Origin of the sequence: Rhodococcus sp. NPDC127527 (genome assembly GCF_042672245.1) — a bacterium.
Lineage (GTDB): Bacteria > Actinomycetota > Actinomycetes > Mycobacteriales > Mycobacteriaceae > Rhodococcus_G.
Genome location: NZ_JBHXVP010000007.1, coordinates 32,089 through 89,759 on the forward strand (window position 1 = coordinate 32,089; position 57,671 = coordinate 89,759).

Sequence of the window (57,671 nt, forward strand, 5' to 3'; positions counted from 1 at the left end):
GGCCCCCCCGCGGGGGGGCTTGCCCCCCTGGGGGCGGGCCGCGGGGGGGGGGTTGCCGTGGCCCTCCCCCCCACCCCCGCGCACGGGCGGCGGAGCCGCCTACTTGGCGTAGATGGCCTCGATGTCCTCGGCGAAGCTCTGGTGGATGACGTTGCGCTTGAGCTTGAGCGTCGGCGTCAGCTCGCCGGTCTCCTCGGTGAAGTCCACCGGCAGGATCCGGTACTTCTTGATCGACTCGGCGTGCGAGACGAGCTTGTTGGCGTCGGCGATGGCCGCATCCACCTCGGCCACCAGGTCGACGTCGGCGATCAGGTCGGCGACGGTCGCGTCGGCGGACTTGCCGTTGCGCTCCTTCCAACCGGGCCACGCCTCCGGATCGACGGTGATCAGGGCGCCGATGAACGGCTTCTGGTCGCCGACCACGAGGGCCTGGCTGATCAGCGGGTGGGCGCGCAGGTGATCCTCGAGACCGGCGGGGGCGACGTTCTTGCCGCCCGCGGTCACGATGATCTCCTTCTTGCGGCCGGTGATGGTGATGTAGCCCTCGGTGTCGACCGAACCGAGGTCGCCGGTGTGGAACCAGCCGTCCTCGACGGCCTCCTTGCTCGCCGCCTCGTTGTGCCAGTACTCGGCGAAGACCACCGGGCCGCGCAGCAGGATCTCGCCGTCCTCGCCGATGCGAACAGCGTTGCCCGCCAACGGCTTTCCGACGGTGCCGACCTTCTGGTGGCCGGGGGTGTTCACCGCGATCGCGGCGGTGGTCTCGGTCAGGCCGTAGCCCTCGTAGATGGTCACGCCCATCCCGCGGAAGAAGTGGCCGAGCCGCGCGCCCAGCGGCGCACCGCCGGAGATCGCGAGCTGGCACTGCCCGCCGAGCGCGGCCCGCAGCTTGCCGTAGACCAGCTTGTCGAACACCGCGTGCTTGACCTTGAGGACCAGGCCGGCGCCGCCGTTGTCCTGGGCCTCGCTCCACTGCACGGCCACCTCCGCGGCCGCGTCGAAGATCTTGCCCTTGCCCTCGCCGTGTGCCTTCTGGCGTGCGGTGTTGTAGACCTTCTCGAACACTCGGGGCACGGACAGGATGAAGTCGGGCTTGAACACCCCGAAGGTGGCGACGAGGTTCTTGATGTCGGCGGTGTGGCCGACGGTGGCGCCGGCGTCGAACGCCGCGAGGCTGACGGCGCGGGCCAACACGTGTGCCAGCGGCAGGAACATCAGGGTGCTGCGGCCGGGCCGCAGCAGGTCGCCGAACCCGGAGGTGCTGATGCCGCGGGACTCGGCGATCAGGTTGGAGTGGGTGAGCTGGCAGCCCTTGGGGCGGCCGGTGGTGCCGGAGGTGTAGATCAGGGTGGCCGGGTCGGCGGCGGAGAGGGCGTCGGCGCGGGCGCGGACCTCCTCGTCGGTGACGTCGGTGCCGAGGGCCACGAGCTCGGCGACCGCACCGGTGCCGTCGCCGCCCTCGATCTGCAGCACCTTGCGCACGGCGGGCGACTCGGCGGCGACCTGACCGACGGTCGCGACGTGGGCGTCGTTCTCGACGACGAGTGCGACGGCCGCGGAGTCCTCGAGGATCCAGCGGACCTGCTCGGCGGAGGAGGTCTCGTAGATCGGCACCGTGACGCCGCCCGCGGACCAGATCGCGAAGTCGATCAGCTGCCACTCGTAGCGGGTCGCGGACATCAGCGCGACGCGATCGCCGGGCTGCACGCCCAGCGCGATCAGTCCCTTGGCGACGGTGGCGACCTGGTCCGCGAAGTCGCGGGCGGTGACGGGTGTCCAGGTGGATCCGACCAGGCGCTTGAAGACGACGAGGTCGGGTCGCTGAGCGGCGTGGGTGTAGACCGCGTCGACAGCGGATGCGTCCTCGGGAACGGTGAATGTTGAGGGAACGCTGAACTCACGCACGAAGGCCTCCGACACTGAGGATTACTGACGAGTAGGTTTCTACCCGGTCCCACTCTAACGCCTGCGGATGCGACCTGGGCCACGCCGTGCATCTCCGCATATGTGAAGCTAATCAGGTGAGCAGCATTCAGGTCGCGGACCAGACCTTCATCGCGGCGGCCCCGGCGCGGGTCGCAGAGTGGCTCGGCGCCCCCTCGAAATGGCGTCGCTGGTGGCCGGATCTCCAGGTCGCGGTGCGGGAAGACCGCGCGGACAAGGGGATTCGCTGGACCGTCACCGGTGCACTGACCGGGACGATGGAAGTCTGGCTCGAGCCGGTCCTCGACGGGACGATCGTGCACTACTTCCTGCACGCCGAACCGACCGGAGTGGGGCCCGCCGACCTGGCGAGGATGGACCTGGCAGCGGCCAACCGCACGCGTCGCGTCGCCGGCAAGGAGATGACCTTCGAAGCCAAGAAGTCCCTCGAGGCCGGCCGGGCCGCGGGCGAGGCACCCGCCCCCGTCGCGGGGTAGTCCGCACGTACGCGGCCCGGGAACCGGGCCGTCGGAAAGGAAGCGTTCGCCGCATGGCCGACAAGACCAAGATGTCGATCACCGTCGCCGCACCGCACGATCGGGTGATGGACGTGATCGCCGACTACGACGCGTATCCCGAATGGGTGGCCGCGGCGAAGTCGGTCGAGGTGCTCTCGACCGACCGAAGCGGCCGCGCGCAGCAGGTTCGATTCGTGCTCGACGCGGGCATGGTCAAGGACACCTACGTGCTCGAGTTCGACTGGGCCGCGGACGGCCTTTCGGTCTCCTGGGAACTGGTCTCCGGCGAGATCCAGAAGGCGCAGTCCGGTTCGTACACCCTCGAACCCCAGCCCGACGGCTCCACCGTGGTGACGTACGAGCTGACCGTGGACCTGAACATCCCGATGATCGGGCTGTTCAAGCGCAAGGCGGAGAAGGCGATCACCGACACCGCGCTCAAGGAATTGAAGAAGAGGGTCGAAGGCTGACCGGGCTCGACGCCGACGTGTACCCGCGGGTGCAGCTGATCGTCGGCAAGGGAGGCGTCGGGAAGACGACGATCGCGGCGGCCACGGCGATTGCACTGGCCCGCAAGGGGATGCGGATCCTCGTCGTCTCGCTCGACCAGGCGCATTCACTGTCCGACGTGTTCGGCCTGCCCCGGCATCCCGGCGGCGCGGACACGGCGATCGAGGCGACCGACGGGGTCGAGGTACTCGAGCTCGACACGTTGGCGCTGCTCGAACAGCGGCTGGCCGCGCTCTCGGCCCTGGTGCCCGCCGGCGGCGACCACGAACACGGGTCGCCGCTGTCGCTGCCGGACCCCGAGGAGCTGACCGGGCTGCCCGGCGCGCAGGAACTCGTCGGTCTGGCGGAGGTGACCCGGCTGGCCGAGTCGGGTGACTGGGACGTGGTGCTGGTGGACTGTCCGGCGACCGCGGACGCGCTGCGCCTGTTGACGGTTCCCGAGCTGGTGGCCGACGCGGTCGAGCGGGTCTGGCCGCGACACCGCCGGGTGACGGCGGGGGCGGGCGCGGCGCAGTGGCAACTGCTCGCCGCGCTGCTCGCGGACCGTCTCGTCGACTCCACGGCGCCGATCCGGGCGCTGCTGACCGACGGCAGCAGGACCGGTGTCCGGCTGGTGCTCAGCGCGCGGGCGGTCGCGGCCGCCGAAGCGCGGCGGACCGTGACCGCACTGGCGCTGCTCGGGCTGCGTCTCGACGGCGTGATCGTGAACAATGTTCTGCCGCTCTATGATTCGCAACCCTCCGGCGGTTTCGAGCATCCCGTGCTGCGGTGGTACGCCGACCGGTGCAGCGATCAGCGGACGGTCGTCGACGGGATGCGCGAGGCACTCGGCGACGTCCCGGTCCTCGTCGGAACGGACTGCGGCAGCGAGCCGGTAGGGTTGGCCTCTCTCGCCGCGCTGGCCGACGCACTCTTCCCGGGTGCGAGCGAGCCGTTGCCGGTCGGGGAGGCGGTGGCAGGTCCGACGGTCGTACTGGAATCGGGGGCGGGGGTGGAGTCGGTGTACGCGCTTCGGTTGTCGTTGCCGTTGGTCGACCCGTCGACGCTGACCGTGGGGCGGATCGAGGACGATCTGCTGATCGGCGCCGCGGGCATCCGCCGCCGGCTCACCCTGGCGTCCGTGCTGCGTCGGTGCGTCACCGACAGTGCCGGATTCGAGGGCGGCGACCTGGTGGTGCGCTTCCGCCCGGACCCCGGGGTGTGGCCGACGTGAGCGGCGACCACGCGGACCTGATCGCGGAGCTGCGCGCGCTCACCCACCTTGCCCTCGAGCGGCTCGAACCGATGCTCGACCGGGCGGCGGAGGCGGCGGCGAACGCGGCCGATCCCGACGACGGCGAACCGGGACCCTACGGCTGCACCTGGTGCCCGGTGTGCGCGCTGGCTGCGCTGGCGCGGGGCGAGCAGCACGACCTGGTCACCCTGCTGGCCTCGCAGGCCTCGACCCTGCTCACGCTGGTGCGGGCCCTGCTCGACGAACACGGGTCGCACCCCGGGCCCGGCGACAGGCCGGGCGGCGACGCGCCGGCGGGCCGGCCCCGCTCCTTCGTCCCGATCACGGTGCGGGTCGAGGACAATCCCTGAGCATGGGCACTCGCGCGGGCACCTCGGCACTGACGATTGGGATCGACGTCGGCGGAACCAGCATCCGGGCCTCGGTGGTCGACGCGGACGGGCAGGTGCTCGACTCCGCGCAGGCACCGACCCCGCAGTCCGCGAAGCCGCTGGACGACGCGCTGGACCGGACGGTGCGCGAACTGGTGGACCGGCACGAGATCGGGGCGATCGGGCTCGCGGTGGCCGGTTTCGTCAACCGTGACCGCACGCACGTGCGGTTCGCGCCACACCTGCCGTGGGCGGACGTGCCGGTGGCGCGCGAGCTGTCCGACCGGATCGGGCTGCCGGTGATCCTCGAACACGACGCGAACGCGGCCGCGTGGGCGGAGCACCGCTTCGGGGCGGCGTCCGGGGGCGGCAACGTGGTGACGGTCGCGATCGGCACCGGAATCGGTGCGGCCCTGTTGATCGACGGTGTGCTGTACCGCGGCAGTCACGGCGTCGCGCCGGAGCTCGGCCACCTGCAGGTGGTGCCCGACGGTCGGGCCTGCGCGTGCGGCAAGCGTGGGTGCTGGGAACGGTATTGCAGCGGAACGGCATTGGTGCAGACGGCGATCGAGATGCTGGCCGCGAATCCGGACGAGTCGACGGTGCTCGCTCCCGAGGTCGCCCGGGATCCCGGGTCGCTCACCGGTCGGCGGGTCGCCGGGGCGGCGCAGGACGGCGACAAGCTCGCGCTGCGCACCATGGCGGACTTCGCGCAGTGGCTCGGGGTCGGGCTGGCGATGGTCGGGGACGTCTTCGATCCCGACCTGGTGGTGATCGCGGGCGGAGTGGCCGGTTCCTCGGGGCTGTACCTCGACGACGCGCGCGAGCACTACACCCGGCTGCTGACCGGCGCGGGTCACCGGCCGCGCGCGCGGATCAGGCGCACCCAGCTCGGCGAGGCGGCGGCGATGATCGGAGCCGCGGAGCTGGCCCGCGTCGCGCTGGACTGACGCACGCACCGGGCCGGCGGCGGGTGTGAGTGCGCCCACCGCGACGGCGCTCGTGTGGTCGCCGCCGCTGCCGGCCCGGTACAGTCGGGACACACGAAAATACGGTGTGAGCGCGGCTGATCGGGGAAGGCGCCATGTGGTACTGGCTGTTCAAATACGTTCTTCTCGGGCCGATACTGTTCGCGCTCGGCCGGCCGAGCGTCGAAGGCGCCGAGCATCTTCCGACCAAGGGTCCCGCGATCCTGGCCAGCAATCACCAGGCCGTGATGGACTCGTTCTACCTGCCGCTGATGTCGCCGCGGATGATCACCTTCCTCGCCAAGAGCGAGTACTTCACCGGCACCGGGTTCAAGGGCCGGTTCCAGAAGTGGTTCTTCTCCGCGGTCGGGCAGGTTCCCATCGACCGGACCGGCGCGGACGCGGCCAGTGACGCGCTCAATGCGGGTCTGCGGGTACTCGGGGAGGGCAACCTGCTCGGGATCTATCCCGAGGGCACCCGTTCGCCGGACGGGCGGTTGTACAAGGGCAAGACCGGGATGGCCCGGATGGCGTTGCAGGCGGGCGTGCCGGTGATCCCGGTCGCGATGGTCGGCACCGACAAGCTCAACCCGATCGGTTCGAGGTTTCCCCGGCCCACGAAGATCGTGGTGAAGATCGGTGCACCGCTGGACTTCTCGCGCTTCAACGGCATGGCGGGGAACAGGTTCGTCGAGCGGGCCGTCACCGACGAGGTGATGTACACGTTGATGAAGCTCTCGGGTCAGGAGTACGTCGACATCTACGCCGCGACGCTGCGGAACCGGCCCGCCCCGTCCGGTCCGGTCGGCTCCGAGGCATCCGCAGGCAGCGACGGTGACACCGGTGCCGACCGGATCCCGGACAGCCAGGCCAGCTGACTCAGGCCGCTCCGGTGGCGGTCAGCCGACCGGGACCGGCGCCAGGTCCGTCTCGTCGACGCTGCGCGCCCGCCCCGCGGGCACCGGCGCGATCCGGACCGCGGCGATCAGGATGAGGGTCGCGACGCCCCACCACACGTACGAGGACGCCAGGAACTGGTCCCACAGTGGCCAACCCAGCCCGCTGCTGCGGCCCGGGGCCAGGCGCCAGTGCGGCGCGATCACCAGCAGTGCGACACTGCCGATCGTCCAGCCGGCCCACAGCGCCCGCCGCCACGCGTCCCGCGGCGCCGACCCGAACGCCAGGTGGCCGAAGATCATGAGGATCGGCACCACCCACACCCAGTGATGCGACCAGGACACCGGCGAGGCCAGCAGGCCGAACAGGGCGGTCGCGGTGAGCGCGAGCGCGGGCTGCCCGGACGCGAACGCGCGCCGCACCGCGATCACCGTCACGACGAGCACGAGCAGGCAGCACAGCGCCCATATCGGCGTCCGCAGCGACGGGTCGAGCCCGAGCCGGGCCAGCATCCCGGTGATCGACTGGTTGCCGGGGTAGGCGGGCTTGCCGATCCGGTTCGAGTCGATCAGGGTGTCGGTCCAGTACTGCTTCGAGTCGGAGAAGGTGACCGCGAAGCCGATCGCGGTGCCGCCGAGGAATCCGATCGCCGCCCAGACGGTGGCGCGGAAGTCCTTGCGCAGCAGGAAGTACAGCACGAACACCGCGGGCGTCAGCTTCACCGCGGCGACCAGGCCGACCAGCAATCCGCGCGGCCACGGCGTCTTCGGCAGCAGGCAGTCGGCGGCGACGAGCGCCATCAGCACGAGGTTGATCTGTCCGTAGTCCAACGTCGAGTACACGGGTTCGAGCACGAGCGCGCCGGCGAACACGGCGCCCGCCGTCCACCACGTCACCGTGCGGTCGACGAGACCGAGGGAGCGCAACGTCAGCAGGACGGTCGCGAGCAGCGCGGCCAGCGACAGCACCGTCAGCGCCACGCTGGCCTGGTCGAGAGTCAACGCGGACAGCGGACCGAACACGATCGCGGCCAGCGGGGGATAGGTGAACGGCAGCGGATTGCCCAACGCGGTCGCGGGCAGCTGACCGTAGAGCGGCACGCCGTGCGCGAACGCGGTTCCGCCGATCCGGTACACGTCGAGGTCGATCCGGTAGAAGCTGCCGACCTCGCGCAGTCGCGGGAAGCCCACCAGGTTGTACGCCACGCCCACGACCACCGCGACCAGGACGGCGAGACGGGCCAGCGCACCGGCTGCCGTCGTGCCCGAACGGCGTGCGCCGGGGTCGTCGGCGGTGCGGGCAGCGTCGGTCCCAGCGTCACGGGGAGTCTGCACCAGTCATCCTTCGGGTCGGGGGCAGTCGCAACACCAGTGTGCCGGGCGCACTACTGTGCCTGCGTGCGCTACTTCTACGACTGCGAGTTCATCGAGGATGGTCGCACAATCGACCTGGTGTCGATCGGTGTGGCCGCCGAGGACGGCCGAGAGTTCTACGCCGTCTCCACCGAGTTCGACCCCGACCGGGCCGGGAAGTGGGTGCGGGCGAACGTGCTCCCGAAACTCCCGCAGCCGTCCTCGCCGCTGTGGCGGTCCCGCGAACAGATCCGCAACGACCTGCTGAAATTCCTGATCCCGAGGCCGGGCATCACCCCCGAACTGTGGGCCTGGGTCGCCGCCTACGACCACGTCGCGCTGTGCCAGCTGTGGGGCGACATGACGGCGCTGCCGCAGTCGATGCCGCGATTCACTCGCGAGCTCAAGCAGTACTGGGAGGACGCCGGATCGCCTGCGCTGCCCGCGGCGCCCGGCGACGCCCACGACGCGCTCGCGGACGCCCGCCACAACCTGGTCAAGTTCGAGGCGATCCGCACCGCGCTGGCGCTTCGCTGACAGTCGAACGACGGACACGGCCCGTCGAATCGCACCCATCGCGCCACCGGATCGGGATAACGAATATCCTGTACCGGTGAACTGGACTGTCGACGTGCCGATCGACCGCTTGCCCCAACTCCCGCCGCTGCCCGCAGCGATGCGTCAGAAGCTGGACGAAGCGCTGAGCAAGCCCGCCGCTCAGCAGCCGTCCTGGCCGGAGGACCAGGCCGCGGCGATGCGCACCGTGCTCGAGAGTGTGCCGCCGATCACCGTGGCGAGCGAGGTGGAGCAGCTCCAGGCCAACCTCGCCGACGTCGCCCGCGGCGAGGCCTTCCTGCTGCAGGGCGGTGACTGCGCGGAGACCTTCGCCGACAACACCGAGCCGCACATCAAGGGCAACATTCGGACCCTGCTGCAGATGGCGGTCGTGCTGACCTACGGCGCGAGCCTGCCGGTGGTCAAGGTCGCGCGCATCGCCGGTCAGTACGCCAAGCCGCGGTCGGCGGACGTCGACTCGCTCGGGCTCAAGTCGTACCGCGGCGACATGGTGAACTCGCTGGTCGCCGACGCGGCCGTGCGCGAGCACGACCCGTCCCGGCTGGTGCGCGCGTACGCCAACGCCAGCGCCGCGATGAACCTGGTGCGCGCCCTCACCGGCGCCGGGATGGCGGACCTGCACAGGGTGCACGACTGGAACCGCGAGTTCGTCGCGTCCTCGCCCGCCGGTGCCCGCTACGAGTCGTTGGCCAAGGAGATCGACCACGGCCTCCGCTTCATGAGTGCGTGCGGCGTCACCGACCCGACGCTGCACCAGGCGAAGATCTTCGCCAGCCACGAGGCGCTGGTCCTCGACTACGAGCGCGCGATGCTGCGCCTCGACAACGACGACGACCACCCGAAGCTCTACGACCTGTCGGCACACTTCCTGTGGATCGGCGACCGCACCCGTCAGCTCGACGGCGCGCACATCGCGTTCGCCGAGCTGGTGTCGAACCCGATCGGTCTCAAGATCGGTCCGACCACGACGCCGGAGATGGCTGTCGAGTACGTCGAGCGGCTCGACCCCACCAACAAGCCGGGCCGGCTCACGCTGATCTCCCGAATGGGCAACGGCAAGGTCCGGGACCTGCTGCCCGCGATCATCGAGAAGGTCCAGGCCACCGGTCACCAGGTGATCTGGCAGTGCGACCCGATGCACGGCAACACCCACGAGGCGTCCACCGGCTACAAGACCCGCCACTTCGATCGAATCGTCGACGAGGTGCAGGGATTCTTCGAGGTGCACAACGGCCTGGGCACCCATCCGGGCGGCATCCACGTGGAGCTGACCGGTGAGAACGTCACCGAGTGCCTGGGCGGCGCGCAGGACATCTCCGACCTCGACCTGTCGGGCCGGTACGAGACCGCGTGCGATCCCCGGCTGAACACCCAGCAGTCGCTCGAACTGGCATTCCTCGTCGCGGAGATGCTGCGCGGCTGAGCCGTCTGTCGCCGCAGAGCGGCCCGTTCCCACGTCGGGACGGGCCGTTTCGGCTTTCTCGGTCGACCTTGTCGGTGCTCGGCGATACGGTCGCGGTGATCAGTTCGACACCCGACCGTCGTCAGTGAGGGAATCGTCATGAAGATCACCGAAACGCAGCTCGGTGCGCCCTGTTGGGCGGAGCTCGGCACCACGGACATCGACGCCGCCGGAACGTTCTACGGCGGACTGCTCGGCTGGCAGCCGGAGGCCGAACCGAACACGGAGGCCGGCGGCTACACGATGATGCTGCTCGACGAGGATCCCGTCGCCGCCGTGACGCCGCTGTACCAGGAGGGACAGCCGGTCGCGTGGACCGCGTCCATCGCGGTCGCCGACGTCGACGCGACGGTGCGCGCGGCCATCGAGGCAGGCGGGGCGGTGCTCGCCGAGGCGATGGACGTGTTCGACCTGGGACGGTTCGCGGTGCTCGCCGACCCGACGGGCGCGGTGATCTCGATCTGGCAGGGACGGGCGTTCCCGGGCGCGGGACGCCTGAACGAGACCGGCGCGCTGTGCTGGATCGAACTGCGTACCCGGGACACCGCGGCGGCACAGGAGTTCTACGCGAGGGTGTTCGGCTGGACCGTCAACGCCGGCGACGGTTACACCCAGTTCGGGGTGGCGGGCAATGACTTCGGCGGGATGATGGCGATGGGCGCGGACTTCCCGGACGGGGTACCGCCGCACTGGGCGCTGTACTTCGGGGTCGACGACGTCGACGCCGCGGTCGCGAAGGCGACGTCGCTGGGTGGTCAGGTCCACGTGCCGGGCACCGACATCCCGGACACCGGCCGTTTCGCGTTGCTGACCGATCCGCAGGGCGGTGCCTTCGCGGTGTTCAACGGGAAGGACTGAAACCGCGGCCGGTGGGTCAGCTGCCGGTGTCCCACACCGGGTAGACGAAATGGCCGGCCCCACCGCCGGGCAACGCCGACCCCAGTGACCCCGGGTAGTCCATCGCCAGCTTGACCAGCTTGTGCGGCCGGCCCTGCCGGTCCGCCTGCCAGCAGTCGAGCGTGACGCCGTGGAAGCCCTCGCACACGATGCGGGTGCTGGTCCCGTACGGGGAGGTGAGCCGGTCGGCGCTGACGAAGGGGTTCCAGTAGTCGAGGTCGGTCGGAGTGAGGAAGCTCGTGGTCTCGTAGGGGACGAGGGGAGTGGGGTAGGGCGGCGGAGTAGGCCATTCGTCGGCCGCGGCGACCCCGGTGCCGGCAAGGATCGCGGCGGCGCCGAGTGCGGTGGTCGCGGCGACCCGGGCGGTGTGGCGGGCTGCGGTGCGCATCGGTTTCTCATCTCCTCGGGCGGAGTCTCTGCTCGTCCGGAGGCCCTGCTCGTGCCGATGCCCGGTGATCGATCGTGGGCCGGGATACCTCTCGGTCGCGTCCGGAACTCCGTTCGTGCGGTGTATCGGGCTCGGTGGGGTCGGCGTTAGCGGGCTCACTCGCAGGGGACGGCCCGTGGATGGGCCGGGTCGAGGGCGTTGAGAACCAGGGCGCCTGCGCGTGCGGAGGTGGTGAGGGCGTTGTGATCCGAGTCGTCCCGCTCGCAGCCGTCCTGGACGACGATATTGGTGACGTCGTAGCCGGGCCGGCCGGGAACCATCCCCTGGGTGAACGGCACGACCTGTTCGTCGTGTCGGGTGCCGATGTTCGTGTAGGCGATGCCCTTCAGATAGGGGGTCCCGTCGGCGTTGACCTCGTTCACGAAATCGGATCCGGCGACGAACTGGCCGCAGGCCTGGCAGATCGGGAACGCGGTGGCGGGTAGGCCGAGTCGGTCGAAGAGTGCGGGAAGTCCGTCGCCTCCAAGGACTTTCGTTCCGTGCCACAGTGGTGCAAGCGAGACGTACCTGGTGATCTTCGGTTGCCCGCCCAGGACCTTGGCGTAGTACTCGGGTGCGATCGTGCCCTGTGAATGGCCCACGATGTCCACCGTCGAGGCTCCGGTCGCCGAGAGCACCCGATCGACGAATGCACCGATCTCGCGCGCGCTGCTCTCGATCGGCGCCATCCCGCCGATCGACGAGACCGGCGCGGTGGTGCCGGGAACGGCGCCGTAGGTCAGTGCGAACACGCAGTATCCGGCGCTCTTCAGCATCGGGACGTAGGCGCCCCAGGTGAGCTGCTGCCCGCCGGCCGTTCCGTGAACCAGTACCACGGGTCGGGGGTGCTGCGGCGTTGGCCTGCACTCGAAGTCGTTGGACCCGGGCAGCGAACCGCCGGGACTGGTCAGTTCGCTCCGAACGCCGGCGGCAATCGTGTCGTTCTCGGGACTCGGCTCGGCACTGGCCGCCACCGTCCACGGCGAGACCACAGTCAGCGCGATCAGCGTGACCACGAAAACCAGGGCGCGTCGCGCTCGAATCATTCTTCCCCCTCGTTGCTCGGCGCCTGAACCTAGCAACCGATTGGGTTGGAGTGCACGCATTTCGAGCGCATCGAGCCGACGCGCGCACCGCCCGCGAACGGGGGATCTCCCGCTATGGCAGTGCCACGAGCGTGACCTTGCTGCCCGGCCGGACACGTTCGCCCGCCCCGGGCGTCTGCGTCAGGACCAGCGACCGGTCGGTCACCACCGCCTGCCGGACCTGTACCTCGAGACCGAGCTTGGTCAGCTCCTCGCGCGCGGACCCGACCGTGCGGCCCAGCATCGACGGCAGTTTCACCGCATTCGACACGGTCAGCTTCACCGTCGAACCCGCCCCCACCGTGGTTCCGCCGGCAGGGTCGGTCCCGACGACGTCGCCGGCGTCGACGCCCGCGTCGAATACCTCCTCGGTGCTCGAGACCACCATGCCGATGCCGTCCAGCGCGGCCCGGGCCTGGTCAACCGACTTGCCACGGAGGTCGGGGATCTCGGCGGGCGGCGACCCCTTGCTCCGCACGACCCGAACCTGCGAGCCCACGTCCAACACCGTGCCCGGGCCCGGATCGAGGGCGGCGACCGCGCCGGTCGGCGCCTTCGTGCTGAACGCCTCGCCGCCGTCGACCGGCACGAACGTCCGGTCCTTCAGTTCCTGTTCGACACGTGTGCGGTCCTCGCCGGCCGTCAGTGCGGGAACCGCCGGCCGGCCGAGCGACACCAGCAGCGCGACCGTCCCGTTTCGGGCCACCCGCGAACCGGCGGTCGGGTCGGTGCCCAGCAGGGCGTCGACCGGGGCGGTGTTCGAGTACTGGCCGCGGACCTCGGACTCGAGTCCCGCCGACGAAAGCGTGGTCGCGGCGGTCGCCCGATCCATTCCGTTCACCGCAGGCACGGCCGTGTAGCGGCCCGAACCCATCCACCAGCCGCCGATCCCGACCGCCAGTGCCAGCAGCAGGATCACCGTCAACCACACCAGCATCGAGCGTCGCGACCGCTGCCGCTGGGCCGCGAAGTCCGGGTACTCGTACTGCGCTGCCTCCCGGCGCTGAACCCTCGTCGCCTCGGCGGGTGCCTCGTCCGAGCGGGGGGTCACATCGGTGACCACCTTCGTGTGCTGGGGCGCCACGTGCTCGACCGCAGGATGAGGGCCGAGCGCGACGGTCGCGGGCGACGCCGAGGTCACCAGGGTGGGCGCAGCATCGCCCGCGGCCGCGGCCGCGGCAGCTGGACGCTGATCCACCGCTCCCGCGACCTGCATGGCCGCGCTCAGGTGCTGCGCCGACTGGCGCGGGGCAGGCACCCGGTACGCGGGCAGCTGCAACAGGTGACTCACGGACCGCAACGCCGCGGCCATGTCGCCGGCATTGGCGAAGCGTTCGTCGGGGTTGCGGGCCGTCGCGTCGAGCACCAGCTGGTCGAACTCCTCGGGCACACCCGGGATAACCGAACCGGGGCTGGGCACGTCGGCGTTGATCCGCTGATAGGCGATGGACAGCGAGGTGTCGCCGGTGAACGGGGTTCGCCCGGTGAGCATTTCGAACAGCAGCACGCCTGTCGCGTAGACGTCGCTGCGGGCGTCCGCGTTGCCGCTGGTCACCTGCTCCGGGGACAGGTACGCCGCGGTGCCGAGGATCACGCTGGTCGACGTCGCGTTCGACCCGGCCACCGCGCGCACCAGACCGAAGTCGGCGATCTTCACCTCGCCGGAGTCGGAGATCAGGACGTTCTCGGGCTTGATGTCGCGATGCACCAGCCCCGCACGGTGCGCGACGGCCAGCGCGTCGAGCACCGGACCGGTGACGGCGCCCGCGGCGTGCGGTGGCATCGGTCCGCGCTCGCGCAGCAGCTCGCGCAGCGTGCCGCCGGCGACCAGCTCCATCACCAGGAAGGCGTGTTCGCCGTCGACCCCCTGGTCGTACACGGCGACCAGACCGGGATGGCTGAGCCGGGCCACCGCCCGCGCCTCGAACTCGAAACGGGCGACGAACTGCGGGTCCTGCGCAAACTTGGGATCCATCACCTTGATCGCGACCGGACGGTCCAACCGCAGGTCCATCCCGCGATAGACCATCGACATGCCGCCGCGCGCGATCGGGGAGTCCACCCGATAGCGGCGTTCGAGCAGTGTGCCGATCAGTCGCTGATCTCCTGGCCCCACCCGTGCATACCCCATTTCCCGTCGACAATGTCCGCATCGATGGTAGCCAGCGGCGCGGACCTGCGGCCGCACCCGATACCGTTAGCGGTGTGAGTGCCATCCCTTATTGCGACGACGTCCTCGACCCCTCCGTGGAACTGTGGCAGCTGCCCGACGTGGCGAAGCTGCTCGGCGTGGCCGTCACGCGCGTGCATCAGATGCTCCGCGACGGCGAGCTGATCGCGGTCCGCAGGTCGGGCGTGCTCGGCGTCCCCGAGGCCTTCTTCGTCGAGGAGGGCGAGGTGGTCCGCTTCCTGCCCGGGCTGCTGGTGGTCCTGCGCGACGGCGGCTACACCGACGAGGAGATCCTGCGCTGGCTGTTCACCGAGGACGAGACGCTGCCCGGCACCCCGGCGGGCGCGCTGCACACCGACTCCGCCCGGGAGGTCGTTCGCCGCGCCCAGGCGATGGCATTCTGACCTGACCCGGGTCTGGGCCCGCTGAGTTACGGTCGGCCCGCCGATTCCTGGCCGGGACCCGACCGCGCGATCTAGGCTCGACAGTCATGACCAGTCTGGCCGGCAAGGTCGTCCTAATCACCGGTGGTGCGCGCGGAGTGGGCGCCGAGGTCGCCCGACGGCTACATCGTCGCGGCGCACGGCTGATTCTCGTGGACCTGGACCGCGAACCCCTGACGGCGATCGCCGACGAACTCGGTCCCCACGCGCTTCCCGTCGTCGCGGACGTGTGTGACCTGTCCGCCATGGAGTCGGCGGTGGCGCAGGGGATCGAGCGGTTCGGCGGCATCGACATCGTCATGGCCAACGCCGGCATCGCCAGCTACGGCAGCGTTCTCGCCGTTGACCCGGCGGTGTTCCGGCGCCTGATCGAGGTCAACGTCGTGGGCGTCTTCCACACCGTGCGCGCCGCGCTCCCGTCGGTCGTCGAACGGCGCGGCTACGTCCTGGTCGTCTCGTCGGCCGCGGCGTACGCGGCCGCGCCGGGACTGGCCCCGTACTGCGCGTCTAAGGCGGGGGTCGAGCATTTCGCGAACTCGCTGCGCCTCGAGGTCGCGCATCTGGGCGTCGACGTGGGCTCCGCGCACATGGCGTGGATCGACACCCCGATGGTCCAGGACGCGAAGGCCGACCTGCCCGCGTTCCGGAAGATGCTCGCCGCGCTGCCGGGTCCGATGGGCAAGACGACGAGCGTCGAGGTTTGCGGTCGCGCTTTCGAGCGGGGCATCGAGCGTCGTGCCAAGCGGATCAACGTGCCCGGCTGGGTCGGCGTGGCCCGGTGGCTGAAGCCCCTCGCCCAGACCCCGCTCGCTGAACGCGACATCCGCAACAACGCGAGAACGCTGTTGCCCGAAATGGACGCGGAGGTCGCGGGGCTCGGCCGGTCGGTCAGTGCCCGCGTGCAGGCGCTCGAAGGGGACGGCCCGGCCGACTAGCTGACGGCTGCCGCGAGCGAAGCCAGCAGCCGTGGAGCCGCGAGCGCGACCCGCCGTCGCGTCGGCACCACCGCGCGCCGGTCGAGCACCCGGTACCCGCCGTCCTCGACCTCGCCGAGGATCGCCGCGTACAGCTCGAAGGCGGCGACCATCCCGGGCCGCACCCGGCGGTCGAGCATCGCCAGTCCGGGCTCGGCGCGCCGGTAGTAGTCGCGGGTGACGGCCACGAAATGGGCCAGGGCCCTCTCGACCCGCGGATCCACCCGGCCGGTGCGCTGGCACTCGCGCAGCAGGTCCGCGTCCACCCCGAACGCGGAGAGTTCGTCGGCGGGCAGGTAGACCCGGCCGCGTTGCAGATCCTCCCCGACGTCGCGGATGAAGTTGGTGAGCTGGAACGCCTCGCCGAGCGCCGCCGCGGCGGGCTCGGCCTCCTCGATCGTGGTGACGGTGCCGAGGACGGGCAGCATCTGCAGGCCGATGGCGGCCGCCGAGCCGTGCATGTACTCGCGGAGCTCGTCCATCGTGCCGTAGACCGCGCGGTAGCCGGGGGCGCCGGGCAGGTCCATCCGCATGGACGCGAGAAAGGCGGTGAAGTGGTCGAGTTCGATCGCGTACCGGTCGATGGTGTCGGCGACCGCCAGCACCGCCGCGCGGGTACCGTGCCGCGGCGCACCCGCGACCGCGGCGAGCAGTTCGGCCTCCACCCGGTCGAGTTCGGCGAGGCAGTCCGCGGCCGGGCGACCCGCGGCCGCTTCGACGTCGACCAGGTCGTCGACGGTGCGGGCGAAACCGTACAGCGCGTGCACCGCCGGCCGGCGTCGTTCGGGCAACAGTCGGGTGGCGAGGTAGTAGCTCTTGCCGTGCTCGGCGGCCAGCCGGCGGCAGTGCCGGTAGGCGTCGGCGAGGTCGCCGGCCGCCGGGACCGCCCCCGGCACGGCGTCGTGCAGTGCGGTCATGTCAGTCTCGGGCGGTGGCCATGCCGAGGGCGCTCGGGGACGCTGCGGGCGCGGACTCCCCGTGCCCGCTGACCGACCGGATCCGCAGCGGGTCCACGGTCACGAGCGAGCGCGCCGCCACGACCGCTGCGAACGTCGCGAGCAGCACGTGCGGCAGCGTGTACAGGCCGATCGAGCCGTCCGGCTGGAAGACCAGCATCAGCCAGGTCGACAACCCGACCAGGATCACCAGCGTCGTGGTGGACATGGCGAACCCGGCGGCGATGGCCAGCGGCCACGAGTAGTACCAGGGCAGCGCTGCGGGGGAGAGCACCACGATGACCACCAGTGCGACCAGGATGCCGAGCACGGCCTGTCGCGGGGTCTTGCGGAAGCGCCACCAGACGACCACCAGGGCGATGACCATCGCGACCGCACAGATCGCGCGGGTCACCTCGAGCACCGGGCCCAGTCGCAGGCCGGTGAACCAGGAGGTGCCCACGGTGACCATGTGCGCCATGATCGTCGGCAACGAGAGCCAGTTGATGATCTTCGCGGAGCCGGACAGTGCGGTGAGCCAGCCGAGGCCGACCCCGGCGATCAGCGAGGCGGCCGCGAAGACGGCGGCGAACACCCCGACCCCGGCCCCCGCGGTCTTCGCGAACAGCGCGATCGGACCCGGCGGTTCGCGGCGCTGCCCCGCCTCGCCCGAGGAGGCCTCGGCGCGTTCGCGCTCGTGGATCATCCAGATCCAGACCAGGAACGGCAGCGCCACCCCGGCCATCGCCTTGACCGCGACACCGAGCGCGACCACCGCGATGCCCGCGACGTGGTGCCGGTCGAGCACCAGCGTGATGCCGGCGACCATCAGGCCGACCATCAGCATCTCGTTGTGCACGCCGCCGATGAGGTGGATCAGGACCAGCGGGTTGAGCACGGCCAGCCACAGAGCCACCGTGGGGTTGCCACCGAGCTGGCGGGCCAGCCGGGGCAGCGCCCACATGGTCAGGGCGAGGCCGGGCAGCATGGTCAGGCGCAGCAGCATCGTCCCGGCGATCACGTTGTCGCCGGTGATCGAGGTGATGCCCTGGCCGAGCAGCAGCGACACCGGGCCGTAGGGGGCGGTGGTGGTGGTCCACACGTTGCTCACGTTGTCGAGCAGCACGCCGGGGTTCGCGACCGGACCGACCGCGTACGGGTCGAAGCCGTCGCGCAGCAGTGCGCCCTGGGCCAGGTACGAGTAGGCGTCGCGGCTGAACATCGGCACCGCCAGCAGCAGCGGCCCGGTCCAGGCCGGGACGATCCAGCGCAGCTCGCCGACAGTGACGTCGTCGGCGAGCGTCGCGCGGCCGAGCCGCACCCAGGCCGCGATCATGAGCAGCACGCCGATCCACACGATCGCGGTCGAGAGGACGAGGCCGTGACCGAACCGCAGCCACGACAGGTGCAGGGTCTCGAGCAGGGGGTCCTGTCGACGGACCGCTCCGGACCCGAACCCGCCGAAGGTGATCATCATCGCGCCGAGGAACCCGAGGACGGCGGCGTGCCCGGCGTCGCAGCGCAGGAAGTCCGCGACCGCGCGCGACCGGCCACCGGCGGCAGCGTCGACGTTGCAGGCAGGGCGTCCGTCGACAGCGGGTGTGGGGGACGTCATCGGTGCGGATCTTCCCCCAAGGTTGCGCGGCTCGGTCGCCGCGGGCGTCGGGGACGGCCGCGGCAGGTGTGGACGGTGCCTCAGTTTAGTAGCTCCGCGGTCGGGACCGGGAAGCGACGTGATCAGCGGCGTCCGTCGGGAGTGCCTTCGCGCAGTTCACCTGCGGTTCGTCCGGGCGACACCCGGGCGACTTCCGACGATCCGCTGCGCCGCGAGCTTGCCCGAGACGAGGACGGTCGGCACGCCGACGCCGGGTGTGGTCCCGCAGCCTGCCAGCACCACGTTCGCCGCTCCGGTGTCGAGGTTGCCGCGCCGGAACGGTCCGGTCTGCGCGAAGGTGTGCGCGGCCGCGAACGGGGTTCCCGCGGACATGCCGCGGTCCGCCCAGGTCTGCGGGGTGTCGACGAGGTCGACCCGGAAGTGCTCCGCGATGCCGGTGTAGCCGCGACGCTCGAGTTCGGCGAGCAACTCGCGGACGTACGGCCCGCCGAGGGCCGGCCAGTCCAGCGGCGCGCTGTGCAGGTTCGGGCACGGCGCGAGTATCGACAGCGGTTCGTGGGACTGTCCGTCGCGGGTCAGCAGCAGGCTCTCGTCGGTGCAGGCAGGCCGGGTCAGCAGCAGCGACGGGTCGCTCATCAGGCGGCCGCGACCGCGCCGCGCGGTGATCTCGGTGAACGTGCGCTCCCACTCGGCGCCGAAGTCGATGGTGTGGTGGCCGCTGCCGCTCCACCGCCGCGTCACCTCGACGGGGATGGTGCCGTGTGCGACCACCGCGGACGGTGAGTGCCGCACCGGCCTGCGCGGCCGACGGCGCGACGGCAGCAGCGACTGCGCGCCGCCGAGGTCGGCGGTGAGCACCACGGCGTCCACCTCGACGTTCGACCCGTCGGCGGTGTGCACCCGCCGGGCCCGGTCGCCGTCGTACTCGATGCGGGTGACCTCGGTCCCCAGCCGGAGCACCCCGCCCGCGGCCGTGAACGCGTTCGCCATCGCCTGTGCGATCGTGCGCATCCCGCCGACGGGGAAGTAGACGCCCAGCGAGGTGTCCATGTGGGCGATCACGCCGTAGATGCCCAGCGCCTTCGCCGGACTGGTGCCGGCGTACAGCGACTGGAAGGTGAACACGCGCTGCAGTCGCGGGTCCCGGACGAACCGGGCGACCTTCGGTCCGAGCCTGCCGAACCCGCCGATCCGGACCAGGGTGCTCACGTCGGCCAGCGCGGATCGCGAGTTGACCAGGTCCAGCGCGGAATCGAAGTTCGCGTCGATGAACCGGTCGAACTCGGCGGCGTACAGGCGCGCCAGCCAGGCCCGCAGCCCGCGGTACCGCGCCGCCTCCGCCGTCCCGAACACCCGCGCGACCTCCGCCGCCATGGCGTCGGGGTCGGAGTGGACCCCGAGGGCGGTGCCGTCGGCGAACCGCGCGTGGTACGCGGGTGCGAGCGGCCGCAGGCGCAGCGGTGGCTCGACGGTGGCGAAGTCCGCGCCGACCGCCGCCAGGGCCTCGGCGACGAGTTCGGGCATCGTCAGAACGGTTGCACCGCTGTCGATCTCGTAGCCGGGGCCGGAGTGCACGCCGACCCTGCCGCCGACCGTGTCGTCGCGCTCGAGGAGCGTCACCGCACGCCCGCAGCCGCGCAGGTGCAACGCCGCCGCGAGCCCGGACAACCCGGCGCCGACGACCACCACCCGGTCGGTCCGGCCGGTGACGACCCGCGTCATCAGGCGTCGCGACGGGCGACGGCCATCGCCATCGACCGCAGGCTGGACTTGGCCTCCGCGGTCGCGGACGAGGCCTCCAGCGCGCGCAGGCCCGTCGTGGTCAGCTCGTCGATGCGACGCTCCACCGCGTCGACCGCGCCCAGGTCGGTGATGACCTCGCGGAGCCGGTGCACCTGCTCGTCGGAGAGATCGGTGCCGATGCTGCGGCGCAGCACGTCCGCGGTGCCGCGATCGCTCGCGTCGGCGCGCAGCAGCGCCTCGGCGAACAGCACCGTCCGCTTGCCCTCGCGCAGGTCGTCGCCCGACGGTTTGCCCGTGACCTCGGGATCGCCGAACACGCCGAGCAGGTCGTCGCGCAGCTGGAAGGCGATGCCGATGTCGGTGCCGAACTCGCGGTACGCGGCGATCAGGTCGTCGTCGGCGCCGGCCAGCGCCGCGCCCAGGTGCAGTGGCCGCTCGATGGTGTACGCCGCCGTCTTGTACCGGTTGATGCGCAGGGCCGCCGCCACCGACTCGTCGGCGGTGACCTCGGTGCTCACGTCCAGGTACTGCCCGCCCAGGACCTCGGTCCGCATCGCCGACCACACCGGCCCGAGCCGTCGCTGCGCGGCCGCGTCAACCCCGGACTCGCGGATCATGTCGTCCGCCCAGGCCAGGGCCAGGTCGCCGAGCAGGATCGCGATCGATTCGCCGAACTTCGCCGGGTCGCCCGACCATCCGCCGCCGCGATGCCGATCCGCGAACTCGACGTGCAGCGTCGGGAAGCCGCGCCGGGTGCCGGAGGAGTCGATGATGTCGTCGTGCACCAGGGCGCAGGCCTGCACCAGCTCCAGTGCCGAGCAGGCCCGCAGCACCGCGTCGGCGTCCGTGCCGGTGGGGTCGCCGCCCGCGCCGAGCCAGCCGGTCCAGGCGAACGCCGGGCGCACCCGCTTGCCGCCGCGCAGCACGAACGACTCGAGTGCGGTGACCGCGTCGGTGAACGTCCCGCCGACGGCGTCGGTGAGGCCGCGGCGGCCGGCGAAGAACTCACGCAGAGCCGACTCGACGGCCGGGGGTACCGAGGTCATCGGGTCGGGAGGGGTACTCATGACCGACACCCTAATGGTCGCTGGAGAACGGCCCGAATGGTCGCCGGGGAACGGCCCGGACCGCCGCCACTATGATTGACCGGTGACATTTGATGCCGTCAGGGGGCGGTCCAGCGACGGCTGGGTGACGAGTACCCCCTCGATCGTGGACCGGATCCGCTCGTCGTCGGGCGGCCGGATCCCCTTCTCCGTGGAGTTCTCCCCGCCGCGCGACGCCGACGCCGAGGCGCGGTTGTGGCGCGCGGTCCGAGAGTTCGAGCGGCTCGGTCCGGCCTTCGTGTCCATGACGTACGGGGCGGGCGGCTCGACCCGCGACCGCACCGTCCGGGTGACCGGACAGCTCGCCGAGGACACCACGCTGCTGCCGGTCGCGCACCTGACCGCGGTCGGCCACAGCATCGACGAGCTGCGCTCGATGTGCGGCGCCTACGCGGACCGCGGCATCAGCAACATCCTGGTGCTGCGGGGCGACCCGCCCGGCGACCCGCTCGGCGAGTGGGTCAAGCATCCCGACGGCGTCGAGTACGCCGAGGAACTCGTCCGGCTCGTCCGCGACATGGGCGACTTCCACGTCGGGGTGGCGTCGTTCCCCGAGGGGCACTACCGCGCCCCCGACCTCGAGCACGACACGAAGTACCTGGTGTCGAAGCTGCGGGCCGGGGCGGAGTACTCGATCACCCAGATGTTCTTCGACGTCGACGACTACCTGCGGCTGCGCGACCGGGTGGTCGCCTGCGACCGCGAGCAGGGCGAGAAGCCGATCGTCCCGGAGATCATGCCCATCACCTCGCTGCGCTCGGCGCGCCGCAGCCTCGAACTGTCCGGCTCGAAGCTGCCGCCCGCGCTCGAGGAGCGGCTGACCCGCGCCGCGGGCACCGGGCCGGAGGAGAACCGCGCCGCCGTCCGCGAGATCGGCATCGAGGTGGCCACCGAGATGAGCGAGCGGCTGATCGCGGAGGGGGCGCCCTGCCTGCACTTCATCACCCTCAACTTCGCCCGCGCGACCAGCGAGGTGCTCACCAACCTCGGCATGGCCGCGACGGTGACCTAGGCGCTTCGCGCCCGTGCGTCCTTCCGGCCCGAGTGGGGCCAGAAGGGCTCACGGGTGGCGCAGCGGCCTGCCCTTCCAGCTGTGCCCGCCCCGGCGGTGGCGCAGATGGGAGTCGACGGTCAGCGCGGCCAGCCCGATCACCGACAGCGGGTGCGCGAGCGCGTCCACGCCGTCGCGGGCGGTGAGCGCTCCGCCGGACTCCGTGCGGCGCGCCACCAGCCGGGACGCGACCGCGCACCCGTAGCCGGCGAGCCCCCAACGGCGGACGCTGCCCCGGCCGAACGCGGCGGCCAGGGGAGGGGCGAGGTATGCGCTCAGGGCCGCGGCGAGCACCGCGCTCGCGCCCGCGGGTGATCCGAACGCGGTCCACAACCACCGACCGTGGCCGGCCCGTGCCTGCGCCGGCCCGTCGTACATCCGGCAGCGTGCCAGCTCGCCCGCCGCGGCCACCGCGGTCAGGCGGCCCGACCGCCGCAGGACCCGGGCCAGGTCGAGGTCCTCGGCCACGCTGCCGGCCACCGCGTGGTGGCTGCCGACGGCCCGATACCCGTGTGCGTCGAACACGAGGAACTGCCCGCACGCCACGGCCATCGACGGGCGGGTCGTTCGATTGGCGACGGGCACCGGCGCGGTGGCGAACCACGACCAGCACAGCAGCGGTTGCACCGCCCGTTCGGCCGCCGTGACGGCAGTCTGGAAGGGCCACGGGCACAACAGGTCAGCCCCCGAGGTACGGAGTTCGCCGACGGCTGCGGCGAGTGCGTCCGGAGCCAGGCGCACGTCGGCATCGAGGAACACCAGTACCCCGGAACGGTCCGCGGACAGCTCGGCGAGCCGGGCGCAGGCGGCGGGTTTGCCCACCCATCCGGGCGGCGGGTCCCCGTCGTGGCGGTGCAGGGTGAATCGGGGGTCGCCGCCGATCGCGTCGCGTACCGCCGCTCCGGTGCCGTCGGTGGAGTCGTCGTCGAGGACCAGCACGCGCAGGTCTGCGAGGCCGCGCTGGGCGCGCAGATCGGCGATCAGCCGAGGCGCGGAATCGGCCTCGTTGCGGGCGGGCACGCAGACCGTGACCGGTTCGGACACGGCGTCGCGGCCACTCAGTCGCGGCACGGTGCGGGCGTTGACCGTCGCGACGACCGCACCGGCCGCGGACAACACGGTCCCGGACCGAACCACGGCCCGCAGCAGGCGACTCACACGTGCTGCTTGTCCTTGCCGGCGCCGTCGCTGCGCTGGAAGCGCGGGGAGCGGTCGCGGGCGAGGTAGGCCATCGCGCCGACGATCACCGCGACGCCGAGCCCCACGCCGGTGACGATGCCCGCCCAGCCGGCGAAACCGCGGGTGTTCGGGTCCGCGTAGCGGACCTCCGCGCGCATGGTGTTGGTCTCGCCCGGCGTCAGCTTCCACGTCACGATCGAATCGCCGTCGCGGGTGCCGTTGGTGGTCGCGACGCGGGCCGGGAACGCGACGCTGAACTGGATGTCGCTGCCGTCGGGCACCGACTTGAGATCGGCCTTGCCGTCGAGCACCACCACGTCGCCGGAGCGCTGGAAGTTCAGTTGCAGGGCGCTGCCGACCTGACCGGACAGCGAGCCGAGCTGCTGAACCTCACCGAAGGTCAGGTCGCTGAAGAAGGCCTGACTGCCCACGAAGCCGTCCTGCTTGTACTCCTGCACCCGGATCTTGTTGGCCAGCGAGTTCGGGGCGGTCAGCTGCGGGCCCTTGTCCGCGTCGTTGGCCGGCACCGCGGCGGCGACGATCTGGCCGGACACCCGGTCGTTGGGGGACACCCCCATCGAGACCTGAACCCGCAGGCAGCCGCTGAGCAGCGGGACGGCCAGCAGCAGCAGAGCGGTCAGCGCGGCAAGTCGGGCCCGGGGGCGTCGGGCACGGGACCGTTCTTCACTGGTTCGGGGCGTCAGCACCTGGTCATGGTGCCAGCCCGGCTCAGATGCGTGAGCAGCGGCACGCCGACGACGCCCATGCCGAGCAGTCCGTACGCCGCCGACCACCCCAATTCGGGCAGGAACACCGCGTGGGCCAGGGCGGACCCGAGCCACGTCCACAGGAACAGTGCGAGCGGGACCGCATCGGCCGCCGGACTCGGATCGGGGTCGGCGCGGTCGCGGTCCAGCCAGGTCAGGGTCACGGCAATCGCGGTGGCGACGAGCAGCCAGCCCGCGTAGTTGGTCCACGGGATCGGTTCGAGGCCCGGTGGTGCCGCGTGCGCCGAACACCACCGCCACTGGCCGTCGGCGACCATCTGCGGATCCAGGTACAGGTCCCACCCGACGATCCCGACCGCGGTGAGCGCGGCCCGGGCCAGTGGACGGCCGCGGTCGACGACATGGGTGACCGCGCACCACACCGGGTAGCTGCCCGCCGTCCAGGCCAGCGGCACCAGCAGCGGAACGTCGGCGAGCGACGGTCCCAGTCGGTCGATCGCGTAGTCGTAGCAGCCGAACGGGAATCCGGTTGCGGTGCCGACGATCTCGGACAGCAATCCGAGACCGGCGGTGACAGCGAGCAGTGCGAGCGCCCAACGGCCACCGCGCGCGAACCAGGCGTGGGTGAGCGCCGCGGCCGCGAGCGCGAGCACCACGACGACGGTCACCGCGTCCCGCGAGGTGCCCTCGACGAGCGGATAGGCGATCTGCGCGGCGACCGCCAGTGCCGCGAGCGCGGCGGGCACCAGGCGGCCTGTCATCGGTGCAGTACGCGCCGCAGCCGCCCGAACTTGGCGTCGGACAGCGCCACCGACGCCGCGCTTCGCCCGCTCGCCCCGGACACCCCGCCGCCGGGATGGGTGGACGCGCCGGTCAGGTACAGCCCCGCCGCGTCGGGTACCCGGTGCCCCGAGAGTTCGGGCAGCGGCCGCCACATGAACATCTGGTCCAGCGACATCTCCACGTGCATCACGTTGCCGCCGATCAGGCCCATCTCCGACTCGATGTCGACGGGGGACTGGACCAGACGGTGGCGTACCGAGTCGATGAATCCCGGTGCCAGCCGCTCGATCTCGGCGACGATCCGATCGCCCTCCGCCTCCGCGAGGCCGGGCCAGGTGCGGCCCCCGCTCAGTGCGTACGGGTGCCACTGCGACCACAACGTCACCTGGTGCTCGCCGGGCGGGCTCAGGCTCGGGTCGATCCCGCTGAAGCTCATCGCCAGCACCGCAGGGGTCGGCGGCAGCTCGCCGGCCAGCGCGGACCCGTGCGCGAGCCGCAGCTGGGCGCGGTCGGACACCAGTAGCTGCAGGCCGGAGGTGACGGTCGCGTCGTCGGGGGCGCTCGGATAGTCCGGCAGGGCGTCGGTGGCCAGCCGCACGACCATCCCGATCCCCGGCCCGACCCGGATCCGGCGCCGCCAGTCCGCGATCCGGGCTGCGTCGTGTCCGCCGCGCTCGAGCAGGTCGAGGGTGGTCAGGATGTGGCAGCCGGCGATCACCGCCTTCGACCGCAACTCGCGACCGGACGCGGTGCGGGTCAGCCAGCCGTCGCCGCTGCGTCGCAGTTCGACGACGGCGTCCCCGAGCCGGACGGTGCCGCCGTCGGCGGTCAGCCGCGACGCCAGCGCCTCGGTCAGTGCGCCGCTGCCGCCGACCGCCCGGCCCGGCGGCAGCGTGTGCATCAGCGCGGCGAAGCCGACCATCGGCGCGGTGCCCGGCTCGGACATCGGGGGCCCGGACTGGGCGCCGAACCAGGCCAGCGCAGCCTTGAGTCGTTCGTCGTCGAAGTAGTTGTCCAGCAAGGCATCCCCGGAGGACAGGAACTCGCGCGAGAGAGCCGCCGCGCCGTCGCCGGTGTCCAGACCCCAGAACGAGCGCACCAGTCGGCCGCCGGTCGGCGGGCCGCCGAACGACCGCATCACCGAGGCGGTGCGTGGTCCCCAGTCCGCCACGAAACGGCGGTAGGCGCGCGCGTCGGCGGTGCCGCAGGACTCGGCGATGGACCGGCACGTCCGGTCCAGGTCGCGGTGGAAGACGATGCCCGGTCGCCCGGACTCGGCCGGGGCGGGCGCGAACGCCCACGGGTCGCAGTCCAGGTAGCGCAGTCCGTGGTCGGCGAGCTCGAGGTCCTCGACGATGCCGGTGTGCCGGATCATGATGTGCGCCGAGGATCCGCGGTCGACCCGGTGGCCGGGGAAGCGTTCGACGGTCGACACTGCGCCGCCGAGCACGGTGTCGCGCTCGAGCACCTCGACCGACCAGCCGGCCCGGGCCAGATAGCACGCCGAGACCAGTGCATTGTGCCCGGAACCCACCACCACCGCGTCGATCATCAGGCCAGGCTAGCGGGGCGCTCCGGTGGGCCTGCGCCGGCGGCCCGTGGCGCTCAGAGGGGCAGGCTGCGACCGAGCACGGCGAAGGCCCGGCTGTCGCCGGTGAAAGTGAAATGCCGCACCACGTCGGTGAATCCGAGTCGGCGGTAGAGCCGCCAGGCGCGGTTGTCCTCCTCGGGTACCTCCGGGGTGGACAGCAGCACGCCGCGTTCGGGCCGGTCCGCGAGCAGGGCCAGCAGCATCGCCTCGCCGGTGCCGTGACCCTGGGCGCGGGGGGAGACGTGCAGTTCGGTCAGTTCGAAGTAGTCGCCGAGGACCTCGTGGATTCGTCGGTCGTCGGCGCCGGAGCGACTCATGCCGTCCCGGACCTGCTGATGCCACCACTGGTGTGCGGCGCCCCGGTAGCCGTAGGCGATGCCGACCATCCGTTCGTGCTGACCGGGTGCGGCGGGGGCGAGGGCGGCGACGGCGCGCCAGCCGGGCCGGGAGGTGTGTTCGGTCCACATCGGCGCGCGGTGGAACTCGGTGCCCCTGGGATATCCCATCGCCTCGACGTAGATGGCGAGGGCCTCGTCGAGCCGGCGGCGGAGCTCGTGCGCCGACAGTTCGACCAGTCGTGGGGCGGCATTGGTGTCGACCGGACTCACCCTCTCTCTTGACGACGTGTCGGTGGGTGCAGCTATATTGAATACATCGAACGGATGTTCGATGTCGGCAATCCGGCGAAGCGCGAGGGAAGCGGGCTTCTCCGGATTGCCGAGCCTAAGGCCAACCCCTGTGCATGCGGGAGGTGTGCGGAAGATGGCATTACGAGTAAACCTGCTCGATCGGGCGGACTCACTGCTTGCCGAGGCGGCCGGCGCGCGGGATCCCTCCGATCGGTTCCGGGCCGCCTATCTGGCGGCGTTGCGGGGAGCGGGCGCGGCGCTCGCCGGTCGTCGGTCGCGATCGGGGTCGCGCAGCGCCTGGGTGCGGTTGACGAAGGTGGAGCCGGCGCTCGCGTCCTGGGCCGAGTTCTTCGCGGGTCACTCCGCCACGAGAGCGGCGATCGAGGCGGGGATATCCCGCACCGTCACGGCGGACGAGGCGGATCGATTCTTCCGTGAGGTGTCCCGATTTCTCACCGCCGTCGAGGATCATCTCGGCGGTGACGATCGTCTCGATCGGGCGCCCGGATCGGTTGCGGGGAGGTCTGCCTAGCAGCGGGATTGCGGCCCTCGCGAAATTGGTCCTCATCTCATTGTCGGACTAGGTGGTACGCCGTCGCGCCTACTCGTATCATTGACGGCAGGTAGCCGCGATCGGCGGCAACCGGTCGTTTCGACCCAACGAAGCGGCCGCCACCATTTCAGTGCCGGGGGAGGTACCGTGCCACTCTCCGAGCACGAGCAGCGGATGCTCGATCAGATCGAGAGCGCTCTCTACGCCGAAGACCCCAAGTTCGCCTCCTCTGTGAGGGGAGGCCGAATGCGAGCCGCCTCGAGCAAACGACGGCTGCAGGCGGGGGCTCTCTTCGTTCTCGGGCTCGTCCTACTTGTCGCGGGCATTCCGCTCGCGGCCAAGTCGGAAGCGCTCCTGATCGTCAGCCTGCTCGGTTTCCTTGTGATGTTTGGAGCCGGGGTCCTGTTCCTCATGGGAGGAACGAAGAAGGGCCACGCGGCAGTGCGAGACGAGAAGTCCGGTCCCGCATCGGGTTCGGGTGCAGGCAAGCCCTCGGGTGGCCGTAAGGCCGGCGGTGGGTTCTCGTCGCGCATGGAGGATCGATTCAAGAGAAGGTTCGAGCAGGAGTAGCTCGCTTCGACCCCGTCCGTTCGGGCGGCCCGACGCAGCCACGGTTCGACAGGCGCGGCACCGACAGGTGCCGCGCCATTTCTCTTCTCCACGTTTCCCCCTTGCCCCACATTTCCCCCCGTGTGCACCATTGCCGCGGACCAGATTTGATGCTCCGTGGGCTGACCTGGGAGTTCGACGGCGCGACGGTCCCGCGGGCTGTCGCGTTCGGCCGCCGTGGCCGAGGCCACACAACTTTTCCCCCACCGTGCGCCACCGCCGTGAACTGCGGATTCACCTGCGAGAGGCGGAGCTTCACCGCCTGTTGGCCTTGAAAGTGGGGCAAAGTGGGGTAACGTGGTGCGCAGCGGTTGGGAAGGTGAACCGCAGGGCATAGGGCGTTCGAAATTCGATCCATCGAAGTTCGGGATACGCAGTGGGAGGTGTCGAGTGTTTCTCGGTACCTACACGCCGAAGCTCGACGACAAGGGGCGACTGACGTTGCCCGCGAAGTTTCGCGATGCACTGGCGGGAGGGTTGATGGTCACGAAAGGGCAGGACCACAGCCTCGCGGTGTATCCACGAGAAGAGTTCGCCGCACTCGCGCGACGAGCCGCCGCCGCATCGCGGAGCAACCCGGAGGCCCGGGCCTTCGTCCGTGGTCTCGCGGCCGGCGCCGACGAGCAGCATCCCGACGCCCAGGGACGGATCACCCTCTCCGCGGACCATCGGCGCTACGCCGGGTTGTCCAAGGAGTGCGTGGTGATCGGATCGGTCGACTTCCTCGAGATCTGGGACGCCCGGGCGTGGCAGACCTACTCGGAGGAGAACGAAGAAAGCTACTCCCAAGCAAGATCCGAGCCACTGAGCGAGATCCTCTAGCGCACCCACCGCTTCGGCGAGTGCCGCGAGGCCTCTGCCCGACGCCGACCCTGACGCACTTCCCCAGCGCCAGGTCCGGCTCATCGGACAGGGACCTCGAGGCATTCGCCCCCACTTCCCCTCCCAGGATCGTCAGCATCCGTAGCCACGACCGAAGACCCGGAGGTAGCAATCGTGGACGACGAGGTCACCCCGTCCCCCTCCTCCGGCGAGTTCGGTCACATTCCGGTCCTGCTCGGCCGCGCCGACGAACTCCTCGGTCCCGCACTGACTCGCGAGTCGCCCGACGCCGAGGGCGCGGTGATGATCGACGCGACGCTCGGCCTCGGTGGACACTCCGAGCACTTCCTCCGGACCTACCCCGGCCTGCAGCTCATCGGCCTGGACCGAGACCCCGCGGCCCTCGAGATCGCCGGTGCGCGGCTGGCCCCGTTCGGTGACCGGGTCACGTTGGTGCACACCAGGTATGACGGCATCGTCGACGCACTCGAACTGGCCGGCTTCGATCAGGTCGAGTCGGTCCACGGCATCCTGTTCGACCTGGGCGTCTCCTCGATGCAGCTGGACGAGGCCGACCGCGGCTTCGCCTACTCCGTGGACGCGCCGCTCGACATGCGGATGGACCCGACCAAGGGTCTGACCGCGGCCGACATCCTCAACACCTACAGCCACGGCGAGCTCGCCCGCGTGCTGAGCACGTACGGCGAGGAGCGGTTCGCGGGACGAATCGCCTCGGAGGTGCTGCGGCGCAGGCAGATCGAGCCGTTCACCACCAGTGCGCAACTGGTCGAGGTGCTCTACGCCGCGATCCCCGCGGCCACCCGCCGCACCGGCGGTCACCCGGCCAAGCGCACCTTCCAGGCGCTGCGGGTGGAGGTCAACGGCGAACTCGACTCGCTGCGGGCCGCGATCCCCGCCGCGCTGGACGCCCTCGCGGTCGGCGGCCGAGTGGTGTTCATGTCGTACCAGTCGCTCGAGGACCGGCTCGTCAAGCAGGAACTGACTCCGCGCACCAAATCCCGTAGCCCGGAGGGACTTCCGATGGAGCTGCCCGGGATGGGGCCGGAGTTCGAACTGCTCACCCGTGGTGCGGAACGGGCGAGCGCGCAGGAGATCGAGGACAACCCGCGGTCGGCGCCGGTCCGACTGCGGAGCGCCGAACGGATTTCGAGGAGGGTGACGGCATGACAGTTCCCGTGCGTGATCGCAGTGGTGCGTCGACCGTTCGGCCGAAGGTACACGGACGCGCGCCCGCGACCATCCCGTCTCGGTCGAATGCCCCCGCGAAGTCCACGAAGAAGACTGCCGCACAGCGGGCCTACGCCAAGCGCAGCCAGCGTGCCTCGACGGGCACCGCGGCCGAGGTCGTCAAGCGGGGCTCGTTCAAGGCGCGAATCCCGTTCGTCGCCAGCATCATCGGACTGCTGTCCGTCGGACTGGCCGTCACGCTCCTGCTGACCACCCGCGCGACGGAGGACTCGTACAAGCTCAGCGCGGCGAAGGCGCACAACCAGAGCCTGATCGAGCAGCGGGCCGCGCTCGAGCGCGACTACCAGACCGCGACGTCCGCACCGGAGCTCGCTCGCAAGGCCGCCGACCTCGGCATGATCCCGGCCAAGGACGTCGCTCGACTGGTCGTCGACGACCGGGGTGGCGTCCAGGTCGTCGGCAAGCCGACCCCGGCGCAGGGTGCGCCGGTGCCGCCGCTGAACAAGCAGCCCGGCAACACCCAGGCGAACGCCGGTCGCCCGGTTGCCAACCCGGCGTCACCCGCGCAGACGGCGCGCCCCGGCGCCCCGACGCCCGGCGCGTCCCGCCCCGGCACGCCGCTGGCAGCCAATCAGCCGCTATCGCCTCCGCAGGGTGAACAATTGGTTCCCATGAACCAGCCCCGCACGACCTCGGGACAGGCAGGTAGCGCGGGCGGTCAGCGGTGACCCGAGGTCCCTCCGCTGCTCCACCCCGCATCCGTCCGGCTCCGCGCGGTACCGCCCGCCCCAAGGACACCTCGTCCTTCCGGTTCCGGTACCGCACGGGCCGGATCGGCATGTTCGTCGTACTCGGCGTCGCGGTACTCCAGCTGATGTGGATCATGGGCGTCAAGGCGCCGTCGCTGTCCGCCGAGGCCGCCGACCAGCGTTCCACCACGATGATCGAGCCCGCAACCCGCGGGTCCATCACCGACCGGCACGGCAACCCGATCGCGTTCACCATGGAGGCGAAGGCTCTGACCTTCCAGCCGCCCAAGGTGCGCAAGGAGATCGAGGAGGCGGCGAAGAAGGCGGGCAAGGATCCCAAGGTCGACGATCGGCTTGCCGCCATCGCCAAGGGCATTCACGACAAGCTGGGCGACAGCGCTCCCGAGAAGGACGTGCTCGCCAAGCTGAAGAGCAAGGAGACCTTCGAGTACCTGGCGCGCAGCGTCGACCCGAACGTGGCGGCCAAGATCGTCGACGACTTCCCCGAGGTCGGCCTCGAGCGGCAGGACATCCGCGAGTACCCGGGCGGCGCGCTGGCCGCGAACCTGGTCGGTGCGACCGGCTGGAACGGTCACGGACTGCTCGGTCTCGAGGACTCGATGGACTCGACCCTGGCGGGCACCGACGGTTCGCAGACCTACGACCGCGGTTCCGACGGCGCCGTCATCCCGGGCAGCTGGCGCGACAAGCAGCCCGCCGTCAACGGGTCGGGCGTCGAGCTGACCATCGATTCCGACCTGCAGTACTACGTGCAGCAACAGGTGCAGCAGGCCAAGGATCTCTCCGGCGCGAAGAACGCGTCCGCAGTGGTGCTGGACTCGCACACCGGCGAGGTGCTGGCGATGTCCAACGACAACACCTTCAACCCGGCCATCGGTGTCGGCAACAACGGCAAGGCCGAGATGGGAAACCTGCCGGTCAGCACCCCGTTCGAGCCGGGGTCGGTGAACAAGATCGTCACCGCCGCCGCCGCGATCGAGTACGGACTGACCAAACCCGACGAGGTCCTGCAGGTCCCGGGCTCGATCCAGATGGCGGGCGTGTCGGTGCGGGACGCCTGGGCCCACGGGGTGGCGCCGTACACGACCACCGGTGTCTTCGGTAAGTCGTCCAACGTCGGCACCCTGATGCTCGCCCAGCGGGTGGGGGAGGACCGGTACGCCGACATGCTCGACCGGTTCGGACTCGGCCAGCGCACCGACGTCGGGTTGCCCGGCGAGAGCGCGGGCGACGTGCCCAGCCGCGACCAGTGGTCGGGCGGCACCTTCGCGAACCTGCCCATCGGACAGGGTCTTTCGATGACCCTGCTGCAGATGACCGGCATGTACCAGGCCATCGCCAACGACGGTGTCCGGATTCCGCCGCGGATCGTGCGGGCCACCGTCGACGCCGACGGGAACCGTACGGAGACGACGCCCCCGGACGTCGTCCAGGTCGTCAGCGCGCAGACCGCGTCCACCGTGCGGAACATGTTCCGCGCGGTCACCCAGCGCGACCCGATGGGGTACCAGCAGGGCACCGGTGCATCGGCGGGCGTCGAGGGCTACCAGGTGAGCGGCAAGACCGGGACCGCGCAGCAGGTCGACCCCGGCTGCAAGTGCTACTCGAACTCGAACTACTGGATCACGTTCGCGGGCATCGCCCCCGCCGACAATCCGCGCTTCGTGATCGGGATCATGCTCGACGCGCCGCAACGCAGCGCCGACGGGACCGGTGGCATGTCCGCGGCCCCGCTGTTCCACAGCATCGCGTCGTGGATGCTGCAGCGCGACAAGGTCCCGCTGTCCGCCGATCCGGGCCCCCGCCTGGTGCTGCAGGCGGACTGACACACGCCGAGTCCCCGTCGGGGACCGTCCGCCGGTAACCTGACACGTCGGCTTGCGACCGTGGCGTGCACCGCCATCGAACTTCAATTCTCGAGAGGAGTCACCTGCCCGTGCATGGGACCACTGCTCCGCAGCACGCGAACGGGCCGGGTGGCCTGCGACCGGCGCACCCGCCGACCACCGAGGTCGCGGCCCTGGCGGACCTGATCGGTGCCGACCTCCGGTGGATCGGGGATCCGGCCGGGGGTTCGACCGTCACCGGGGTGGAACTGCGTGCCCAGGGCATCGAACCGGGCGACCTGTTCGCGGCGTTGCCGGGGGCGCGGGCGCACGGCGCCGAGTTCGCCGGGACCGCCGTCGAGCGCGGTGCGACCGCGGTGCTCACCGACGAGGCCGGCGTGGCCGTGCTCGAGGCGGCCCGGATCCCGGGGCCGGTCGGGGTGCTGGTGCACCCGAATCCGCGCGCGGTGCTCGGCACCGTCTCCGCGACGATCTACGGTCACCCCTCCGAGCGGCTGCAGGTGGTGGGCATCACCGGCACCTCGGGCAAGACCACCACCTCGTACCTGGTCGAGGCGGGTCTGACGGCCGCGGGCCGCCGCGCCGGCCTCGTCGGCACGATCGAGACTCGCATCGACGGTCGCCGGGTGCCCAGCGCGTTGACCACACCGGAGGCACCGCAGCTGCACGCGCTGTTCGCGGCAATGCTCGAACGCGGCATCGACACCGTGGTGATGGAGGTGTCGAGTCACGCCCTCGCGCTCGGCAGGGTCGACGGCACCCACTTCGCGATCGGCGCATTCACCAACCTCTCGCAGGACCATCTGGACTTCCACACCGACCTCGACGACTACTTCGCCGCGAAGGCGCGACTGTTCGCGCCGAACTCGACCGTCCACGCGGACCGGGCTGTGGTCTGCGTCGACGACGAGTGGGGCCGGCGAATGGCCGAGGTCGCCGAGCTGGCCACCACGGTGTCGACGACCGGACCGGCCGACTGGACGGCCGCCGAGATCGAGGCCACCGACGACGGTTCGCAGCAGTTCGTCGCGACCGCACCGGACGGCTCCGCGCGACGCGTCGGACTGCGACTGCCCGGACGGTACAACGTGGCAAACGCGCTGCTCGCCCTCGCCACGCTGCAGGCCTGCGGGGTGGACCTGGACCGGGCCGTCGACGGCATCGGATCGGTGGACGTGCCCGGCCGAGTGCAGCGCGTCGAACGCGGACAGGACTTCCTCGCGGTCGTCGACTACGCGCACAAGCCGGCCGCGCTCGAGGCGGTGATCGCGACCCTGCGAGGCCAGACCAAGGGCCGCATCGCGGTGGTCGTAGGCGCGGGCGGCGACCGGGACCAGGGCAAGCGACCGATGATGGGCGAGGTGAGCGCACGAGGCGCCGACCTCGTCGTGGTCACCGACGACAATCCGCGCACCGAGGATCCGGCGACCATCCGGGCGTCGGTGCGCGCGGGCGCGCTCGGCGTGCCGGCGGACGAGCGGGCCGAGGTCCGCGAGTTCGCGGACCGCGCGGCGGCCATCGCCGACGCGGTGCGGTGGGCCGCGACCGGGGACGTCGTCCTCGTCGCAGGCAAGGGACACGAGATCGGGCAGGAGATCAACGGGGTGAAGTACCCATTCGACGACCGTGAGGTCCTCGCGGCGGCCATCGACGAGCGGCTCGGGGGTGTGTCACTGTGATCCCGATGAGCCTGGCCCGGATCGCCGAGATCGTCGGCGGCACCCTGCACGACGTACCGGACCCCGACGTCGTGGTGACCGGGACCGTCGAGTTCGACTCCCGCAAGGTCACCCCCGGCGGACTGTTCCTGGCCCTGCCCGGCGCCCGGGTCGACGGGCACGAGCACGCCGCGGCCGCCGTGGCTTCCGGCGCGGTCGCGGTGCTCGCGGCCCGCCCCGTGGGGGTACCCGCGATCGTGGTGACGCCGTTGCCGCCCACCGACACGAACGCGATGGCCCTCGAGCACGACACCGACGGCTCCGGCGCCGCGGTGCTGGCGGCGCTGGCGACGTTGGCGACCGCGGTCACCGACGAACTGACGGCCGCCGGCCTCACGGTGGTCGGCGTCACCGGGTCGTCCGGGAAGACCTCCACCAAGGATCTGCTCGCCGCGGTGCTGAGCCCGCTCGGTGCGGTCGTCGCGCCGCCCGGATCCTTCAACAACGAACTGGGCCACCCGTGGACCGCGTTGCGTGCCGATTCGAGCACCGACTTCCTGGTGCTCGAACTGTCCGCCCGCGGCATCGGCCACGTCGCTGCGCTCGCGGAGTCGGTGCCGCCGCGGATCGGCGTAGTCCTCAACGTCGGCACCGCGCACCTCGGCGAGTTCGGCTCCCAGGACGCGATCGCGCAGGCGAAAGGCGAACTGGTCGAAGCACTTCCGCCCGCCGACCGGGGCGGCGTCGCGGTCCTCAACGCGGACGATCCGCTCGTGGCGGCGATGGCCACCCGCACCCGGGCGCGGGTGGTGCTGGTCGGGCAGTCGGGCACCGCGGACGTGCGCGCAGTGGACGTGCAGCTCGACGACCAGGCCCGCGCGAGCTTCACTGTGGTCACCGCGGACGGTTCGGTGGATGTGCGGCTCGGCGTGCACGGCGAGCACCAGGTAGGCAACGCGCTGGCCGCGGCCGCGGTCGCGCTCGAGTGCGGCGCGGGCCTCGACCAGATCGCGGCGGCGCTCGGCCAGGCCCGGGCGGTCTCGGCCAAGCGGATGGACGTGCGCACCCGAGCCGACGGTGTCACCGTGATCAACGACTCCTACAACGCGAACCCCGACTCGATGCGGGCCGCACTCAAGGCGCTGGTGACCATGAGCCGGTCCGGTGCGGGCGCGCCGCGCCGCACGTGGGCGGTGCTCGGGGAAATGGCCGAGCTCGGTCCGGAGTCGGTGATCGAGCACGACGCCATCGGTCGGCTGCTGGTCCGCCTCGACGTGACGCGGCTGATCGTGGTCGGCACCGGTCGCCCCCTGCGTGGCATGCACCAGGGTGCCGTGATGGAAGGCTCGTGGGGCGAGGAGTCGATGCTCGTTCCCGACGCCGAGGCGGCCCTCGCGGTGCTGCGCGCCGAGGTGAAGGGTGACGACATCGTGCTCGTGAAAGCCTCCCAGTCGGTGGGGCTGTGGACCGTGGCCGACGCACTGCTGGCAGATCAGACGGAAACTTCGGAGGCGAACCAGTGAGACAGATCCTCTTCGCGGGAGGCATCGCGCTGGCGGTCTCCATCCTGCTGACCCCGGTCCTGATCAAGTTGTTCTCCCGTCAGGGCTTTGGCCAGGAGATCCGAGTCGAGGGGCCGGCCAGTCACCAGGCCAAGCGGGGCACCCCGACGATGGGCGGCGTCGCGATCATCGCGGGCATCTGGGCCGGCTACTGGGGCTCGCACCTGGTCGGCATCGGTTACGACGCCGACGGCCCGCGGGCCTCGACCCTGCTGGTGCTCGGCCTGACCACGGTTCTCGGCGGTGTCGGTTTCCTCGACGACTTCATCAAGATCCGCAAGCAGCGCAACCTCGGTCTGAACAAGACCGCCAAGCTGGTCGGCCAGCTCGTCGCGGCGGTGCTGTTCGGCATCCTCGCCCTGCAGTTCCGTGGCGCCACCGGTCTCACGCCGGGCAGCACGCACCTGTCGTACGTGCGCGACATCACCACCGTCACCATGGGTTCGGTCGTGTTCATCCTGTTCGTGTACCTGCTGGTCAGCGCGTGGTCGAACGCGGTGAACCTGACCGACGGCCTCGACGGCCTCGCCGCCGGGTCGATGACACTGGTGCTCGGCGCCTACACCGTCATCACGTTCTGGCAGTACCGCAACGCCTGCGAGACCAACCCCGGCAAGGGTTGCTACGACGTCCGCGACCCGCTCGACCTGGCGCTGATCTGTGCCGCGGCGGCGGGCGCGTGCATCGGCTTCCTGTGGTGGAACGCGGCACCCGCCAAGATCTTCATGGGCGACACCGGCTCGCTCGCGCTCGGTGGCCTGCTCGCCGGACTGTCCATCACCACCCGCACCGAGCTGCTGATGGTTGTCGTCGGCGCACTGTTCGTCGCCGAGGCGGCGTCGGTGGTCGTGCAGGTCGCGGTGTTCCGATCCAGCCGCAGACGGGTGTTCCGGATGGCACCGTTCCACCACCACTTCGAACTCGGTGGCTGGGCGGAAACCACGGTGATCATCAGGTTCTGGCTACTCGCGGCGATCGCGTCGGCGGTCGGCCTCGCGCTGTTCTACAGCGAGTACCTCGCCGTCGTCGGGGACTAGCGCGGTGGCACTCCAGGATTCGACATCGCCCCTGCCCACCGACCTGAGCCGCCTCGCCGGGCAGCGCGTGCTGGTCACCGGCGCGCGGGTGTCCGGACTTGCGCTGATCGCGCCGCTGCGGGACCTGGGCGCCGAGGTCGTCCTCGCAGACGGTGACGCGGGCCTTCTCGACGCGGCCGCGCGCGACCACGGGGTCGAGGTGTGCACGCCCGAGCAGGCGATCGCCGACCTCTCCCGTTTCGCGCTGGTCGTCACCAGCCCGGGCTGGCGGCCCGACGCCCCGGTGCTCGCCGCCGCGGCGGCCGCCGGCGTGCCGGTCTGGGGTGACGTCGAGTTCGCGTGGCGACTCGACCGCGCCGAGTTCTACGGACCGGCACGTCGCTGGCTGGTGGTGACCGGCACCAACGGCAAGACCACCACCACGTCGATGCTCGAGTCGATCCTGCGGGCCGCCGCCATCCCCGCGGTGGCCTGCGGCAACATCGGCCTGCCGATCACCGAGGCACTCCGGGCCGGACGCGGCGAGGACGGGTCGCCCCGCAACCAGGTGCTGGCCGTCGAGCTGTCGAGCTTCCAGCTGCACTGGGCGCCGTCGGTCCACCCGGCCGCGGGCGCGGTGCTCAACATCGCCGAGGACCACCTGGACTGGCACGGCGGGATGCGGGGCTACATCGACGCAAAGGCGCAGGCGTTGACCGGGGACGTGGCCGTGCTCGGTCTCGATGACCCGGTCGCGGCGTCCCTGGGCGACCGCGGCGGCGCGGGGCGGACCGTCGGCTTCCGGCTCGGGGTCCCGACGGCAGGCGAACTCGGCGTCGACGGCGACCGCCTCGTCGACCGAGCCTTCGCCACCGCCGAGACTCTCGCCCTGACCGAGGAGATCACCCCGCCTGGACCGGCCGGACTGATGGACGCGCTGGCCGCGGCCGCGCTCGCCCGATCGATCGGGGTGTCACCGGACGCCGTGCGTGAGGGCCTGCGCAGCTACCAGGTGGGTCCGCACCGCGCCGCGCTGGTCGCCGAGGTCGGCGGCGTCACCTACGTCGACGACTCGAAGGCGACCAACCCGCACGCTGCGCGGGTGTCGATCCTGGCCCACCCGCGCGTGGTCTGGGTGGCCGGTGGACTGCTCAAGGGCGCGAGCGTCGACGAACTTGTCGAGGAGGTCGCGGGCAGGCTGGTCGGGGCCGTGCTGCTGGGCCGCGATGCGACACAGATCGCAGCGGCTCTGTCCCGACACGCGCCGCAGGTCCCCGTGGTCCGCGTCGACCAGGGGCACGATGATCAGGTGACCACGACCGATGCGCCCGACGCCGTGATGGCGCGCGCGGTCGAGGCCGCGGCTGCGATGGCCCGCCCGGGCGACACCGTGCTGCTCGCGCCGGCAGCGGCCTCGCTCGACATGTTCGCCGACTACGGCCATCGCGGTCGCAGCTTCGCCGACGCCGTGCTGCGGCTCGGGGCGGGTCAGGGGCAATGAAGAACCCCGCGGGCCCGCGGACCCGGTTCGGTGCCTGGCTGGCCCGGCCGCTCGCCTCGTTCCACCTGATCGTCACCATCGCCACCCTGCTGACCGTGCTCGGTCTGGTGATGGTGCTGTCGGCGTCGAGCCCGGAGGCGTACGCCGACACCGGGTCGGCCTACGGACTCTTCACCCAGCAGGTGATCTTCGCCGCGCTCGGTTCGGTGCTGTTCTACGTGGCGCTCCGGTTGCCGGTGCGGGTGATGCGCACGCTCGCTCTGCCGGGGTTCGTCCTGTCGGTGGTGCTGCTGGCGCTGGTCCTCATCCCCGGGGTGGGCACCGCGTCCGGCGGCGCGCAACGCTGGTTCCAGTTCTTCGGCGTGTCGTTTCAGCCGTCGGAGCTGGCGAAGGTGGCGCTGGTGATCTGGGGTGCGCACGTGCTGGCGATGCGACGTCAGGGCGCACCGCCGAAGGAGTTGCTGATCCCGCTGCTGCCCGGAGCCGGACTGGCCTCGCTCCTGGTGATCCTGCAGCCGAACTACTCGACGACGGTCACGTTCGCGATCGTGGTCGGCGCCCTGCTGTGGTTCGCGGGCCTGCCGACCCGGTTGTTCCTCATGGCAGCGGCAGGTGGATTGGTCGCGGCCGTCGTCCTGGCCCTGTCGGCCGACTACCGCGCCGCTCGCGTGTTCGGCTTCCTCAATCCCGGCGACGACCCGCAGGGCGCCAACTACCAGAGCCGTCAGGCCAAGTTCTCGCTGGCCGACGGCGGGCTGTTCGGCCGTGGGCTGGGGCAGTCCCGGGCCAAGTGGAGCTACCTGCCCAACGCGCACAACGACTTCATCTTCGCGATCATCGGCGAGGAACTGGGCTTCCTCGGGTGCCTCGCGGTGATCATCCTGCTGGCGCTGTTCGTCTTCGCGGGACTGCGCATCGCGATGCGATCGGTCGACCCGTTCCTGCGACTGCTCACCGCCACGGCGACCACCTGGATCCTCGCGCAGTCGATGATCAACATCGGGTACGTGGTCGGCCTGCTGCCGGTCACCGGGCAGCAGTTGCCGCTGGTGTCGGCGGGCGGTACCTCGACCGCCATCACGCTGCTGATGTTCGGCATCATCGCGAACGCCGCGCGGCACGAGCCCGAGGCCGTGGCGGCGCTGCACGCGGGCCAGGACGGTCGCTTCGGCAGGCTGCTGCGGCTGCCGAAGCCGGAGCAGTACTCGCCGGAGCGGGCCGAGGCGGCCCGTCGGGCCGCACAGGCCAAGGCCGCGCAGAAGCGGGCGGCTGCGCAGCGCGCCGCCCAGCAGCGGGCCGCTCAGGAACGTGCCGCCCAGCGCCGGCTCGCCGAACCGCCGCGCAGGCAGGGTCCCGCCCGCGGCCGCCCGGCCGACCCGCGGCGCGGCGATCCGCGCGGCAGGCAGGCACTACCATCGGACGAACGGACACGACGGTCGAACGACCGCGCAGGAGAGCGAGGATTTCGTAGGTGAGCGGCACATCGGACACACCACCCGTCGCGTCACCTGATTCCGCGTCACCTGATTCGGAGACACTCCCCGTCGCTCCACTCGCCCCGGCAGCCCTGTCCGTCGTCGTCGCCGGTGGTGGCACCGCGGGCCACATCGAGCCCGCGCTGGCCGTGGCCGACGCGCTGCGGCGGCTGGACCCGACCGTCACGGTGACCGCGCTCGGTACCGAGCGCGGGCTGGAGACGACCCTCGTGCCCGAGCGGGGCTACCCGCTCGAGCTCGTTCCGCCGGTGCCGCTGCCGCGCAAGCCCACGATGGACCTGCTGCGCCTGCCCGGCCGGGTGCGCGCCTCGGTCCGGCGCACCCGCCAGGTGCTCGATGCCGCTCAGGCCGACGTGATCGTCGGGTTCGGCGGCTACGTGGCGCTGCCCGCGTACCTCGCCGCGGGCCGGGGAGTGCTGCGCAGGCGGCGTGCGATTCCGGTCGTGGTGCACGAGGCCAACGCCAGCGCGGGCATCGCGAACAAGATCGGTGCGAGGGTCGCGGCCCGCGTGCTGGCGGCGGTGCCCGGCTCCGGTGTCGCGAGGGAGGCCGAGATCGTCGGCATCCCGGTTCGCGCCTCGATCACCGGTCTCGACCGCGCCGCGCTGCGCGCCGAGGCCCGCGCGCACTTCGGACTGCCCGCGCAGGGCCCGGTGCTGCTGGTGACCGGCGGCTCGCAGGGCGCACGGTCCCTCAACGAGGCGATCTCCGGTGCCGCGACAGCGCTTGCCGCAGCGGGGATCTCCGTGCTGCATGCGCACGGCCCCAAGAACACCCTCGACGTGCCGCCGGTCAACCCGGCCGCGCCGTACGTCGCGGTGCCGTACCTGTCCCGGATGGACCTGGCCTACGCGGCCGCCGATGCGACCGTCTGCCGGTCCGGGGCGATGACCGTCGCGGAGGTGTCCGCGGTCGGCTTGCCCGCGATCTACGTCCCGCTGCCGCACGGCAACGGGGAACAGGAACTCAACGCCCGGCCGGTGGTCGGCGCGGGCGGCGGTGTGCTGGTCGCCGATGCCGACCTGACACCGCAATTCGTGGCCGACACCGTGATTCCGTTGCTCACCGACCCGGACCGGCTCGCCGCCATGGGTGCGGCCGCCGCCGGCGCCGGGCACCGGGACGCGGCGGACGCGGTCGCCGCGATCGTGCTCGAGGTGGCCCGGGCGTCGGAGAACTAGAGGGGACAGCGATGAACGAGACCGATCTGCCGGAGCACCTGCAACGTGTGCACATGGTCGGCATCGGCGGTGCGGGCATGTCCGGCATCGCCCGGATCCTGCTGGCGCGGGGCGGGCAGGTGTCCGGTTCCGATGCCAAGGAGAGCCGCACCGTGCTCGCGCTGCGGGCCCGCGGCGCGCAGGTGCGCATCGGGCACGACGGCAGCGCCCTGGACCTGCTGCCGGGCGGACCGACGGTCGTGGTCACCACCCACGCCGCGATCCCGAAGGACAACCCCGAACTCGTCGCCGCCGCCGCTCGGGGCATCCCGGTCATCCTGCGCCCCGCGGTGCTCGCGTCGCTGATGCACGGTCAGCGCACGCTGCTGGTCGCGGGTACCCACGGCAAGACCTCGACCACCTCGATGCTGGTCGTCGCGCTGCAGCACTGCGGCGTCGACCCGTCGTTCGCGGTCGGCGGCGAACTCAACGAGGCGGGCACGAACGCGCACCACGGCTCCGGCGACGTCTTCGTCGCGGAGGCCGACGAGAGCGACGGCTCCCTGCTGCAGTACGACCCGAACGTCGTGGTCGTGACGAATGTGGAGGCCGACCACCTGGACTACTTCGGGTCGACCGAGGCGTACGTCCAGGTGTTCGACGACTTCGCCGCACGAATTGCGCCCGGCGGGCTGCTGGTGGTGTGTGTCGACGATCCCGGCTCCGCGGCGCTGGCCGAGCGGGTGGTCGCGAGCGGCCTGCCGATCCGGGTGCTCGGGTACGGCAGCGGCGACGTCCACACCGAGGGCGTCGAACTGGGTGCCCGGCTGCTCAGCTGGGAGGCCCGCGACGTCGGCGGCGTGGCGGAGGTCGAGTTGTCGGGTGAGACCGGGCCACGAACCTTGCGGTTGGCGGTCCCGGGCAGGCACATGGCGCTCAACGCCCTTGGCGCGATCCTGGCCGCTCGCGAGGTGGGCACGTCGGTCGACGAGATCTTCGAGGGCATCGGTGGATTCGGTGGTGTGCACCGCCGCTTCCAGTACACCGGTCGCGAGAACGGCGTGCGGGTGTTCGACGACTACGCCCACCATCCTACGGAAGTGCGGGCGGTGCTCGGCGCCGCACGCGAACTGGTGCGCCCCGGCGGTGGCCGGGTGATCGTGGTCTTCCAGCCGCACCTGTACTCGCGGACCGCGGCGTTCGCGACGGAGTTCGGCACCGCGCTCGACCTCGCGGACGAGGTGGTCGTGCTCGACGTCTACGGCGCCCGCGAGGAGCCGTTGCCCGGCGTGAGCGGAGCGCTTGTCGCGCAGGCGGTCTCGCGGCCCGTGCAGTACCAGCCGGACCTGTCGGTCGCGCCGCGTCAGGTGGCCTCGCTCGCCCGATCGGGCGACATCGTGATCACGATGGGGGCCGGCGACGTCACGATGCTGGGCAAGGAAATCCTCGGCGCGCTCGCCGCCTCGCCGGCGCGGTCGCGGGCCGGTTCGGGACGGGCCGGGGAGCCCTCGTGAGCGCCGACCGGCGGCCGGGCCGGTCCGCGCGCGCCGGTCGGCGTGGACGTGCGGAGGCCGAGCGGTCCGCGCGTCCCGGAACCCGGCGGCAGCCGCGCCCGGACCAGCCGCGGCGCGAGGCTCCGCCCGACGAGTCGGATGCGGCCGTTGGGCCGGAACCCGGCGAAGGGGCGGATCGGCGCCGGCCGGCCGGCGCGAAAGCCGCCCCGGCGCAGAAGAAGGCCCGGCCGCGGCGCAGGCCGAAGGTCCGCCGGGGGCCGGGCCGCAAACCGATCCTGCTGACCTCCCTCGCTGTCGTGGTTCTCGTCGGGCTCGGCGTCGCAGCCTGGTTCACACCGGTGCTCGCCGCGCGCACGATCTCCGTGGTCGGGAATGTCGGCGTCTCGAGCGACGAGGTGCTCACGGCGCTCGCGATCCCGGTCGGAAAGCCGCTGTTGCGCATCGACACCGGCGCGGCGGCTCAACGGGTGGCCTCGATCGCGAAGGTCGACCATGCCCGGGTCGAGCGGGTCTACCCCTCGACCCTCCGGGTGACCGTCGTCGAGCGCACCCCCGCGGTGTTCTACGACGCTCCCGAGGGAACTCACCTGATGGATGCGTCCGGGGTCGCCTACGCCATCGAGCCGGCCCCGCCCGGCGTACCGCGGCTGAAGACCGACCGACCGGGTCGCGAGGACCCGCGCACCGTCGACGCGTTGGCGGCCCTGACGTCGCTGCCGCCGGACCTGCGCGGGCAGGTGACCGAGGTGACGGTCGGCTCGTTGGACGACATTCGGCTCGCGCTCACCGACGACCGGCAGTTGATCTGGGGGAGTGCGGCGAGTTCCGCGCGCAAGGCCGCGATTGCCCCGCCGTTGCTGAGCCAGCCGGGCAAGGTGTACGACGTGTCGAGTCCGGACCTGCCGACGATTCGGTGACCGCGCGCGACAAATCGCCACGCCCGTCGGCGCGCCTGCTGGCGCAACGTGGTCCGCGTGCATAGCGTTTCGCCTCAGTCAGCCACTTGACATAACTGTAAACCTATGGTTGAGGGTTTAGGGAATTGTCCCGACACTCGGTCGCAATATGCACGAGCGCCACGCACATTGCATCAGCATCATCAGTAACCTCAGCATCACCAGTAACGTCAGTACTGCTAGCAACATCAGTACCGCTAGCACCACCCAGCGCGAATTCACACACACGGAAGGCGAGAGCCCATGACGCCCCCGCACAACTACCTCGCCGTTATCAAGGTCGTCGGCATCGGCGGCGGCGGCGTAAATGCGGTCAACCGCATGATCGAGCAGGGACTCAAGGGAGTCGAGTTCATCGCCGTCAACACCGACGCCCAGGCGCTGCTGATGAGCGACGCCGACGTCAAGCTGGACGTCGGACGTGAACTGACCCGCGGTCTCGGCGCAGGCGCCGATCCCGAGGTCGGCCGCAAGGCCGCCGATGACCACAAGGACGAGATCGAAGAGGTGCTCAAGGGCGCCGACATGGTCTTCGTCACCGCGGGCGAGGGCGGTGGTACCGGCACCGGCGGCGCGCCCGTCGTCGCCAGCATCGCCCGCAAGCTCGGCGCGCTGACCGTCGGCGTCGTCACGCGCCCGTTCTCCTTCGAGGGCAAGCGGCGCGGCGGCCAGGCCGACAGCGGCATCCAGGCGCTGCGCGAGTCCTGCGACACCCTCATCGTCATTCCCAACGACCGGCTGCTCCAGCTCGGCGACGCCGCGGTGAGTCTGATGGACGCATTCCGCTCCGCGGACGAGGTCCTGCTCAACGGCGTCCAGGGCATCACCGACCTGATCACCACCCCGGGTCTGATCAACGTCGACTTCGCGGACGTCAAGGGCGTCATGTCCGGTGCCGGCAGCGCCCTGATGGGCATCGGATCCTCCCGCGGGGAGGGCCGGGCGATCAAGGCGGCCGAGGCGGCGATCAACTCGCCGCTGCTCGAGGCCTCGATGGAAGGCGCTCGGGGCGTCCTGCTCTCGATCGCGGGCGGATCCGACCTGGGTCTGTTCGAGATCAACGAGGCCGCCTCGCTGGTGCAGGAGGCCGCGCACATCGACGCCAACATCATCTTCGGCACCGTGATCGACGACTCGCTCGGCGACGAGGTCCGGGTCACCGTCATCGCCGCCGGCTTCGACGGCGGCGCACCGATGCGCCGGGCGGTGGAGCCCGCGCCGAACGCCGGCCGCGGCAACATCGGAGTCGGCCGGGCCGGGGAGATCGGGCGCTCGCCCGCAGGTGCTCCCGAGGAGTCCGTCGCGGCCGTGCCGCAGCAGCGCGAGCCGCAGCACAGCGCCGAGGCCCGCGAGCGCCGCGAGCCCCGCGAGACGAGTACCTCGAGCCTGCCGCCGATCCCGGTCGGTGCCCCGAGTCGGGCCGTCCCGGTCTCGGCCGAGGACGGCGAGGACGAGGTGGACGTGCCCGACTTCATGCGTCGGTGACCGCCCACGTTCGGGTCCGCCGGGTCGTCACCTCGCGGACCGGGGGCGTCTCGGCGGCCCCCTACGACACGTTCAACCTCGGTGACCACGTCGGCGACGATCCGGCGGCGGTCGACGCCAATCGGCGCCGGCTCGCGGCCGGCATCGGATTGCCGTTCGAGCGGCTGGTGTGGATGGAGCAGATCCACAGCCGCAACGTCACGGTCGTCGACGGCCCGGTCGGCGCGCCGGTCGAGGCGACCGACGCGCTGGTCACGGACGTGCCCAACCTGGCGCTGGTGGTGCTCACGGCGGACTGCGTGCCGCTGTTGCTCTCCGACGACCAGGCGGGGGTGATCGCCGCCGTGCACGCGGGCCGCGTCGGTGCGCGGATCGGCATCGTGCCGCGGGTGCTCGACGCGATGGTCGCGAAGGGCGCCGCGGTGGAGCGGATCGGTGCGTTCCTCGGCCCCGCCGCCAGCGGAAGGCAGTACGAGGTGCCGGTGGCGATGCGAGCCGACGTCGAGGCGCACCTGCCCGGCAGCGCGACCACCACCGTCCGCGGCACCCCGGGGCTCGACCTGCGCGCGGGACTGCGGAGGCAGCTGCTCGAGGCGGGAATCGGCGGGATCGCCGAGGATCCGCGCTGCACGATCGAGGACCGCACGCTCTTCAGCTACCGGCGGTCGGGAACGACCGGACGGATCGCGGGCGCGGTGTGGATGGAACCGGTCGTGCCCGAGGTGCAGGGGTGACTGACGGCGCCGCCGAGGCTCGTACCGCACAGATCGCCGCCGCGCTCGGCGAGGTGCGGGCCCGGCTGTCCCAGGCCTGCGTCGACGCGGGCCGTGACCCGGCCGGGGTGCAGCTGCTCCCGGTGACCAAGTTCTTCCCGGAGGCCGATGCCCGGATCCTGTACGGGCTGGGCTGCCGCGAGTTCGGCGAGTCCCGCGAGCAGGAGGCGACGGCGAAGGCGACCGCACTCGCCGATCTCGACGAGGTCCGCTGGCACATGATCGGCAGCCTGCAGCGGAACAAGGCCCGTGCGGTTGCCCGGTGGGCGCACGCCGTCCACTCGGTCGACAGCGCCCGGCTGGTCGACGCGCTGTCGAAGGCGTCGGTCGAGGCCCTCGCGGACGGCGCCCGGACCGAGCCGCTGCGGGTGCTGCTCCAGGTGAGCCTCGACGCCGACCCGATACGCGGCGGGATCCCGCCCACCGAGCTGCCGGCGTTGGCGGGGCGCGCGTCTGTCGCGGCAGGCCTCGAACTGGCCGGACTGATGGCCGTGCCCCCGCTCGGTGTCGACCCGGACGCGGCGTTCGCCACGCTGGCGGAACTGCACCGGGCTCTGCTGCTCGAGCATCCGGACGCGACCATGCTGTCGGCGGGCATGACCGGCGACCTCGAGAGTGCTGTCCGACACGGATCCACCTGCGTGCGTGTCGGAACCGCGTTGTTGGGCTCGCGGCCGATAACCTCGGACTGATCGGCGTCCCGACCGATTCTCCGCCACGCCAAGGAAGGTCGATCGATGAGCACTCTGCACAAGTTCAAGGCTTACTTCGGCATGGTCCCGCTCGAGGATTACGAAGACGACTACCTCGACGAGCCGCGTCGTTCGCCACGTGGCGGCCGGTACGAGGACGGTCTCGACGGCGGCTACGACGACGGCGGCTACGTCGACCGCGGCCTCGACGACATCGATCGGCAGCCCGTGCCGCGGCGGATGGAGCCGCTGCCGGCCCGTAGCCCGCGTCCCGGGGTGTCCGTCGGCGCCCCGCCGCGCGCCACCGCCACCCGGGGTGCGCTCGCGGTCGATGCGCGCACGGAGTCCCGCATCGAGAGCAGGCGCGCACCGATCTTCGACGAGGGCGGACCGCTCTCGAAGATCACCACGCTTCGTCCCCGCGACTACGGCGAGGCGCGCATCATCGGTGAGCGGTTCCGTGACGGAACTCCGGTCATCATGGACCTGGTCGAGATGAGCAACGCCGACGCGAAGCGCCTGGTCGACTTCGCGGCCGGCCTGGCGTTCGCGCTGCGTGGCTCGTTCGACAAGGTGGCCACGAAGGTGTTCCTGCTCTCACCCGCCGACATCGACGTCTCGGCCGAGGAACGTCGTCGGATCGCTGAGAACGGCTTCTACAATCAGAAGTAACAGGGCCTCGGCAGCTCGCCGGGGGCGGGCTCGGACAGGTGCGGTCGGGGTCTTCCGGCCGCACCTGGTTTTGATTGCGCCCGTTGCGTCAGGCAGAGTGGTGGAGTGCCCTTGTTCGCGGTGATCTACTTCGTGCTGTTCGTTTTCTGGTTGCTGATCATCGGACGAATCATCGTCGAGTTCATCCGGACATTTGCAAGGGAATGGCGGCCCACTGGCTTTGTCGTCGTCATTCTCGAAGCCATATTTACGGTCACGGATCCTCCGATCAAGTTGCTGCGGCGACTTATTCCATCGGTATCGCTCGGTGGAGTTCGGTTGGATCTTTCAATCATGGTCTTGCTCTTCGTGGTGTTCATCCTGATGCAAGTCGTTCAGAGGCTTGCCGTATGACGTGCACGAATCAGCTTGTGGCGCAGCCTCCGGGTCTGGTGTGACAGAATGGACGCCAGTTGCAGTGCGAATGCCTGGAGCAGCACTGGATGCGCTATAACTGAATGTTTGCTAGACCGCCAACAGATGCGTGAAGGGATCCTTCCATGCCGCTGACACCAGCTGATGTTCACAACGTCGCGTTCAGCAAGCCGCCGATCGGCAAGCGGGGCTACAACGAGGACGAGGTAGATGCGTTTCTCGACCTCGTCGAGCAGGAGCTGTCGCGACTGATCGAGGAGAACGCGGACCTCCGCCAGCGTGTGGGTGAGCTCGACCAGGAGCTCGCGGATGCGAAGAAGGCCCCCCGCCCCGCGGGCGCGGCCCCCGAGCCGGCCCGCGTCGTCGAGCCGCCGAAGCCTGTTGCGCCCGTCGCGCCGGTCGCGGCCCCCGTCGCCGCCGCTCCCGTTGCCCGCACCGGCAGCACCGAGGAAGCGAACCTGCAGGCCGCCAAGATCCTGGGCCTGGCGCAGGAGATGGCAGACCGGCTCACCGGCGACGCGAAGACCGAGTCCGAGCAGCTCGTCACCACCGCACGCACCAACTCCGAGCAGTTGGTCAGCGACGCGCGTACCCGCTCCGAGGCGATGATCGCCGACGCCCGGCAGAAGTCCGAGGCCCTGCTCTCCGACGCACAGACCCGCTCCGAGACGCAGCTGCGTCAGGCGAAGGAGAAGGCGGACGCGCTGCAGGCCGACGCCGAGAAGAAGCACTCCGAGATCATGGCCACCATCAACCAGCAGCGCAGCGTGCTGGAGGGTCGGATCGAGCAGCTCAAGACGTTCGAGCGCGAGTACCGGGTGCGGCTGAAGTCCTACCTGGAGTCGCAGCTCGAGGAACTCGAGCAGCGTGGTTCGGCGGTTCCGGTGGACGGCGGCCAGGATGCCTTCGGCAGCGAGTCCAAGCCGGGCATCGGCCAGTCCTTCGCCAAGGGAAGCAACTGATCCGGGTCCGATAGGCCCGCGCCCGATTCGGTCCACCTCAGGGGATTGTCGTGCTGGTCCTGACGCTCGCGATGGCGGCGGTGGGGTTCGCCCTACTCGTACTCGCCCTGATGACAGGCTCGGTCGTATGGGCCTGGGGATGCATCGTGGTCTGTGTGATCGGTGCCGTGTTGCTGCTCGTCGGATCGCTTCGTGGCGGTGCCGCGACCGACGAGGACAGTCGAGGGCGCCGACACAGTTCCACCTGATCACCACTCGCACCCACCGAGCGGGAGTGCACGGCTCGCTTTCATCGCGAAAGCTGCCGTGATCTCCCGTTCGGTGGTTGCGGACGCCCCTGCAGGGGCGATTGACGGGTCCGACTAGAATCGGATCCAGGCATCGATCCGGCAATCACCGGGGAGTCTTCGGAAGAACGGCGTGCGCGCACGCTCAGTAGAACCGAACGGGTGGGCCCGTCACAGCCCGTCGAGAGGTCCGTCCCGGGGTTGCAGGTTCCGGATGCGGGCAAGCGGGGTGGTACCGCGGCCAGGGCGCACAGGCGCCCGTGTCGTCCCCGTGCCAGAGACAGCAGGCACGAGGAGCACCCAGTGACCGACACCACCGGCGACCTGAACGCCACCTATCCGCGCGTGGACCTCGGCGGCGGCAAGGCCGGCGCCGGTGTCGCGTTCCCCGAACTCGAGCAGCGTGTGCTCGCGGCGTGGGATGCCGACGACACCTTCCGTGCATCCATCGCGAACCGCGCCGACGCCGAGGAGTTCGTCTTCTACGACGGACCGCCCTTCGCCAACGGCCTGCCGCACTACGGTCACCTGCTCACCGGTTACGTCAAGGACCTGATCCCGCGCTACCAGACCATGCGCGGCAAGAAGGTCGAACGGCGCTTCGGCTGGGACTGCCACGGCCTGCCTGCCGAGCTCGAGGCGGAGAAGCAGCTCGGCATCAAGGACAAGTCGCAGATCGACGCGATGGGCCTGGCCGAGTTCAACGCGTACTGCAAGCAGTCGGTGCTGCGGTACACCGACGAATGGCGCGACTACGTCACCCGCCAGGCGCGCTGGGTCGACTTCGACAACGACTACAAGACGCTCGACCTCGACTTCATGGAGTCGGTCATGTGGGCGTTCAAGGAGCTCTACGACAAGGGCCTGATCTACCAGGGCTTCCGGGTGCTGCCGTACTCCTGGTACGAGCAGACTCCGCTGTCGAACCAGGAGACCCGCCTGGACGACGCCTACAAGATGCGCCAGGACCCGGCCGTCACCGTGGACATGGTCCTCACGGCTCCGGGCTCCCCGCTGGACGGCGCGAACGCGCTGATCTGGACCACGACCCCGTGGACGCTGCCGTCCAACCTGGCGATCGCGGTACACCCCGAGGTCGACTACCTGCTGGTCGCCGGCGAGGACGGCAAGCGGTACGTGCTCGGCGCGGCCCGGGTCGGTCATTACGCGCGCGAACTGGGCGAGTCCCCGGAGGTGCTGGGCGAGTTCAAGGGCGCCGAGCTCGTCGGCCTCACCTACACGCCGCCGTTCGACTTCTTCCACGGTCCCGACAAGGGTCACGCCGAGGCGCACCGTGTGCTGTCCGCCGACTACGTCACCACGGAGTCCGGTACCGGAATCGTCCACCTCGCACCGGCTTTCGGTGAGGAGGACATGGACGTCGCGACGGCGAACGGCATCGAGATCGTCCAGCCGCTCGATCCCGGCGGCAAGTTCACGTCGATGGTGCCGCCGTACGAGGGCATGCAGGTCTTCGACGCGAACCCCGTCATCATCAAGGACCTCAAGGCAGCCGGAAAGCTGTTCCGGCACGAGACGATCGAGCACTCGTACCCGCACAGCTGGCGCAGTGGGCAGCCACTGATCTACATGGCGGTGCCGTCCTGGTTCGTCGCGGTGACCAAGTTCCGCGACCGGATGGTCGAGCTGAACCAGGAGATCACCTGGGTGCCCGAGCACATCAAGGACGGCCAGTTCGGCAAGTGGCTCGAGGGTGCCCGCGACTGGAACATCAGCCGAAACCGGTACTGGGGCAGCCCGATCCCCGTCTGGGTCTCGGACGATCCGGCGTACCCGCGCATCGATGTGTACGGCTCGCTCGACCAGCTCGAGGCGGACTTCGGGGTGCGCCCGGCGGACTTGCACCGGCCGATGATCGACGATCTGGTCCGTCCCAACCCCGACGACCCGACGGGCAAGTCGATGATGCGCCGGGTTCCCGAGGTGCTGGACTGCTGGTTCGAGTCGGGCTCGATGCCGTACGCCCAGGTGCACTACCCGTTCGAGAACCGGGATTGGTTCCAGACCCACAATCCCGGCGACTTCATCGTCGAGTACAACGGCCAGACCCGCGGCTGGTTCTACACGCTGCACGTGCTCGCCACTGCGCTCTTCGACCGCCCGGCGTTCAAAACCGTTGCCGCGCACGGCATCGTGCTCGGTGACGACGGCCTGAAGATGAGCAAGTCCAAGGGTAACTACCCGGACGTGAAGGAGGTGTTCGACCGCGACGGGTCGGACGCCATGCGGTGGTTCCTGATGTCCTCGCCGATCCTGCGCGGCGGCAACCTCGTCGTCACCGAGCAGGGCATCCGTGAGGGTGTGCGGCAGGCGCTGCTGCCGTTGTGGAACGCGTGGAGCTTCCTGCAGCTGTACGCCTCCAAGCCGGGCGAGTGGCGCACCGACTCGCCGAACGTGCTCGACCGCTACATCCTGGCCAAGCTCGCCTCGACTCGGGACGCGATCACCGAGGCCCTGGACGTCAACGACATCGCGGGCGCCTGCGACGAGCTCCGCACGTTCTGCGACGCGCTGACCAACTGGTATGTGCGCCGGTCGCGTTCGCGGTTCTGGGACGAGGACCGCGACGCCATCGACACCCTGCACACCGTGCTCGAGGTCGTCTGCCGGCTCGCGGCGCCGCTGCTGCCGCTGGCCACCGAGGTGATCTGGCGGGGGCTGACCGGCGGCCGGTCCGTGCATCTGACCGACTGGGTCGGCGAGTCCGAGTTGCCGGCGGACCCCGAACTGACCTCGTCGATGGACGAGGTGCGCTCGGTCTGCGGAGCGGTCCTCGGCCTGCGCAAGGCACAGAACCTGCGGGTGCGGCTGCCCCTGCCGGAGGTGACCGTCGCGGCGGCCGGTGCGGAGCGGCTGCGTCCGTTCCTGGACATCATCGCCGACGAGGTCAACGTCCGGAAGGTCGACCTGACCGACGACGTCGACGTGCACGGCCGCTTCGAGCTCGTGGTCAACGCCCGCGCCGCGGGCCCCCGCCTGGGCAAGGACGTGCAGACCGTGATCAAGGCGGTCAAGGCCGGCGACTGGTCCGAGACCGACGGCGTGGTCACCGTGTACCCGGGTCGCTCCGCAGGCTCCGCTCCTGCCGCGGGCATCGCGCTGCTGCCGGAGGAGTACACCCAGCGCCTCGTCGCCGCCGAGCCGGAGTCCACCGCCGCGCTGCCCGCGAACGCGGGCCTGGTGGTGCTCGATTCGGTGGTCACCGAGGAGCTCGAGGCCGAGGGCTGGGCCAAGGACCGCATCCGGGAACTGCAGGACGCCCGCCGGGCGGCCGGCCTGGACGTCTCGGACCGGATCACGGTGACGCTCGAGGTGCCCGCCGACCGGCTCGACTGGGCGCAGCGTCACCGCGACCTGATCGCCGGCGAGATCCTCGCGACCTCGCTGGAGCTGGGTACCGCCGGTGCCGGTGCCGTCGATCTCGGCGAGGGCGTGCGCGCGAGCCTGGCCAAGGCCTGATCCGAGCCGACGTGTCGGTGCGGCGGCGTAGGTTGCTGCCATGAGCACCGGCAGGGAGACGGTCGCGTACGTCCTGGGGCAGCTCGAGCCCCTGGACGTACGCGCCCGGGCGATGTTCGGCGAGTACGGGTTGTACTGCGACGAGAAGATGGTCGCGATGATCTGCAACGACACCGTGTTCGTGAAGCCGACCGAGGTGGCCGGGGAGTACCTCGGCGCCGAGGCGTTGGCGCCGCCGTACCCGGGCGCGAAGGACCACTTCGCCGTCCCGCAGGCGCGGCTCGCCGACGTCGACTGGCTGCACGCGTTCGTCCAGCGGACCGCGGACGTACTGCCCGCGCCGAAGCCGAAGAAGCCGAAATCGTCGAGGCCGAAGCCGGAGAGGAACCCCACGCCTGGATGACCCGACCATCCACGTCCCGTCGATGGGTACTGCACCTCGACATGGATGCGTTCTTCGCGTCCGTCGAGCAGCTGACCCGGCCGACACTGCGCGGGCGGCCCGTCCTCGTCGGTGGCCTCGGCGGCCGCGGCGTGGTCGCGGGCGCCAGCTACGAGGCGCGTGCGTTCGGGGCGCGCTCCGCGATGCCGATGCACCAGGCCCGGCGGATGGTCGGGGCCGGCGCGGTGGTGCTGCCGCCTCGCGGTGGCCTGTACTCGACGTTGAGCAAGGCCGTGTTCGACGCGCTGCGAACGAGGATGCCGGTGCTCGAGATGCTGTCGATGGACGAGGCGTTCGGGGAGCCGGCCGAACTCGGAGGCGCGGACGCGGAGACGGTCCGTATCTTCGCCGAGGAGTTGCGGGCGCTGGTCTTCGCCGAGACGGGCCTGGTGGCGTCGATCGGCGCTGGATCCGGCAAACAGATCGCGAAGATCGCCTCCGGGCTGGCCAAGCCGGACGGCGTGCGGGTGGTGACGCCCGACGAGCAGGGCCCGCTGTTCGAGGCGTTGCCCGTGCGCAAACTCTGGGGCATCGGCCCGGTGGCCGAGGAACGTCTGCGTCGCCTGGGTGTGGAGACGATCGGTGGCCTGGCCGCGACGTCGGAGGCCGAGGTCGTCTCCGTACTGGGCGCGACGATCGGACCGGGCCTGCACCGGCTCGCCCGCGGCATCGACGACCGGCCGGTGGCCGAACGCGCGGACGCCAAGCAGGTCAGTGCGGAGACCACCTTCGCCGCCGACCTCGTGACGCTCGACCAGTTGCGGGCGGCCGTCGACCGAACGGGAGCCAGCGCGCACGCGCGACTGCTGCGCGACGGTCGCGCCGCGCGGACGGTGGTGCTCAAGCTGAAGAAGGCGGACATGTCGGTCGTGACCCGCTCGGCGACTCTCCCGTACGCGACCGCGGACCGGCAGACGCTGGTGGCGACGGCGCAACGGCAGGTGATCGACCCGCTCGAACTGGGTCCGGTGCGGCTCGTGGGGGTCTCGCTGGGCGGATTGTCCTCGACCGCACAGGGATCCCTGTTCCCTGACCTCGAGCACGGCGTCACGACCGAGGAGGCTGTGACTCTCGACACAGTGTCGGTACCGCAGTCGGTTCAGTCCGCCGCACCGGCGGCGGAGACCGGCTCGCGATGGCGTCCGGGCCACGACGTCGCGCACGAGGAGTTCGGTCACGGCTGGGTGCAGGGCTGCGGGCACGGAGTGGTGACCGTCCGATTCGAGACCAGGTCGACGGGGCCGGGTCAGGCCCGGACCTTCGCGGAGTCCGACGCGGCGTTGACGATCGCCGATCCCGCCGACAGCCTTCATTAAGGAAGCCCTTATCTTCTTCCTGTTAACTATCGTGACAGGCGTCCGTGGGTGGACGGCGCCAGCCGTGACCACCCGCGCGACCCGAGCAGCGCAACCGAATCGCCCTGGGGTAGAAACGAGCGCCCCGGAAGTTCGTCAGAAGTAGTTCATCCGAAGAGAAGGACAAGCAATTGATGCTCCGTAAGACCCTCGTCGCCGGTGCCGCCCTGGCCGCCGTGTTCGCGCTGGGCGCCTGCAGCTCCGACGGCGACAGCACTGCAGCCACCACCACCAAGAAGACCACCACCTCGGCCGCACCGTCGGTCGAGACCCCGCCGGTGCCGTCCGCCGCCGATCTCAACGCGATGCTGGCCAAGGGCCTCGACCCGGCCACCCCGGTCGCCGAGAAGATCACCCTGGTGCAGGACGGCGCGGCCGATCCCGGACTGTTCGACCAGGTCGCCGCTGCCGCCAAGCAGTCCAACGCGACCGTAACCGTCGTCGACCCGATCCTCGACAACGGCGACGGCACCCTCACCGCCACCGTGAACATGGACATCGGCGGCCAGGTCAACCCGGGCACCGCCACCTTCGTGGTGGAGAACGGCAAGTGGGTGCTCTCGAAGGAGTACGCCTGCAACATGGTCAAGCTGGCCGGCCTCACCTCGCCCGCCTGCGCCTGATCTACCCGAGCGGACTACTCCGTTCACCTCGACCGAATGCCGGTGTCCCGTACGGGGTGCCGGCATTCGGCGTTCCGAGGCGATGCTCGACGTTCGGGGTCAGCCCGCGACGGCCGCGCCGCGGATCCGGTCGGCCGCGGTGCGCGCCAGGCCCGTCAGGACGGCGGGCTCGACCGGCCGCTGACCGGACGCGACCACCTGCAGCACCGTGGAGCCGACGACCGCGATGATCACGTCCGAGGTCATCGTGACCCCGTCACTGGACGTGGTCAGCCGGACCGCGGTCGAGGCGTCGCCGATGGTCGGCTGGTCGAGGCCGCCGAGCCGGTAGTCGACGTGGACGCCGTCGGCGTCGGTCCCGCTGTAGGTGGTGCACTGCGTCAGAGTCGACTGGACGCGCGTGAAGGCTTGCGCCGCACCGGTAGCGGGATAGCTGGCCGCGTCGGTGTCGACGCTGGCGAAGTCGGGGCCACCGAAGCGGGCCGCTGCGCGAGCGAGCGAGCCGGGGGACTGGTCGGCCACCTCGCGCAGCACCTGTGCGCACTCCTGGGGCGTGGTGCTCGACTTGTCGGCGCCCGCCGCCGTGGTCGCGGGCGGCAGACCGAGGTCGTGGACCGGGTCGGGCAGCGCGACGAATCCGGCAGGCAGTTCCGCCGTGGTGAGCAGCGCGGCCTGCAGCCGATTCCGGTCGCCGATCGGTCCGGCATTCGGGGTGGCGGGCGCGGTGGCGGTGAGCACCGGCGCCGACGCGGCGGGCTGCGCCTCGCTGCCGCCCCCACAGGCTGTCAGGGAGAGGGTGAGAGCGGTCAGCGCGATGGAGCCCGCCCCGACGTATCGCTTCCGGATCACTGGGTGACCCACGAGACCCGGCTCGAGGTCGCTTGCCGCAACCGGGTGGTGCTGTTCGGATCGCTGTAGGTCTGCTCGCCCCCCACGTCGACGGTGCCGTCGACCGGCAGCGGCGCGGCCAGGTCGAAGACCAGGGTGCCCTTGCCCGCCATCACATAGGTGTCGACATTGAGGGTGCCCGCCTCGCCGGGCAGGTCCCACACCTTCGAGACCGGGGTCTGATTGACGGAGACGTCGACGGTGAGCCGGTCGCCGTTGCGGGCCGTGAGTGTCGCGGTGGTCACCTGATTGAGGGCGATGCCGCTCGTCACCTGCTGCTGCACGGTCCACACCGCGCCGACGCCGATCTCGGTGTCGGGGAACGCGACGGTGCGGTAGACGGCTTGGTAGAACGCCTGCTCGACGGCCGAGCGGGCGATGTCCTTGGAGTCGGGCGCCGGGGTGATGCGCAGCGCGGTCACCGAGCCGGACGGCGTGATCGTCAAACCGGCCTTCGACCCGTCCGACGGCTTCAGCGCGTCCTGCAGCCGGGCGTCCGGCGTGGTGAGGGTGCCGAGCGTCAGGTCGACGGAATGCGCGGGATCGTGCTGGCCGCCCTCGACGACCGCGGTCAGCGGCATGCCGAGTTCGGGGGTGGAGAAGTCCTGCTGCGGCTGGTCGTCGATCTGCTGGTACACCTGCGAGGTCGTCGTCAGCAGGACGTGCTGCGGGGCGTCGGCGTTCGGGTGGAAGGTGACCTTCTCCCGGGGCTCGGCGCCGGGATCGAGTACCTGGGTGGTGACCGCGGAGACCGGGACGGTGGTCTCGTTGGAGGTCGACGCCGCGGAGGTGGTCGGTGCGGAGTCGTCGCCGGCGCCGCACGCGGTGACGAGGGTGGCGGCGGCGAGCGCCGCGGCGACGAGCGAGGGCACGGACCGATTCGGGAACACTGGCACCCGACCAGGTTAGCCACGGCTCGGGTGGGCTGCGTTCGACGACGCCGCGATAAGGGATGATGGCGGTGTGAGTGAAGCGGATAGAGCCGAGAAGTACGGACCGGAGGAGGTGTCCGGCGCGGCACCGCTGCGGATGCGACTGCTGATCGCGATCGCCGTGGTGGTCCTCGGACTGGATCTGGTCACCAAGATCGCGGTCGTGCGGTTCGTCGAACCGGGCAAGCCGATCCGGATCGTCGGCGACGTCGTCACCCTGAACCTGATTCGCAATCCCGGGGCCGCGTTCTCGATGGCCACCGGCATGACCTGGCTGCTGACGCTGGTCGCGATCGGTGTGGTGATCGGCGTGATCAAGATCGGTCGCACGCTGCGTTCGCCGTGGTGGGCGCTCGGTCTCGGGCTCGTCCTGGGCGGCGCGCTGGGCAATCTGATCGACCGCATCTTCCGGGCTCCCGGTCCGTTGCAGGGGCACGTCGTCGACTTCGTGTCGGTGGGCTGGTGGCCGGTGTTCAACGTCGCCGACTCGGCGATCGTGTGCGGAGCGGTGCTGCTGGTCGTGCTGACCCTGTTCGGGTTCAACCCCGACGGCACGCGCGGCACCGAGCCGGACCCCGAGGACAGCGCTGACACGAACACCAGCACCGACACGAACACCGAGGAGAACTCCTGATGCGCGAGACACGGTCGATGCCGGTGCCGGACGGGCTCGAGGGCATGCGGGTCGACGCCGGACTGGCGCGTCTGCTCGGACTGTCCCGGACCGCGGTCGCCTCCCTCACCGACGAGGGTGCCGTCCTGATCGACGGGAGCGCGGTGGGCAAGTCCGACCGGCTGCCGTCCGGCGCGTGGCTCGAGGTCGAAC

Annotated in this window: 55 protein-coding genes (1 of these 55 running past the window's edge); 39 read left to right on the top strand and 16 right to left on the bottom strand. The window is 70.9% G+C overall.

Annotated elements, in window-relative coordinates; genetic code table 11:
• Positions 1–99: 99 nt before the first annotated feature.
• Positions 100–1,905 (bottom strand): AMP-dependent synthetase/ligase, encoded by a 1,806-nt coding sequence (locus tag ACFVH2_RS13695; protein WP_378426806.1) that lies wholly within the window; start codon positions 1,903–1,905, stop codon positions 100–102.
• 116 nt (positions 1,906–2,021) lie between these two features.
• Here ACFVH2_RS13695 and ACFVH2_RS13700 point away from each other — a divergent pair, with 116 nt between their 5' ends.
• The 6 genes from ACFVH2_RS13700 to ACFVH2_RS13725 all read left to right on the top strand — a co-directional run bounded on the left by ACFVH2_RS13700 (position 2,022) and on the right by ACFVH2_RS13725 (position 6,402).
• Entirely contained in the window at positions 2,022–2,420 is a 399-nt protein-coding gene (locus ACFVH2_RS13700; RefSeq protein ID WP_378426808.1) for a polyketide cyclase / dehydrase and lipid transport, read from the top strand.
• Between the two features lie 53 nt (positions 2,421–2,473).
• A complete protein-coding gene (locus ACFVH2_RS13705; RefSeq protein WP_378426809.1) occupies positions 2,474–2,911 on the top strand; it encodes an SRPBCC family protein in 438 nt (145 codons plus the stop codon).
• A 17-nt stretch (positions 2,912–2,928) separates the two neighbouring features.
• Positions 2,929–4,164, top strand: a complete 1,236-nt coding sequence (locus ACFVH2_RS13710) for an ArsA family ATPase (protein WP_378426811.1) — start codon at positions 2,929–2,931, stop codon at positions 4,162–4,164.
• Positions 4,161–4,535, top strand: coding sequence for a hypothetical protein (locus ACFVH2_RS13715; protein WP_378426813.1), 375 nt, complete (start codon positions 4,161–4,163; stop codon positions 4,533–4,535). Before ACFVH2_RS13710 ends, ACFVH2_RS13715 begins: the two co-directional genes overlap by 4 nt.
• 2 nt (positions 4,536–4,537) lie before the next feature.
• Positions 4,538–5,506, top strand: coding sequence for an ROK family protein (locus tag ACFVH2_RS13720; protein WP_378426814.1), 969 nt, complete (start codon positions 4,538–4,540; stop codon positions 5,504–5,506).
• Positions 5,507–5,640: 134 nt separating this feature from the next.
• The gene (locus tag ACFVH2_RS13725) at positions 5,641–6,402 is read left to right on the top strand and encodes a lysophospholipid acyltransferase family protein (protein WP_378426816.1); all 762 of its coding nucleotides are present in this window, start codon (positions 5,641–5,643) and stop codon (positions 6,400–6,402) included.
• Between the two features lie 21 nt (positions 6,403–6,423).
• Here the strand turns inward: ACFVH2_RS13725 and ACFVH2_RS13730 are convergent, their stop codons facing one another.
• Positions 6,424–7,755: a glycosyltransferase 87 family protein gene (locus ACFVH2_RS13730; protein ID WP_378426818.1), complete on the bottom strand. Its 1,332-nt coding sequence runs from the start codon at positions 7,753–7,755 to the stop codon at positions 6,424–6,426.
• A 63-nt stretch (positions 7,756–7,818) separates the two neighbouring features.
• Between ACFVH2_RS13730 and ACFVH2_RS13735 the strand changes: the two genes are divergently transcribed.
• From ACFVH2_RS13735 to ACFVH2_RS13745, 3 genes are all read left to right on the top strand, one after another.
• Positions 7,819–8,310: a polyadenylate-specific 3'-exoribonuclease AS gene (locus ACFVH2_RS13735; protein ID WP_378426820.1), complete on the top strand. Its 492-nt coding sequence runs from the start codon at positions 7,819–7,821 to the stop codon at positions 8,308–8,310.
• A gap of 76 nt (positions 8,311–8,386) precedes the next feature.
• A complete protein-coding gene (locus ACFVH2_RS13740) occupies positions 8,387–9,772 on the top strand; it encodes a class II 3-deoxy-7-phosphoheptulonate synthase (protein ID WP_378426822.1) in 1,386 nt (461 codons plus the stop codon).
• A 138-nt stretch (positions 9,773–9,910) separates the two neighbouring features.
• On the top strand, positions 9,911–10,669 hold the full coding sequence (locus ACFVH2_RS13745; protein WP_378426824.1) for a VOC family protein: 759 nt from the start codon (positions 9,911–9,913) through the stop codon (positions 10,667–10,669).
• Positions 10,670–10,685: 16 nt separating this feature from the next.
• On the opposite strand, the gene ACFVH2_RS13750 is transcribed toward ACFVH2_RS13745, so the two are convergent.
• The 3 genes from ACFVH2_RS13750 to pknB all read right to left on the bottom strand — a co-directional run bounded on the left by ACFVH2_RS13750 (position 10,686) and on the right by pknB (position 14,336).
• On the bottom strand, positions 10,686–11,096 hold the full coding sequence (locus tag ACFVH2_RS13750) for a hypothetical protein (protein WP_378426825.1): 411 nt from the start codon (positions 11,094–11,096) through the stop codon (positions 10,686–10,688).
• Positions 11,097–11,251: 155 nt separating this feature from the next.
• Positions 11,252–12,181 carry an esterase/lipase family protein gene (locus tag ACFVH2_RS13755; RefSeq protein ID WP_378426827.1) on the bottom strand — a complete coding sequence of 310 codons (930 nt, stop codon included), beginning with the start codon at positions 12,179–12,181 and terminating at the stop codon, positions 11,252–11,254.
• A gap of 112 nt (positions 12,182–12,293) precedes the next feature.
• Positions 12,294–14,336 carry a Stk1 family PASTA domain-containing Ser/Thr kinase gene (gene pknB, locus ACFVH2_RS13760; RefSeq protein WP_378426828.1) on the bottom strand — a complete coding sequence of 681 codons (2,043 nt, stop codon included), beginning with the start codon at positions 14,334–14,336 and terminating at the stop codon, positions 12,294–12,296.
• Positions 14,337–14,425: 89 nt separating this feature from the next.
• On the opposite strand from pknB, the gene ACFVH2_RS13765 reads away from it, so the two are divergent.
• Complete coding sequence (locus tag ACFVH2_RS13765; protein WP_378426830.1) at positions 14,426–14,794, top strand: Rv2175c family DNA-binding protein; 369 nt, start codon at positions 14,426–14,428, stop codon at positions 14,792–14,794.
• 86 nt (positions 14,795–14,880) lie between these two features.
• Positions 14,881–15,768, top strand: a complete 888-nt coding sequence (locus ACFVH2_RS13770; protein WP_378426832.1) for an SDR family oxidoreductase — start codon at positions 14,881–14,883, stop codon at positions 15,766–15,768.
• On the opposite strand, the gene ACFVH2_RS13775 is transcribed toward ACFVH2_RS13770, so the two are convergent.
• From ACFVH2_RS13775 to ACFVH2_RS13790, 4 genes are all read right to left on the bottom strand, one after another.
• A complete protein-coding gene (locus tag ACFVH2_RS13775; RefSeq protein WP_378426833.1) occupies positions 15,765–16,724 on the bottom strand; it encodes a phytoene/squalene synthase family protein in 960 nt (319 codons plus the stop codon). The genes ACFVH2_RS13770 and ACFVH2_RS13775 overlap by 4 nt on opposite strands.
• Before the next feature lies 1 nt (position 16,725).
• The gene (locus ACFVH2_RS13780; RefSeq protein ID WP_378426835.1) at positions 16,726–18,357 is read right to left on the bottom strand and encodes an alpha-(1->6)-mannopyranosyltransferase A; all 1,632 of its coding nucleotides are present in this window, start codon (positions 18,355–18,357) and stop codon (positions 16,726–16,728) included.
• 156 nt (positions 18,358–18,513) lie between these two features.
• Entirely contained in the window at positions 18,514–20,079 is a 1,566-nt protein-coding gene (gene crtI / locus ACFVH2_RS13785) for a phytoene desaturase family protein (RefSeq protein ID WP_378426837.1), read from the bottom strand.
• Positions 20,079–21,167, bottom strand: a complete 1,089-nt coding sequence (locus tag ACFVH2_RS13790; protein WP_378426839.1) for a polyprenyl synthetase family protein — start codon at positions 21,165–21,167, stop codon at positions 20,079–20,081. The genes crtI and ACFVH2_RS13790 overlap by 1 nt, the downstream gene beginning before the upstream one ends.
• Positions 21,168–21,291: 124 nt before the next feature.
• On the opposite strand from ACFVH2_RS13790, the gene metF reads away from it, so the two are divergent.
• Positions 21,292–22,218, top strand: a complete 927-nt coding sequence (gene metF, locus ACFVH2_RS13795) for a methylenetetrahydrofolate reductase [NAD(P)H] (protein ID WP_378426946.1) — start codon at positions 21,292–21,294, stop codon at positions 22,216–22,218.
• Between the two features lie 48 nt (positions 22,219–22,266).
• Here the strand turns inward: metF and ACFVH2_RS13800 are convergent, their stop codons facing one another.
• Genes ACFVH2_RS13800 through ACFVH2_RS13820 form a run of 5 tightly spaced genes read right to left on the bottom strand, consistent with a single transcriptional unit; the run spans position 22,267 to position 27,146 of the window.
• Complete coding sequence (locus ACFVH2_RS13800) at positions 22,267–23,415, bottom strand: glycosyltransferase (RefSeq protein WP_378426841.1); 1,149 nt, start codon at positions 23,413–23,415, stop codon at positions 22,267–22,269.
• Positions 23,412–24,143 carry an LppM family (lipo)protein gene (locus ACFVH2_RS13805; RefSeq protein WP_378426843.1) on the bottom strand — a complete coding sequence of 244 codons (732 nt, stop codon included), beginning with the start codon at positions 24,141–24,143 and terminating at the stop codon, positions 23,412–23,414. The genes ACFVH2_RS13800 and ACFVH2_RS13805 overlap by 4 nt, the downstream gene beginning before the upstream one ends.
• Positions 24,137–24,925 carry a carotenoid biosynthesis protein gene (locus ACFVH2_RS13810; RefSeq protein WP_378426845.1) on the bottom strand — a complete coding sequence of 263 codons (789 nt, stop codon included), beginning with the start codon at positions 24,923–24,925 and terminating at the stop codon, positions 24,137–24,139. Before ACFVH2_RS13810 ends, ACFVH2_RS13805 begins: the two co-directional genes overlap by 7 nt.
• Positions 24,922–26,499 (bottom strand): phytoene desaturase family protein, encoded by a 1,578-nt coding sequence (locus ACFVH2_RS13815; protein ID WP_378426847.1) that lies wholly within the window; start codon positions 26,497–26,499, stop codon positions 24,922–24,924. Before ACFVH2_RS13815 ends, ACFVH2_RS13810 begins: the two co-directional genes overlap by 4 nt.
• 53 nt (positions 26,500–26,552) lie before the next feature.
• Positions 26,553–27,146 (bottom strand): GNAT family N-acetyltransferase, encoded by a 594-nt coding sequence (locus tag ACFVH2_RS13820; protein ID WP_378426849.1) that lies wholly within the window; start codon positions 27,144–27,146, stop codon positions 26,553–26,555.
• A 154-nt stretch (positions 27,147–27,300) separates the two neighbouring features.
• On the opposite strand from ACFVH2_RS13820, the gene ACFVH2_RS13825 reads away from it, so the two are divergent.
• The 25 genes from ACFVH2_RS13825 (at position 27,301) to ACFVH2_RS13945 (ending at position 55,025) form a co-directional block, all read left to right on the top strand.
• Positions 27,301–27,699, top strand: a complete 399-nt coding sequence (locus ACFVH2_RS13825) for an SAV_6107 family HEPN domain-containing protein (protein WP_378426850.1) — start codon at positions 27,301–27,303, stop codon at positions 27,697–27,699.
• 168 nt (positions 27,700–27,867) lie between these two features.
• Complete coding sequence (locus ACFVH2_RS13830) at positions 27,868–28,290, top strand: DUF3040 domain-containing protein (RefSeq protein ID WP_378426852.1); 423 nt, start codon at positions 27,868–27,870, stop codon at positions 28,288–28,290.
• 429 nt (positions 28,291–28,719) lie between these two features.
• Complete coding sequence (mraZ, locus tag ACFVH2_RS13835; protein ID WP_378426853.1) at positions 28,720–29,151, top strand: division/cell wall cluster transcriptional repressor MraZ; 432 nt, start codon at positions 28,720–28,722, stop codon at positions 29,149–29,151.
• A 171-nt stretch (positions 29,152–29,322) separates the two neighbouring features.
• Positions 29,323–30,339: a 16S rRNA (cytosine(1402)-N(4))-methyltransferase RsmH gene (gene rsmH, locus ACFVH2_RS13840; RefSeq protein WP_378426948.1), complete on the top strand. Its 1,017-nt coding sequence runs from the start codon at positions 29,323–29,325 to the stop codon at positions 30,337–30,339.
• On the top strand, positions 30,336–31,088 hold the full coding sequence (locus tag ACFVH2_RS13845; protein WP_378426855.1) for a hypothetical protein: 753 nt from the start codon (positions 30,336–30,338) through the stop codon (positions 31,086–31,088). Before rsmH ends, ACFVH2_RS13845 begins: the two co-directional genes overlap by 4 nt.
• A 29-nt stretch (positions 31,089–31,117) precedes the next feature.
• Positions 31,118–32,956, top strand: a complete 1,839-nt coding sequence (locus ACFVH2_RS13850; protein WP_378426950.1) for a peptidoglycan D,D-transpeptidase FtsI family protein — start codon at positions 31,118–31,120, stop codon at positions 32,954–32,956.
• A gap of 104 nt (positions 32,957–33,060) precedes the next feature.
• Complete coding sequence (locus ACFVH2_RS13855) at positions 33,061–34,656, top strand: UDP-N-acetylmuramoyl-L-alanyl-D-glutamate--2,6-diaminopimelate ligase (protein ID WP_378426952.1); 1,596 nt, start codon at positions 33,061–33,063, stop codon at positions 34,654–34,656.
• On the top strand, positions 34,653–36,158 hold the full coding sequence (gene murF, locus ACFVH2_RS13860) for a UDP-N-acetylmuramoyl-tripeptide--D-alanyl-D-alanine ligase (RefSeq protein ID WP_378426857.1): 1,506 nt from the start codon (positions 34,653–34,655) through the stop codon (positions 36,156–36,158). The genes ACFVH2_RS13855 and murF overlap by 4 nt, the downstream gene beginning before the upstream one ends.
• Positions 36,155–37,234 carry a phospho-N-acetylmuramoyl-pentapeptide-transferase gene (gene mraY / locus ACFVH2_RS13865; RefSeq protein ID WP_142097877.1) on the top strand — a complete coding sequence of 360 codons (1,080 nt, stop codon included), beginning with the start codon at positions 36,155–36,157 and terminating at the stop codon, positions 37,232–37,234. The genes murF and mraY overlap by 4 nt, the downstream gene beginning before the upstream one ends.
• Before the next feature lie 4 nt (positions 37,235–37,238).
• Positions 37,239–38,714 (top strand): UDP-N-acetylmuramoyl-L-alanine--D-glutamate ligase, encoded by a 1,476-nt coding sequence (gene murD, locus ACFVH2_RS13870; protein WP_378426859.1) that lies wholly within the window; start codon positions 37,239–37,241, stop codon positions 38,712–38,714.
• A complete protein-coding gene (ftsW, locus tag ACFVH2_RS13875; protein ID WP_378426861.1) occupies positions 38,711–40,189 on the top strand; it encodes a putative lipid II flippase FtsW in 1,479 nt (492 codons plus the stop codon). Before murD ends, ftsW begins: the two co-directional genes overlap by 4 nt.
• Before the next feature lie 92 nt (positions 40,190–40,281).
• Positions 40,282–41,391, top strand: coding sequence for an undecaprenyldiphospho-muramoylpentapeptide beta-N-acetylglucosaminyltransferase (gene murG, locus ACFVH2_RS13880; protein ID WP_378426954.1), 1,110 nt, complete (start codon positions 40,282–40,284; stop codon positions 41,389–41,391).
• A gap of 11 nt (positions 41,392–41,402) precedes the next feature.
• Complete coding sequence (gene murC / locus ACFVH2_RS13885) at positions 41,403–42,884, top strand: UDP-N-acetylmuramate--L-alanine ligase (protein WP_378426863.1); 1,482 nt, start codon at positions 41,403–41,405, stop codon at positions 42,882–42,884.
• Complete coding sequence (locus tag ACFVH2_RS13890) at positions 42,881–43,801, top strand: cell division protein FtsQ/DivIB (RefSeq protein ID WP_378426864.1); 921 nt, start codon at positions 42,881–42,883, stop codon at positions 43,799–43,801. The genes murC and ACFVH2_RS13890 overlap by 4 nt, the downstream gene beginning before the upstream one ends.
• Before the next feature lie 282 nt (positions 43,802–44,083).
• Positions 44,084–45,325, top strand: coding sequence for a cell division protein FtsZ (ftsZ, locus tag ACFVH2_RS13895; RefSeq protein ID WP_378426866.1), 1,242 nt, complete (start codon positions 44,084–44,086; stop codon positions 45,323–45,325).
• Positions 45,322–46,059 (top strand): peptidoglycan editing factor PgeF, encoded by a 738-nt coding sequence (gene pgeF / locus ACFVH2_RS13900; RefSeq protein ID WP_378426868.1) that lies wholly within the window; start codon positions 45,322–45,324, stop codon positions 46,057–46,059. Before ftsZ ends, pgeF begins: the two co-directional genes overlap by 4 nt.
• Positions 46,056–46,790: a YggS family pyridoxal phosphate-dependent enzyme gene (locus ACFVH2_RS13905; protein WP_378426870.1), complete on the top strand. Its 735-nt coding sequence runs from the start codon at positions 46,056–46,058 to the stop codon at positions 46,788–46,790. The genes pgeF and ACFVH2_RS13905 overlap by 4 nt, the downstream gene beginning before the upstream one ends.
• 45 nt (positions 46,791–46,835) lie before the next feature.
• The gene (locus ACFVH2_RS13910; protein ID WP_378426872.1) at positions 46,836–47,462 is read left to right on the top strand and encodes a cell division protein SepF; all 627 of its coding nucleotides are present in this window, start codon (positions 46,836–46,838) and stop codon (positions 47,460–47,462) included.
• Between the two features lie 105 nt (positions 47,463–47,567).
• A complete protein-coding gene (locus ACFVH2_RS13915; RefSeq protein ID WP_378426874.1) occupies positions 47,568–47,855 on the top strand; it encodes a YggT family protein in 288 nt (95 codons plus the stop codon).
• A 146-nt stretch (positions 47,856–48,001) separates the two neighbouring features.
• Positions 48,002–48,838 carry a DivIVA domain-containing protein gene (locus ACFVH2_RS13920; protein ID WP_378426876.1) on the top strand — a complete coding sequence of 279 codons (837 nt, stop codon included), beginning with the start codon at positions 48,002–48,004 and terminating at the stop codon, positions 48,836–48,838.
• A 50-nt stretch (positions 48,839–48,888) separates the two neighbouring features.
• Positions 48,889–49,086: a hypothetical protein gene (locus ACFVH2_RS13925; RefSeq protein ID WP_378426878.1), complete on the top strand. Its 198-nt coding sequence runs from the start codon at positions 48,889–48,891 to the stop codon at positions 49,084–49,086.
• Positions 49,087–49,428: 342 nt separating this feature from the next.
• A complete protein-coding gene (gene ileS, locus ACFVH2_RS13930) occupies positions 49,429–52,605 on the top strand; it encodes an isoleucine--tRNA ligase (RefSeq protein ID WP_378426880.1) in 3,177 nt (1,058 codons plus the stop codon).
• 40 nt (positions 52,606–52,645) lie between these two features.
• Positions 52,646–53,008, top strand: coding sequence for a TfoX/Sxy family protein (locus tag ACFVH2_RS13935; RefSeq protein WP_378426882.1), 363 nt, complete (start codon positions 52,646–52,648; stop codon positions 53,006–53,008).
• Positions 53,005–54,363: a DNA polymerase IV gene (locus tag ACFVH2_RS13940; RefSeq protein ID WP_378426884.1), complete on the top strand. Its 1,359-nt coding sequence runs from the start codon at positions 53,005–53,007 to the stop codon at positions 54,361–54,363. Before ACFVH2_RS13935 ends, ACFVH2_RS13940 begins: the two co-directional genes overlap by 4 nt.
• A 173-nt stretch (positions 54,364–54,536) precedes the next feature.
• A complete protein-coding gene (locus ACFVH2_RS13945; protein ID WP_378426886.1) occupies positions 54,537–55,025 on the top strand; it encodes a hypothetical protein in 489 nt (162 codons plus the stop codon).
• A gap of 99 nt (positions 55,026–55,124) precedes the next feature.
• Here the strand turns inward: ACFVH2_RS13945 and ACFVH2_RS13950 are convergent, their stop codons facing one another.
• Together ACFVH2_RS13950 and ACFVH2_RS13955 are read right to left on the bottom strand one after the other, a co-directional pair.
• Positions 55,125–55,874: a sensor domain-containing protein gene (locus ACFVH2_RS13950; RefSeq protein WP_378426888.1), complete on the bottom strand. Its 750-nt coding sequence runs from the start codon at positions 55,872–55,874 to the stop codon at positions 55,125–55,127.
• On the bottom strand, positions 55,871–56,809 hold the full coding sequence (locus ACFVH2_RS13955) for a hypothetical protein (protein WP_378426890.1): 939 nt from the start codon (positions 56,807–56,809) through the stop codon (positions 55,871–55,873). The genes ACFVH2_RS13950 and ACFVH2_RS13955 overlap by 4 nt, the downstream gene beginning before the upstream one ends.
• Before the next feature lie 133 nt (positions 56,810–56,942).
• On the opposite strand from ACFVH2_RS13955, the gene lspA reads away from it, so the two are divergent.
• Both lspA and ACFVH2_RS13965 read left to right on the top strand, forming a co-directional pair.
• Positions 56,943–57,479 (top strand): signal peptidase II, encoded by a 537-nt coding sequence (gene lspA, locus ACFVH2_RS13960; RefSeq protein ID WP_378426956.1) that lies wholly within the window; start codon positions 56,943–56,945, stop codon positions 57,477–57,479.
• Positions 57,479–57,671, top strand: the 5' end (the start) of a protein-coding gene (locus ACFVH2_RS13965; RefSeq protein ID WP_378426892.1) for an RluA family pseudouridine synthase. Its footprint extends 734 nt past the window's final position; the window shows 193 of its 927 coding nt (coding positions 1–193); the start codon lies at positions 57,479–57,481; its stop codon lies off the right edge, out of view. Before lspA ends, ACFVH2_RS13965 begins: the two co-directional genes overlap by 1 nt.

Excerpts from the sequence above, each read along its gene's own strand:
- ACFVH2_RS13845 (WP_378426855.1), top strand. The coding sequence starts at position 30,336 with ATGACAGTTCCCGTGCGTGATCGCAGTGGTGCGTCGACCGTTCGGCCG.
- murC (WP_378426863.1), top strand. The coding sequence starts at position 41,403 with ATGAACGAGACCGATCTGCCGGAGCACCTGCAACGTGTGCACATGGTC.
- ftsZ (WP_378426866.1), top strand. The coding sequence starts at position 44,084 with ATGACGCCCCCGCACAACTACCTCGCCGTTATCAAGGTCGTCGGCATC.
- crtI (WP_378426837.1), bottom strand. The coding sequence starts at position 20,079 with ATGACGCGGGTCGTCACCGGCCGGACCGACCGGGTGGTGGTCGTCGGC.
- ACFVH2_RS13940 (WP_378426884.1), top strand. The coding sequence starts at position 53,005 with ATGACCCGACCATCCACGTCCCGTCGATGGGTACTGCACCTCGACATG.
- ACFVH2_RS13725 (WP_378426816.1), top strand. The coding sequence starts at position 5,641 with ATGTGGTACTGGCTGTTCAAATACGTTCTTCTCGGGCCGATACTGTTC.
- ACFVH2_RS13790 (WP_378426839.1), bottom strand. The coding sequence starts at position 21,167 with ATGAGTACCCCTCCCGACCCGATGACCTCGGTACCCCCGGCCGTCGAG.
- ACFVH2_RS13705 (WP_378426809.1), top strand. The coding sequence starts at position 2,474 with ATGGCCGACAAGACCAAGATGTCGATCACCGTCGCCGCACCGCACGAT.
- ACFVH2_RS13810 (WP_378426845.1), bottom strand. The coding sequence starts at position 24,925 with ATGACAGGCCGCCTGGTGCCCGCCGCGCTCGCGGCACTGGCGGTCGCC.
- lspA (WP_378426956.1), top strand. The coding sequence starts at position 56,943 with ATGCGACTGCTGATCGCGATCGCCGTGGTGGTCCTCGGACTGGATCTG.
- ACFVH2_RS13920 (WP_378426876.1), top strand. The coding sequence starts at position 48,002 with ATGCCGCTGACACCAGCTGATGTTCACAACGTCGCGTTCAGCAAGCCG.
- ACFVH2_RS13935 (WP_378426882.1), top strand. The coding sequence starts at position 52,646 with ATGAGCACCGGCAGGGAGACGGTCGCGTACGTCCTGGGGCAGCTCGAG.
- ACFVH2_RS13750 (WP_378426825.1), bottom strand. The coding sequence starts at position 11,096 with ATGCGCACCGCAGCCCGCCACACCGCCCGGGTCGCCGCGACCACCGCA.
- ACFVH2_RS13770 (WP_378426832.1), top strand. The coding sequence starts at position 14,881 with ATGACCAGTCTGGCCGGCAAGGTCGTCCTAATCACCGGTGGTGCGCGC.
- ACFVH2_RS13825 (WP_378426850.1), top strand. The coding sequence starts at position 27,301 with ATGGCATTACGAGTAAACCTGCTCGATCGGGCGGACTCACTGCTTGCC.
- ACFVH2_RS13780 (WP_378426835.1), bottom strand. The coding sequence starts at position 18,357 with ATGACGTCCCCCACACCCGCTGTCGACGGACGCCCTGCCTGCAACGTC.
- ACFVH2_RS13720 (WP_378426814.1), top strand. The coding sequence starts at position 4,538 with ATGGGCACTCGCGCGGGCACCTCGGCACTGACGATTGGGATCGACGTC.
- ACFVH2_RS13775 (WP_378426833.1), bottom strand. The coding sequence starts at position 16,724 with ATGACCGCACTGCACGACGCCGTGCCGGGGGCGGTCCCGGCGGCCGGC.
- ACFVH2_RS13745 (WP_378426824.1), top strand. The coding sequence starts at position 9,911 with ATGAAGATCACCGAAACGCAGCTCGGTGCGCCCTGTTGGGCGGAGCTC.
- ACFVH2_RS13945 (WP_378426886.1), top strand. The coding sequence starts at position 54,537 with ATGCTCCGTAAGACCCTCGTCGCCGGTGCCGCCCTGGCCGCCGTGTTC.
- ftsW (WP_378426861.1), top strand. The coding sequence starts at position 38,711 with ATGAAGAACCCCGCGGGCCCGCGGACCCGGTTCGGTGCCTGGCTGGCC.
- ACFVH2_RS13910 (WP_378426872.1), top strand. The coding sequence starts at position 46,836 with ATGAGCACTCTGCACAAGTTCAAGGCTTACTTCGGCATGGTCCCGCTC.
- ACFVH2_RS13815 (WP_378426847.1), bottom strand. The coding sequence starts at position 26,499 with ATGATCGACGCGGTGGTGGTGGGTTCCGGGCACAATGCACTGGTCTCG.
- ACFVH2_RS13755 (WP_378426827.1), bottom strand. The coding sequence starts at position 12,181 with ATGATTCGAGCGCGACGCGCCCTGGTTTTCGTGGTCACGCTGATCGCG.